Raw genomic sequence first — 57,671 nt, forward strand, 5'->3', positions numbered from 1 at the left:
TGAAATTTTGCTACCCAACAAATACATTCCTGAAAACACCGAGATAGATGACCGAATAAATGTATTTATTTACAAAGACAGCGAAGACAGACCCATTGCAACCACACTTATTCCTAAAGCCGTTTCGGGCGAATTTGCTTTTTTAACCGTAAACGATGTTTCTCCGATTGGTTCATTTTTGGATATTGGCCTGGAAAAGGATATTTTGGTGCCGTATAGAGAACAGAACCGCCGATTGGAAAGGGGGCAACAGGTTTTGGTCTATGTTTATACCGACAATGCAAGTAACCGGATGGTGGCATCGTGCAAAACCAATAAATTTACCACGAAAGAAATTACAGAATTATCAGAAAATCAAGAAGTTGACATTCTGATTTCCGAAAAAACTGATTTGGGTTTTAAAGCAATAGTAAATCAAAAATATTCCGGATTGCTTTATCACAATGAGATATTTTCTGCTCTGAAACTTGGCGAAAAACTCAAAGGCTTTGTAAAAAAAATAAGGGAAGATGGCAAACTGGATATAAGTCTTCAGAAACAAGGCTATGACGGTATTGAACCAATGAGCGAAACGATTTTGAAAGCCCTAAACATGAATAACGGAGTATTGCCCATTGGCGATAAATCGTCGCCCGAAGAAATATACGGCCTACTCAAAATGAGTAAAAAGAACTTTAAAAAAGCGGTGGGACTGTTATATAAGAATAAATTGATAACCATAGAAGAGCAAAAAATAAAAAGTGTTTAATCTATAGAATAATCACTTAACTTGCAGAAAATATCAATTTTATGAAAATAGTACACGTCAAATTTTTGGTTGCCTTTTTGGTAGTGACTTTTGTAAAAACAACCGCTTTTTCGCAAAGTCATAAAGATCAAACGACCTTTACACTAAACTCTGGAACCAGTATTATTAGTGGCCTTTTAAAATCGTTAAGTGCTGCTGATTCCAGTTTTCTTGACACAGATACGTTACTTGGTCGCACATCGATAAGTAACTTTTCATCCAGTTCGAGGCCTCAGATAATTTTGGGAATTGACCATGGATTGAGCGACAGATGGAGCCTTGGTGCAATTTTTTACACAGGTTCGTGGAAAGGAAATATGAACTATTCCTATACGGATAATAATAATGTAACCAAAACCGGAAGTATTGATTATCACTTTAATAGGTATGCTTTTGCCTTGACTCCAAAAATTCATTATGGAAAAAACGACAAGGTAGATTTATACTCTGGCCTTCGTGTGGGGTATGTTCTATGGACAACTAACATAAACACCGACCACCCCAATTTAAAAGGTTTTAATGGCATTGGTCTTAATAGGCCGCTATTAGGATTGACCGCCTTCGGTGCACGATTTTATCCAATCGAAAACCTCGGAGTAAACTTTGAATTTAATACTGGGGCTCCGAATATTATTGGATATGGAATAAACTATCGCATCAATTGATTTTGTTTTTAGAAAAGATTCCGAATAAAGAGGTCGCTCTGTGAGCGGCCTTTTTATTTGATGTCAAAACAAAGACAATTATCTGACATGAAACTTACAACCAAAAGCACTATTTGATCGTTCTATTAAGCGAACACTGTATTGCACATGTTCATAGCAAGTTTAATAGTGGTAAATTAAATTTCAGTTTTAGTTTTTGGTTACAAAGAGGGGGTTTTCGAACCTCCTTTTTGTTTAGCCATATTTTAAGCTAACGATTTTCGTCGATTTAATTCTTTCATAATTAGCGACATTTCTCTGCCAACCTGCTTTCCCATACTGCTGTTTTCTTCTGCCCGTCTTCCCAAATAAGGCATCACAGCACTAACGGGACCGTAGGGCAGATATTTGCAGGCATTAAAGCCATTATCTGCCAAATTGAAAGTAATGTGATCACTCATGCCATAAAGCTGGCCAAACCAAAAGCGATTATCATCCATACTTATATTGTTCTTCAACATCAATTCGGCCAATAGCTTGCTGCTGTCCTCATTATGTGTTCCAAGAATTATCGAAATAGTTTCACGGTTTTCAAAACAAAATTTTACTGCTGCATTAAAATCGGCATCACAGGTGGCTTTGTCTGGTTGTATAGGGCTTGGATAATTCAATTTCGATGCCCGCTCCCGTTCTTTTTCCATGTAAGCACCCCTTACCAGTTTATAGCCCAATTTATACCCATCACTCTTTGCAACCTCAGCTGTTTTTTTTAAATAACTTAGCCTATCTACCCGATACATCTGAAGTGTGTTGTATATAAAAACCTCGTTTTTGTTGTAGAGTTTCATCAACTCCATAGCCGATGCATCAATCACATCCTGAATCCAGGTTTCTTCGGCATCTATAAGCAATTTTACACCGTTTTCGGCTGCGGTTTTGCCCAGCAAACGAACTCTGTTTTTAAATCTTTCAAATTCTGCTTCTTCGTCGGAATTTAATTTTTTCTCGTAGGCCTTATGTAAAATTTCAAACCTGCCTATGCCCGTGCACTTAAATACCGCAAAAGGATATTTGTCTTCATTTTTGGCGGCCAAAATGGTTTTTATTATTTCCTCCACGTTGGCATCAAAATTGGCTTCATCTTCAATACCTTCCACCGAATAATCCAAAATACTACGCACACCAAAACTACTCAAAACATCGGCAGTTTTGCCCGATTCTTCAATGGTTTCGCCACCACAAAACTGCTTGAAAATGGTGTTTTTAACCATAGCTTTCACTGGCAATTTTGCTCTCAAAGCCCATCCCGCCAAGGCCGGGCCGTATTTTACAAGAGTGGGATAATTAAACAATCCAAACAACCATTTTGACCATTTTAGGTCTTTTAGCGATTTGTATTTGAAAGCAACTTCGGTATTGTCAAAGGATAAATTTGCCATAAATATTCTCTTGGCAAAAATAGATTAATTTGCATGTCTAAGATTTGATTTTTGACGGAAATAAACACCTATAATAAGTTGGCTTTTTGTTATGATTTTTTACAAAAAATCGTTTTCGGGAAGTCTTTGATTACAGCATCAACCCATCATTTTGATTGGATTAAACCCACCGACAACGTATTAATTGTAGGCGGCGGAACCGGAAAAATCCTTCCCTACTTATCATCCAAAAACATCATTGACTATGTCGAAAAAAGCCCAAAAATGATTTCGATAGCCAAGAAAAAATCAATCGGAAAAAATGTGGCATTTCATACCATGGATTTTCGCAATTTCACTTCACAAAAACAGTACGAAGTGGTTGTTTCAAATTTCTTTTTGGATTTATTTACTCCTCAAGAAATTGCTCAATTTGCAAAACAAATCCACTCGATATTGGCTCCGAAAGGCATTTGGCTTGTGGCCGATTTCTCTGCTACCAACCAACTTAAAACAATCAAGCAAAAATGCCTACTAAAAGCAACAATTATCTTTTTCAACATTTTTGCCAGACACAAACTAAACCAAGTTTTCGACATACAAAAAATAGTCCAACACTCTGATTTTAAGGTAATTAAAACTACAAAATTGAATAACGGAATGGTATTTGCCTCCGTGTTTAAAAAAGGGTAGTACTAAAAATTTCTTTTTTTAGTTGATACATAAAATGGTTGCTTATGAAACGGGTTCTTTTGATTTTGATGATGCTTCCAAACGCCTTCTTCGCATTTTCTGCCACAGTTGACTTCTATGGTCATTCTATTAATTTCACAACAACTTATTTGGATCAAACCGCATTGCCCACCACATTCAACGAAGTAAGCCTTAAAACAGCCTCCATAGCATTGGATAAAAAAATAAGTGCAAACCTTTATTCGCAAATCGAAAACGCCGTTGTAGCATACAATTTAGACGATGTTGGCACCGTGCTTTTGGTGCAAAAAATGAGTGAGGCGGCTGTTAAGAATAAAAACTTGAAACAGCTTTTGCAATTTAAGGTTCTTAGTCATCTGAATTATGATGTGCGACTAACCTATACTGCCAACAAACTTTCGTGTTTTGGCGTTTTGCAACATTCTGCCGCCACAGCTGTCTATCTTTTTTTTGATGAAAAAAAATATACAAAGCTTGATTTCAATGATTTATCAACCGAAGGAACTAGGTATATTTACAAATCGGAGATTAATGAAGAGGCAAAAGTTATTGAAACGTCCAACAAATTGCCCAAGATAAACGCACACAAAAGCGAACGTAAATTGGCCTGGGTTTTTCAAGGAAAAGTGTATCAACTCAATGCCACAAGCAACAATTCTATCACCGAATATTTGTCGGACAGGCCGCTTCTTGAACTTGGAAAAAGCTATATACTCATGCCACATTCAAACGAGTTTGAAACCACTGTTTTAAACCCATTGAGAGATTATATGAAAACCATGAGCACAAACGACCAAAAAGCCGATTTTCTGCTTCACTTTGTGCAGTCGGCATTTGCCTATAAAACCGATGGCGACCAATATGGTCACGAAAAATATAACTTTCCGGAAGAAACCATTGCATCTAACTTTAGCGATTGCGAAGACCGAGTGTTGTTGTTGGCTTATCTATACAAAAAACTACTCGGTTTTAACAGTGTAATGCTTGATTTTGGCTCGGCCAAGCATGTGGCGTTGGGCGTAGAAATTCCGGGACACAGCAACTCATGGTCGTTTAAATACAATAAAAAACCTTATATTTTTTGCGAACCCACAGGTCTGGGTTACGATTTGGGCGAAAGCTACTTTCAACTTAGTGCCATTGCAGAGGTGATTGAGTTGTATTGAGGTGGGAATAAGGAGCCTACTCTACTCCTTGTTCCTAAAGTTTTATATTATTCTTTCAAAATATTCATTATCTATGCATTATATAATCTGTAATGAAAAAAATGAATATCTATTCTGAACCACTTTCAAAAATTTTAAAACCACTTAAAATCCTTTTATTTTTACCCATCCTGCTATTCTCTTGGCATGGATCTATGGCCGAAAAACCTCGGCCAAAATCTCCTTCTAAATCATTTAAAGAAAGGGTCAGTTTGGGGTTGGCGGTGCATCCATACACCAACAAATTTCTCAACCTTCATTCTCAAATTCCTTCACACCTTCAATTCTTAAAATCGACATCAGACCTAAAATCATCGTTGGGTTCTGGAATTGAAACTTCCTTTGCCGCGAAAATAGAACTGAACAATTCATTTGATTGCATTGCAGAGCTCCAGCACAATTTCCAATTTCATAAGACCGGCTACCAAGCATTTTATAACGATGGAAAGACGTATTATGCGGAAAGCAACGGACAAATATCCTTTTTTTCGGCTATGGTAGGAGCTGAGTATAAGTTTAGGCTAAAAAACGTACCCGTGGGTGTCTCGTTCCTGGCAGGCAGAACGACATTTTTAGTTCCGCTAAATGAATATGTGGTGGGCGACTTTACATGGAAGACTGCACCAATTTCTCCTCCAAGCATAGGCTCTTCCTTTCAGGCATCGTTTGGCATTAGAAAAAACATCCAAAGGTTTGTTTGGAACGCAGATGTCTTTGGCCGATTAACCTCGGTAGAGAAAGGTAGTTATTGGCTTGAAACCCTATATTACTTACCACTCGAAACACCTAATATTTCAGGATTATCTGCCGTCGTTGGGTTAAAATTTGGTTGTTTTTATCGGTTAGGCCAGTAAGCCTAATTTTGTTTTTTCGTCAGGTGGTTCTCTTCCCCTTTGGCTGTAGCGGCCTTACTTCCAAATTTACCTGATGAAAGTTGAATGGCATTTTCAGGGCTTGCACCATCAGCAGGGCAACATCATCGGGCATAAGCATATTATCGTGTGGCTCGATGGCTGAGTTTCTGAAAAAGTCGGTTTTTACAGAACCCGGATAAACGCAGGTTACTTTTATTCCATCCTCACGCATTTCTTTATACATGGATTGCGAAATGCCTTTTACTGCATATTTTGTCCCGCAATATCCACTGGCCAGCGGGTAGCCCTCTAATCCGGCCGTGGAGGCGATGTTAAAAATATGCCCTTCCTGCTGTTTTTTCATTATCGGAACAATTAAACGAGAGGTATAGAAAATACCGTTTACATTGGTCTCAAACATTTCGTGCCATTGCTGCAATGTGTGGTCTTCAATTTTTCCAAAATAGCCCAAACCTGCATTGTTTACCAAAACATGTATATTGGCGTATTGAGCTACAACCTTGTTTATGGCCGACTCCACAGAAGCAGCATTTCTTACATCGGTTTCAATAAAATTAAAGTTATTATTTTCAACATTGGGCTTGGTTCTTCCCAACCCAACCACGATTGCATTTTCGTTGAGCAATTGTCGGGTAAGAGCCAGGCCAATGCCCTTGCTAACTCCGGTAATAATACAAACCTTATTTTCTAAATTCATTAATATTTAAACTGTGCAATGCCAAATTTAATACCCATTTCGGTTCTAACACCTGAGGCTTCGTTTGGACGGGGATAAATGGTGTATGCCGATTTTGATAAAGTCAATATACCCGACACATACAAATCTATAAGATATACATCATTCAAAATGGTTGTAAAACCGATACTGGTAGAAAACTGATGTGGAAAATATTGACCTACAATGGTGTCCTTATTATTTACCATCGTGGCCTTGCTTTTTTCAAAATCATAGCCAATGCCATAATAAAGACCATTTCTGTACAAATTGGCCGCAGGGTACAGTCTGTATTGCAGGCCTCCTCCATACGATTCAAACTCTTCGGCCCAACTAAGATTTACAATAGTATTGGCGTTTGAACGATACAACGCATGAAAATTCCATAAGGATTTATTTTTATTTTTTGTATAAAAATCCAGTTGAAATCCACTTTGTAGAATTTGGTTGAGCGATAGGGTTAAACCATAGTTAAAAATCAAAGAATCTTCGGAACGTGGTTTTCTTATCATTTCCACTGTGCCTTTGGGTATGCCCAGCCCCAAACCCAGAGATGCTATGAGATACGTATTATTTTTTTGGCCTTCCAATTTATTATAAAGCAATCTTGAAGAACTATTTCTAAACTTATTGAAACCTATTCCAACATTCAAATCAACCACCCCTTTGTTGAATACGGTAGCTTGCTTTCCAAAACATAAACCAAACCTTCTATAAGAAAAAACATTTGTTGTTAAATTGCTGCCAAACCCTTTGCCTAAAGTAGTTCGGATTATTTCTGCTCCCGAACCCATTTCAACAAAAGGAGACATATACACCCCGTGAAATGAGGTGCTATATTTTCCTATGAAATTTTTATAATTAATCTTTAATCTGCGTTCAACCACCAAGTCGGGTGTGGCCTCAATGCCAATAGAAGTGCCAGATTTTTCTGTAATTAACTTGTAGAAAACCGGATTGTGGGTATTGATATTGGTTATTTCAAAACCAAACATGTATTTATCTCTAACATTAAAATCGATTCCCGTTTTGCCACCATTGGCAAAAAACATAATTGGATACTTATAAATGGCAGTCGAAAAATTTTGGGTTCCCTTAAACGTTCGTTTTTCTTTAAAAATTCGTTTGTCCTGAGCCTGAGAAACAGAGAAAAACAAAAAGCACAGAATAAATGGAAATATTTTTTTTCCAAAACGGGCAGGTTGAAATAAAGTTGGCCATTGCATCGGTTCAAATATCAGAAATTCATTGCATTAATGATATACTTGTTTTTATCATAAATATCATTTCTGTAATGTACCTTCCAATCTTGGTCAAAATAGATGGTTCGATAGGTAAAATAAATAGGCATTGTTTTATTTAACCGAATAATTCTGGTGGTAATAATGGGTTGGATTCTGGCTGTTGTATCATTTGGGTCATACTTTTTTAAACGCTCCTCCTCTCTTGGCACCAGTCCCATGTGAATTCTAAAATCGTCCGGTTCAAGCGTATCAATGTTTTGAGCTAAAAATTCACCCAACAAAACAGGATCTTCCACCCTCACACAACCGTGACTAACTGCTCTTTCCGACCATTTAAACTTTGATTTTTGCGGAGTATCGTGCAAATAAATGCTGTATTTGTTGGGAAAAATGAATTTTATTCTACCCAATGAGTTGTCATCGCCCGATTTTTGAATAATGTCGAAAGGAATTGACGTTGGAGTAAATTTGCTCCAATCAATGGTATCCGACCTAATTTCTCGTTTTTTGTAAAACACACCGTATCCATTTTTTTGAAGATAAAATTTGTCGTTTTTAATCTTCCACCACATTTCACGGGTAATGATGCTTCTGGGCACTGTCCAAGTGGGGTTTAAAACCATATACCCAATGCGGCTTGCAATTTGCGGAGTTTCATGGTCGGCGGGTTTCAACGAATTATTTTTTATGGCCTTTTTCACCAAATCAAAATAGTTGTATGGACGGGCTTTGCCAATGCACACACGCATGCTTTTCATACTGTCCACGTAATACATATACAATTCGCACGCAGCCAAATTTACGTCGATGTACGGCTTTTGTTCGGGCAGCTCAAACCAACGGATTCGCTCCATGTTGGCAGCTATGTCATCAATTCTATCCTGAATACTTTTATTGAGCAATCCAAAGGTTTTTCGGCCATAAATGGCATCGTCAAAAAGGCCGTATCGTTGTTGAAACCTTCGGGTTAAGGCAGCAAATTCTTTGTTATAAAATTCTGGGTTGGCCGTTTTTGTTTCCTCTTCCGAAATAATACCAATTTCAAACAACTTTTGGGCTATGGCCGGCATTACGTCTGTGGTATCTCCGGGTTCTAATTTCTTGATTCCAACGGTGTCTATCACGCTCCATTTTTCGCCCGATTTTTGTCTATCTACATACCCTTTTATCAAATCTTGCAAATAAATATAGGCAGTATCTTTAATAGCATTTCTGGCTATAACTTGCTCAAAATCATCGTAATTCAAAATTTCAAATAGTTCAAAATCCGGAAATTTTCGTCTTGGTAAATGATAGGTTCCTTTATAAACACTATCCGGATTGGTGCGGCCAAAAACTCTATCCCGATGAAAAGAGAGCATATTGTCGGAAACCAAGATCTCCAATTCAGCCAGATTTTCATAAACATTTTCGCTTTCCGAAATCGATTTTTGCAGTTTCGATTTCAGCATTTCCAGTTTATAATATTCCGGTTTAAAACCCTCCAGTTTACAATTTTCTATTTGATTAAATACCTTATTGGCCATTTTGTTGTCGGCCAAATATCTCGCCCAAACAGGTTTAAATTCGTTCTCTTTATAGAAATCAGAAAGTGTGTCAGAAAATCGAAGGTTTTTTAATAAATCGGGGGTTGAGATTTTTTTTTCAATGGCCTCGATGAGCAATGATTCGTCAAAAGAACCTGTTTTTACCAGTTCATCTAATTTTTCTTGATTTGGTTTTTTGCACCCCACCAAAAAAACTGTTGCAATGACTACGAAAATACTCTTTACCATATTTCAAAGGTAATCCGACCAAAATCAATCAATCAGGTTGTTCAATAATTCGATGGGAATGTACAAACTATTGTTTAAAATTTTTGATTTTTCGTTGTAATCGGCATCGGGGTGATAAATAAAAAAACAGCTCCCTCCCGAAATAATGTCAACGATAGGTCGTATAACTTCTTGCGAAACGGCCGGGCAACCAAAACTTCGGCCAACACTTTGCTGAGCCTCGGCTATTTCTTGGCTCACATAGTCTGCCCCATGCATTACAATGCCCCTTGAAAAGGCATTGCTATTAAATCCACTTTCGAGTCCGTTTAATTTTAAAGAATATCGATGTTTCCCATTATAGGTTTCCCCTGTCGTGTAAAAGCCTAACGATGATTTTTGCGATTCGCTGTTGTTGGAAAATGAGGTGGCAAACTTATCACCCGAGTTTTTTCCGTGAGCTACCAATTCATTAAAAATCAATTGTTTTGATTTTAAGTCAATAATCCACAATCGGCGTTGATTGGATTGTTTTGAAAAATCCAAAACAGTCAAAAACTGCTCTTTTTTGAGTTCGTTGGTTTGTTTTAAAAAAAGATACCCGTTCAATGCCTTTTTAAAAACAGTCATATCCATGGGGGCACACGACCAATCAATGGTTTGATATAATTTTTGAACAGCCGTGTCGAAATCTGTACCCGTGGTAGAAACCGACAATTGATAGTTTATCGTATTTTTCGCAGGATTTGAAACTGTGGTGTAGGACGACAACATGACCATTAGCAACATGGCTGTGCAAAATGCTTTTAATTGTCGTACCCTCATAAAACGAGCCGCAAAAATAGACTTTAGTATGACTTTTTTGCTATCTTGCCACGCAAAAGAGTAAAAAACATTTTATGAGAAATTATACCGTTTTGGGTGTCCTGTTTATGCTTCTTTTCTCTTCGTGCGAAAAGCCAACCCGCGAATTGATTATCGGTACTTGGAAAATTGAGGACATTACTGGAGAAAATATTTTAGACGGGCAACTTGCTTATCAGAAAAAACAGTTTGTAAATGCCAAATTTAAGTTTGAAAAAAACCATCAATATAGCCTTACTCAAGTAGATACAAGGCCATTGACAGGAAAATGGACCTACGACGATATTGACAATGTTTTAGAGATTCGATACTATGGTCAGTATTTTGAGCAATACATTGTGGCACATATTTCTGAAGACAAACTACTATTAAAAATAAACCCAAAAAACACCTACACATTTACCTACAGTTTGTCCCGAATTCGTTAAAAATTGGGTGATTTTATCCATGAAAATTTTACTTGTTACCCCACCGTTTGTTCAGATAAACACCCCCTACCCTGCCACTTGTTTCATTAAAGGTTTTTTAAATACGCTTGGCATAGAGAGTAAACAAATTGATTTAAGTTTAGAAGTCAATCTTCGGATTTTTTCAAAAAAAGGTTTAACCGAAGTTTTTGAAACCATTAACACCCAAAATTTGAGCGAAACCGCCAGCCGAATGTATGCTCTAAAGTATAGGTATATTACCCTAATTGATGATGTAATTTTGTTTTTGCAAAACCAAAAACCTAGCTTGGCACAGCAAATTCTTCAACCCGATTATTTGCCTGTTGGTTCGAAAATTGAACAAGCTCAAGACTTGGAGTGGGCGTTTGGCAAAATGGGAAACTCGGACAAAGCAAAACATCTTGCTACGCTGTTTTTAGAAGATTTGATAGACTTTATTCAAGAAAATCTTGACAAAAACTACGGCATGAGCAAATATGCCGAAAAATTGGCGGCCTCTACCCCATATTTTGATGATTTATACAATGAACTCTGTTCGCCGAACCATCTTATCTCCACATATATTCAGGAAAATATTACTGCTCATTGCCAAGAATATATGCCAGATGTTGTGGCCTTTACGTTGCCCTTTCCGGGCAATGTGTTTGGAGCTTTAAAAGCGGCACAGGCCGTAAAAAATGATTTTCCAAACATAAAAATTATTGCCGGAGGAGGATATGCCAACACCGAGCTTAGGAGTATAAATGACCCAAGATTTTTTGAATTTATCGACTTTTTGACATTGGATAGTGGCGAACTTCCGATGAAATGTTTGATTGAATTTTTTGAAAATAAAAGAACCAAAACCGACCTAAAAAGAACATTTTATCTGCATGAAAACAAAGTTGCTTATTTCAACAACGCTGAATTAGACATTCCACAACGGGAAACCGGAACACCCTCCTATCTTGATTTGCCACTCAACAACTATGTTTCGCTGATAGAAATGGCCAATCCCATGAATAGAATGTGGAACGAAATGCGATGGAACAAACTGATGCTTGCACATGGCTGTTATTGGGGCAAATGCACATTTTGCGATGTTTCGCTTGACTATATAAAACGCTATGAACCGCTGACAGCCGCCAATATTTGCAACCGCATTGAAAAGATTATTTCAGAGACAAACTCCACCGCATTTCATTTTGTGGACGAGGCCGCCCCGCCTGCATTGATGCGTGATTTGGCTATCGAATTATTAAACAGAAACCTCCAAATTCAATGGTGGGCCAACATTCGATTTGAAAAAAAATTTACCCCCGATTTGTGCAAACTCTTGGCAAAATCGGGCTGCATTGCTGTTTCCGGTGGTTTGGAAGTGGCCAACGACCGCATTTTGAACCTCATTAAAAAAGGTGTTTCGATAGAGCAAACCGCCCAAGTATGCCATTCGTTTAGCGAAAATGGCATTATGGTTCATGCCTATTTAATGTATGGTTTTCCGACACAAACCGAATTAGAAACCATCAACTCGTTGGAAATTGTCCGACAATTATTCGAACACAATTTGATAAAATCTGCCTTTTGGCACCAGTTTTCGATGACCATGCACAGCCCTGTTGGATTGAATCCCACGCATTTTGGGGCGGAGAATTTAACAAAACAAAAGGGCAGCTTTGCAAACAATGATTTAGAACATACAGATGGACTAAACCATGAAAAATATGCCCGTGGCCTACAAAAAGCCACCTATAACTTTATGTATGAAGTGGGGTTTGAACAACCCGTTCACCAATGGTTTTCCTTTAAAATTGTGCGGTCGAATGTTTTGCCAAACACCATCGAATCATACATTGAAGGCAAACAGTTTGCTCAAGCCATTACCTCCAGCCGCATCATTTATTTGGGCGAAATACCCAGTATCACACCATTTGGTTTAAGATTTGAAACCACCTCCGAAAGCATTGAAATTGAGCTGCCCAATGAAGATGCAAAAATTGTTAGAGCACTTTTGAGTAAAACGCATTACAAACAAAGTCCTAAAACGGTTAATGATCTGGATAAAATAATTCCTCACCTCGATTTTTGGTTGCACAACACGGACGGTGCCTGGCTCAGAGATTTAGGAATAGTGGTGGTATAAGTCCGCCTAAAAACTGTAAATTATCAGAAAAAAAACTGATAAAATTATTATACGAAGCATACCTTTGTTGCGTGCATTATGGTTGCACACTAATTAAAGGATATGAAGATGAAAACAAACTTAAAAACACTTTTTGCCGCCGTACTAATTACTGGTTTCGGCATTAATTTTACCTCATGCGGTTCGAAAGAAAATACCGCCGATGAGCAAAAAACTTCTAAAACGGAAACAGAAACAGAACAACCTGCTGACACAAAGGGTGGCAACGCTTATGCAGGGGAAGGTTTAGTGACCAATGCTGCAAAATGCGGTCAGTGTCATAAAACCACCGATGAAAAATTAATTGGTCCAGGATTGAAAGGAGTAACCACCCGTCGGTCGGACGACTGGATTCGAAGCATGATTAAAGATCCGGCAGGATGGGTACAAACCGACCCTGATGCAAAAAAATTGTTTGAAGAGTACAACAATGTGCCAATGACCCCCATCGAAGTTACCGATGCAGAAATTGAGGACATTTTGGCCTATTTGCACAAAAACGATAAGTAACGTAATATTTCACAAAATACTGAATCTAAGAGCCGTAGCTAATGTTGCGGCTCTTTTTTTATCCCAAATAAGAGGTTCCGTAAAGAAATAGAACGTGTTTGCAAACAGCAAAAATTGAAAGAATAAAAACAGAGTTTATCGGCTGCAATCATGATTTATTGGGCTTCTTCTGCCAAAAACTACTCAGCTCAAGAAAAATACCCACAAATCGCTGCTGCGAATTACGGTTGAATAATTCCAATTCGATTAAAGAGGAAAAAACAATTGGCTGCGACAAATCCTGGTTAAAAAAAGTTCAAAAAAAATCCCCCGAAGGTTCTTCGAGGGACTTTTAATCTATCAAAGTGATTTGTTAATTGGCATTATGTGCCTTGTCCGCCGAGGTGGATGTGCTGTCGGTTGCATTGGCCTTCTCATCAGCCATTTTTTGTTTGCAGCACTCAAGGTCTTGGTGGCTTTTGCAATCGCCGTGGCATTTGCCTTGGCAGGCTACTTTTGACTCCCCGCTGCACTCGGCTTTGTTGCCTTTGCAGTGTTTTTTATCTCCTTTGCAATGGTCGCCATAGTTGGCACACTCCCCATGATTTTTGCCATGACATTTCTGATAATCCGCATGGTGTCCTTTTCCGTGATGACCATATTGTTCGTTTCCATGACCTGTTCCGGCCAATTGAGCAATAATTGGAGCGATTACCAAACCTACCAAACAAGTAAGTTTAATCAAAATATTCATGGATGGTCCAGAGGTATCTTTAAACGGGTCGCCCACGGTATCGCCAGTAACAGCAGCTTTGTGAGCATCCGAACCTTTGTAGGTCATTTGTCCATCAATCATTACACCAGCTTCAAACGATTTTTTAGCATTGTCCCAAGCACCTCCGGCGTTGTTTTGGAATATAGCCCAAAGCACACCACTTACACAAACTCCAGCCATATAACCGCCCAAAACTTCGGCAGCCAATGTCCAGTCGCCACTAAAAGCACCCGTTAGGAAACCTACCAAAATTGGAGTTAAAATGGTGATGGCACCTGGCAACATCATTTCGCGAAGTGCTGCTTTGGTAGAAATATCAACGCATTTGCCGTATTCTGGTTTTCCGGTACCTTCCATAATGCCCGGAATTTCTTTAAACTGACGACGAACTTCTTTTACCATATCCATGGCAGCTTTACCCACCGAACGCATAGCCAAGGCAGAGAAAACTACGGGAACCATACCTCCCACAAAAAGAGCGGCCAACACCGGGGCTTTGTAAATATTGATTCCGTCGATTCCTGTAAAAGTTACATAAGCCGCAAACAAAGCAAGAGCTGTCAACGCCGCAGATGCGATAGCAAAACCCTTTCCGATGGCCGCTGTGGTGTTACCTACCGAGTCCAAAATATCTGTTTTTTCCCGAACTTCTTCCGGCAATTCGCTCATTTCTGCAATACCTCCAGCGTTGTCCGCAATGGGGCCAAAAGCATCAATAGCCAATTGCATAGCCGTTGTAGCCATCATGGCCGATGCAGCAATGGCCACACCATAAAAACCTGCAAATGCGTAAGCCGACCAAATAGCCGCTGCAAACAATAAGATAGGCCCAAAAGTTGAGATCATACCTGTAGAAAGTCCGGCAATGATGTTGGTGGCGGCACCGGTTGATGAATTTTGAACAATATCCAACACCGGTTTTTTACCCAAACCTGTATAATATTCTGTGAAGTATGAAATTAAACCTCCCACGGCCAATCCTACCAAAACAGCATAAAATACCCGCATGGAAGAAAGCTCCACCATTCCTTCTTGGAAAAATTTCATGGTCAACGTATCTGGCAACATCCATTTAATAACAAAGAATGAGGCAATGGCAGTCAAAATGATGGAAGACCAGTTTCCTTTATTTAATGCCGATTGAACTTGTGCTTCTTTGGCATCGTTTCCGCTGATGCGGATAAAAAATGTGCCTATAATAGAAAATATGATACCTAAACCAGCAATAAGCATAGGAAGCAATATAGGACCCATGTTGCCAAAATTATCAGAAAAATCAGCCCCCATGTCTTTTATCAAATAATTACCCAACACCATAGAGGCAAGTACGGTAGCCACATACGAACCGAATAAATCGGCACCCATACCGGCCACATCGCCCACATTGTCGCCCACGTTGTCGGCAATGGTTGCAGGGTTTCTTGGGTCGTCTTCCGGAATTCCGGCCTCTACTTTACCAACCAAGTCGGCACCTACGTCGGCAGCTTTTGTATAAATACCGCCACCCACACGGGCAAACAAGGCAATAGACTCGGCACCCAACGAGAAACCTGCAAGGGTTTCAAGTACCATGGTCATTTCGTCATAAAAATTGCCACCATCGGTCATAAGCCATTTTACCAACAACACAAACAATACGCTCAAACCCAACACAGCCAAACCTGCAACGCCAAGCCCCATAACCGTTCCGCCGTTAAACGAAACTTTAAGAGCTTGAGCCAAGCTGGTACGAGCCGCTTGAGTGGTACGTACGTTGGCCGCGGTGGCTATTCGCATACCGATGTTTCCGGCCACGGCCGAAAAAACGGCACCAATAACAAAGGCAATAACAATAAACCAGTGAGTTGACTCAACTCTCCAAGCTAAAATGCCCAATAAAATAGCAGCAAGCACCACAAAAATGGTAAGAATTCGGTACTCAGCCTTTAAGAAAGCCAAAGCCCCTTCACGAACGTGATTTGCAATCTCTTGCATTTTCTCGTTTCCACCTTCTTGTTTGTTCACCCATGCCGATTTGGCAATCATCACAACCAAGCCTACAAGGCCAAAAAGTGGTAGTAAATAAATCAAATTTTCACTCATTATATCTTCTTGATTTTAATAAAGTCGGCAAAAATAAGGGATTTGGGTTTATGGAGAAAATTTGTTTTAAGAGATGTGTCCCGATAGCTATCAGAAGAAGATGTGACATATTAGATATGAGATGCAAGCATGCAAATAGGTTTTGAAAAATTAGCGGATTGGTAATGATTTTTATGATTGGGTGTCAGGAAATTGTATTTTTGAGAGGTGGGTATGTTTGAACGAATAGCTGAATTTGGATTGCAAGTTATAAGGGATATATACGCCACTGAGTTAGAAAAAGTGCGTATATACTAATGTTAAAATAAACGACAGTGCATCTATCAAACGAAATACAAAGACGACTTGACAAGTTGAAATCTAATATCAAATTAGCTTCAACAATTGACGGGACTTTCCCCGACAGGTATTCTTTTTTCAATAAGGCAGGTAGAAGTTTCAGGACTGAGTTTGCATCAACCGACAAGGACTTTTCAATTGTGCTTTATGAGCAGACAGACAAACAAAACTATGAGAAGTGTTTTGCAAGAGGACTGTTTACCGACCTCGACAGACTTGCAACTGTTATCGACCTTTGGGTGGACAAACAAAAAGGCATTTTAGAAATCAAAAGCAAATTTGACGAACTTGAGTTGTATTCGGACTTTGGAATAAAAAACCCAAATCACGACATTGATACGGCTTGGACAAAAGTGAAAAATATGTTCTTTAACGACACAGCATTTTGGAAGCAGACCGAATGGAATGAAAGATATTTAGAAATGCTAAACGAGGCAAAGCGACATAAAGGTTTAAAAAATTATTTTCCGTTCACAAGCCATTATTGGTTACGGTTCAGCGTGGACAAAGACATTAAAGAAACATGGACACTTAACACTTATATTATACCGACAATATTTAGTGAAGAAGTTCCAAACACACTTGGCAAGTTTTACGTTTCATTCAACGACAAACCAATGGGCGGACAGTTTTTTGAAACAGCAAAAGAAGGACTTGACTTTTACGCAGACAAATTGAAAGAAAAGAAACCAATACAATGGGACAAAAACTAACGATGGAAAGAAAGCCACCCCATATCAGCAGCTGCCCAAAAGGCGGGGTTTCGTGTTCCAAAGCAAGTTTTGTAGTTAATCAAACATTAGTTTTTCAAATCAATTTTTGTTGTAAAAGTCCCGCCCTTCGCCAAGCCGAAAACCGTTGTGCGTCAGCTATTGAGACACCCTATAAAAAATGAAAGTAGAAAATACAAAACCATTTAACGGACAACATTGTGAGACGACAGCAACTGGGACTTTGTTGCAACAACTTGGCATTGAACTTTCTGAACCAATGCTATTTGGACTTGGACAAGGGCTTGGTTTCATTTTTTGGAGTATGAAAACAATGGACTTTCCATTTATAGGTGGACGTATTAAAACTGACTTGCTAACACAGAATATTGCAACAAACCTAAACCTTGAACTGACAATTAAAGAAACTTCATCAACTCAAAAGGCTTGGGACAATGTAAAACAACTGCTTGACAATGGAAAAGTTGTAGGACTGAAATTAGACTGTTATCATTTAGAGTATTTCTCAAATCCTTTTCATTTTGCAGGACATTATGTTGCCATTTACGGCTACAACAACGAAGCTGCATTTTTGGTGGACACTAAACAACAAGGTGGACAAGTAAAAACAAGTTTGAAAAGTTTAGAATTAGCACGAAATGAAAAAGGACCAATGTCCTCAAAAAACTTGTATTACATTCTAAATAAGACAGACAAAAAATATGATTTGAAAAGTGCTGTTGTTACTGCAATTCGTCACAATGCGACTGATTATTTAAATCCACCAATCAACAATATTGGCTATAAAGGAATTTTAAAAACAAGTAAGGAAATTCAAAAGTGGTTTGACACAAGCAAAGACATTGAAACCGAATTTAAGGCAAGTGCCATGATAATGGAAAAAGCAGGAACAGGTGGTGCTTTATTCAGAAATTTATACAGAGATTTTTTACAAGAGAGTTACGAACTTTTGAAACTTGACAAACTTAAAGAAGCAAACAAACAATTTATTGACATTGCAAACTTGTGGACAGACATTTCAAATTTGTTTTTACAAGTTAGCAAAACAAAAGACAGAAAATATATTGAACAAGCAACGGACATTTTAAAACAACTATCAACAAAAGAAAAAAATGCAATGCAGAAATTGGCAGAAATTTAGCCGAACGCACAATCGAGCAGCCAGCTCTCCCCATAAATGAGGAGACTACACCTCATCAGCTAATCCAATAATTTTTTACCTATTGGTTATTACCCTCCGTTCAGGTAAATTTGAAGAGTGTTTGCCATTTGCGGCACACACGGCAGTTTGGCAAAATGGCGGGGCGAAGTGGTTAAATTCAAGTTTAGTTTTTCAAATCAACTTTAGTGCTGGGTTGATGGTTTTGTGCCCCACTCCCGATAGCTATCGGGATCGCCCGAACGCCAAGCCCGAAAACGCCATGTAAATTAACCACCAAAAAAATATAGCTTAAAATACGGATAAATTTCACATATTTGTACGTACTTAATGGTATAAAATTATGGATGCAAAGTTGACACTAAAACTAGACAAGTATGTGATAGACAAAGCCAAAGAATATGCTTCATCTCATAGAAGAAGTCTATCACGTATAATTGAGTCTTATCTTAAATCATTGATTGAAAAAGAAAATAAACCATCTGATAATGATATTGAGATATCGCCATTTGTCAGGAGTATGAAAACCGGAGTAAAACTGCCAGCGGATTTTGATTATAAAAAAGAATATGGTGATTACTTAGCCGAGAAATATAAATGAAAGATAGAATATTCCTTGACACAAACGTTGTGCTTGATTTGTTAGGAGAAAGAGAACCTTTTTATGATTCTGCGGCTAAAATTACAACTCTTGCTGATAAAGCAGAGATTGAATTGATTGTTTCAGCTTTAACATACTCCACCGTTTATAATTTACTATCAAGATTCGAGGGTAAAGAGCTGGTTAAAGAGAAGATTCGGAAGTTTAAGGTCGTTGCAACCACATCAGATTTGACAGATAAAATTGTCGATAAAGGATTATCGTCAAAATTCTCGGATTTTGAGGACTCCTTACAATACTATTGTGCAATAAAAATGGATTGCAAAATATTGATTACAAGAAATGGTAAAGATTTCAAAGAATCAGAAATTCCCGTTTTAACACCGGACGAATATTTGAAAAGTTTGAAAACAAAATAATCTAGGATTAAAGGCCAATAAAAGTAAGCTTGGCGAAAGAGCAAATTTGGTGATAATTACGAGTAACAAAAGTATCAGCGGCTTGATAGATTGGTGGCCAGCCCACTCCTATTGGCAAACTGTAGAGCATTATGAAAAAATGAGAAGAATAGAAGTTGACATATTACTTGAAGCATTAGATAAATCGGCTAATTCAAATTCTTATTGGATAACTTTACCAATAAGTGAAGATAAAAATCTGCTTTCTCATGATATTGTTCAACATCTAAGAACAGGCAGTTTTCACTTTCAATTAGTAAAAGAGGATATTCAAAGAGGGTTCAATGATTATAGCGAAATATTGTTTGCAAAAGGCTTCGATACACCAATATTTCTCCCAAAACCCGGCAATGTTTGGAATGGAAATGAACAATTGACAATTAATCCTATTTCTAAGCAAGAAACGAATTGTATTCTTCATGATTTATTGACAGGGGAACAGAAATTGTTTTCCAAAAACCCCCATGGAACTCAATTTAATAATGCAGATGCACAAATTTTAATTCAAGAATTCTTCAAATCGCTTGACCAAAAAGGAAACTGGAAAGCATATAATCTAAAAACTAACTTCTTGAATAAAATAGATGATTATTACAACTCGAACTATATTCAACTTGGATACTTTGAAAACTGTAAAAGAGATTTAGCATTAGGCATTAAATACGATGATGAGATAAATATTCTATTAACAAATGGATACGGTTGAAAAAAATAAAAATGCTGTACAACAAAGTGTCTGCGGCCATACTCCTAATTTCGCATCACACAAACCATTACACAAAATTGAAATAATATGAAATGTCCAAACTGTAATACAGAAGTTCTGAACGAAAATATCAACATCCATACGGATGTGGGTCAATGCCAGAATTGTTATAATATCTTCAAAATATCGGAAGCGATAGATGATTTGAACGCGGACGGTTTTGACTTGAATACCCCTCCGAGAGGTACATGGATAAGACATGAAATGCATCAAATTGTTATTGGTGCCACCACTAGATCTCCCTTAGCTATTTTTTTAGTACCGTTTGCGGTGATTTGGTCAGGAATGGCCATTGGCGGAATTTATGTTTCACAGATTTTGGAAGGTAAATTTGACCCATTAATGTCGCTGTTTGGAATTCCCTTTTTAATTGGGTCAATCATTTTATGGGGTGTGACTTTAATGGCTATTGGGGGCAAAGTAGAGCTAACGCTGAATAGACAAGGAGGCAAAATATTTACAGGGGTAGGAAGTATTGGCCAGACAAAGAAATTTGATTGGGCTGAAATTTCGACTGTCAAAGAAGATCAACGCAATATCAAATATTCTCGTGTTCAAGGTGGTTCCATCCTCTTAGAAGGCAAAAGAAGAATATCTTTTGCCACGGGCATCAACGAAAGCAGACGCTATTATTTATTTAGAACTTTAAAAGAAATTATTACAAAAGTCAAAGCGGGAAAAAAATTTGTATAGCATGTTTATTTCTCCAAAAGCATCTAATTATACCAAATGATTTTACAATTAACTGGTAATAAATGCGTTAACAGTAGATTTTGGGTCAATTTGGTTTTTTATTGGGGTAGTAAAGCCTTGTAGTTCTTGTGGTTATCATGTGGGTTAATGGCATTGATAATTAAATGAATACAAACCTTTTTCATCAGTCCCCTATCAATTTATTCGGCTAAAAATCCTTCTTGCCTGCCTTTTTCAACAACAAGAAACATGGAAAAATAACCCAAGACAACAATGCAATTAATGCGACAATTTGCCCCTTGCCTGTTCCTAAAAATGTTTTAAACACTTCTCCCGTATAACCCATTATTGCCGATTTATCAAGGTTTAAAATAACTAAAATTCTCGACAAGTCGATGGGATTAAACAAAGTGGCTCCCAATGCAAATTTGGCCAATGGATAGTCGTTGTAAAGTTGTAACAAAATAAGCAAAACGCCGTCGTAAACCACAGCCATAAGCAACCACACAATGATTGCATAGCTAAATCCTTTTATTTTATTGTCAAATCGAAGTGCAATGTTGTATGCAATGGCAACAAAAATAAACGTAAGAAACACACCAACCATGAGCAACAATCCAAAGTTTACCATTTCGGAAGACGAAAAAAGCCCATAAGCCGCAAATGGAATCGACAAGCCAAGAACCAAACTCAAACTTAAAGAAACAGAAATTCCCAAATACTGTCCTAAAAAAATGGATGACCGCTTTAATGGCTGACCTATCAATAATTCTACAAATTCTTTGCTATTGTAGTAGTACATTACCCCAAAAATAGTTCCAATAAGCGGGGTTAAAACTACAATAACATTGTGAATTGTAATTACCGCATTGGGTACATCATTATTTAAAAACAGAAGTACAAAACACAAGATTAAATAAAACGAAAAATACACCAAACTCCACCTACTTCTCAGCAAATCGTAAATACTATATTTTAATATTTTATACATAGTTTAATCGTTTTGTTGAAGTATTTGAGCTATTGCATGTTCAAGATTATCGGTTTTGGTTTGGTCAATTAAATAAGAAATACTCCCTTTAAAGTAAATTTTACCCTCCAATAAAAACACAATTTGATCTGAGATTTCTTCAACGAAACTCATTATGTGCGAGCTTATTAACAGTGTTTTACCCATTGCTCGTTGGTTGTTAATGTGTTTTTTTAAAATAATTAAAGCCACAGGATCCAATCCTGATGTGGGTTCATCGAGTATAAACAACTCACTGTCAAACATAAAACACAATACCAAATTCACCTTTTGTCGAGTTCCTCCCGATAAGTTTCCGAGTTTTTGGTTCAAAAAAGGTTCAAGTTTAAAATCGGCAATTAATTCCTGTTCATTGGTTTGCGTTTTCCGCAGGTTTTTTATAAAATTAATCAACTCATTTACAGTTAAATTGCTCGGAAAATTGGCAATTTGTGGCAAATAATTCAAATTGTTTCGATAAGTCCATTCACCTAATATCGATTGACCATTGAGTACAATTTGTCCTTTGTTTGGCCGCACCATGCCAAGAATACTTTTTAGAAGTGTGGTTTTACCCGAACCATTTGGCCCCAAAATGGTAAACACCCCTCCTTTTGGAATTTCGAGATCAAGCTCTTGCAACACCTGCACTTTTCCATATTTTTTACTGAGCTTAACTATTTGAATCACAGTTCTTTATCATTTGAGGATGTTCATCAACAAGATTGTCTGGTGTAAAAATAGGAGTAATTTTTTCGCTAAAATTCAAAATCATCACAAAAAGGCTACGCAAAAGTATAATGGTTTCGGGTGTGTTGTTTACCACATACGAAAAAAGTTTTACTGGCCGATAAGCAACATCACCAAGTCCATCATTATTAAGGTCATACCCCGAATATTCACTCCAATAATTATGATTAAATCGGTTGTCATTTACCTGGCTATTGTACGATACGTCAAACGAATTATTAAGAAAATCGTTGTTTAAAAATGAGTTTGAATAACATGCCCCTGCCACCTTTATCGCCCATCCATTTTCGCTAAAAATATTTTTGCGGTACTCCACCCGGTTTGAACCTTCGATAAATATGCCAATGGTGTTTTTGTTAAATAAATTTGCTTCAATTTTAGAATCGTTAATTTCTTTGAGCAGCAATCCGTAGGATGCGGCACCCATGTTGTCCAAAAATTTATTATTCAACATCGTAATTTCTTTAGAAAACATAACGGCCACACCGGCTCCATTTTGTGTAAATACGTTTTCTTTATACAAATTTCCATGCGAAAACATAAAATGCAATCCATAGCGTAAATTGTTGTGACTATAGTTGTTTTCAATTGAACAATCAGTGGCAAATTCAAAATAGATGCCATCGCGTAAATGGTGCAGTTCATTATTGCGAATAGTTACATTGTTGCTGTGCCACAAATGCACGCCATTGCCCGAGCTCGCCTCTCTAACTGCATTGCTCGAAACCGTGTTTTTTTCGATAAGACCGTTGTTCGACTTTTCACACAATATTCCAAAAAACACGTTTTCTAGCACACAGTTACTAATGATAAAATTTTTGTTTTTGTGTAAATGAATTGCCGCATAATCTTTGGTGTAGGATTGACCTATATTTCTGATAGTCAAACCTATAACCGTAATACTGTCAGCACCAAAGATAAGACCATAGCCTTTGTTGTTTACGTCAATTACGGGATTGTTTTTTCCAATAATGGTCAGCGGTTTATCTAACTTAATATCCCATTCTTTGTATATTCCTTTTTCAATTTGTATAGTGTCTCCTGGAGCGGCAAGTTCAATAGCTTTTCCAATATTTTTCACATTGCATGTTGAACAAACTTTGGTTGTGGCCGCATAAATTTGAAACTGAAATATGCAGAGCAGCAAAGTAAAAAAAAAGAAACCTTTTCGCATTTTTACCATTATTTAGTCAATAAAACATCGTGTAATTCAGACCAAGAATACACATTTCCTGTACGTTTTCCGGCCATTTTTTTTGCCGTTTCAGCATTTGAAAATGCGGCCAAATGTGCTCCCATCGGGCTTGTTATTTTTTTAGAAATTAAAAAAGAAGCCTTTTGAGCATCCAAAAATTTATTTGGTTGCTCATAATTGGAAACGAAAAACTGAGCCTGCTCAATCTTTTCTTTTTGAACATACTTAACCAAACATTCAATCGAACAAAATACCGTTTCTTTTTGATTTAGGATAAATTTGGAATCAAATCGGTTGTCAAACAAATCCATATTGCAATTTTTACATGAAGCAATTTTTTGCAAATTTGCCTGAACATTTTGGATAAATAGTATTGACAGAATTAATAAAAAACCAATACTTCCAATTTTTTTCATCACCGCAAGTTATATTTTTTAATGGGAATTCTGGTTCAGTGCCCCCGCAAGTTCATTCCAACTATAAATTGTACCCGCAAATTCACTTTGAGCTTTTTGGGCAAGTTCTTGTGATGAAAATGCAGATAAATTGGCATTCATTGGACTGGGCAAGTTTTCACTTATTAAATAACTGGCTTCTAATGCATTTACAAAATGATTTGGATTGTTGTAATCCATTACAAGCGTATGAGCGTTATTGTCAGCAACATTATTGTCTTTGTCGTGTACCATGCACTCAATGGCATCATACATAAATACCTTACCCTTTTTTGTTACAATTTCAGCTGCATGTCGATTGTCAACAATATTCATTTTACAATACGAGCACGCTGCTTTTCCGTAGTCTATTTCTTTGGGATTGGTACTGCACGAACTCAACGATAATGTTAAAAAACCTAACATTAAAAGTGTTGTACCCAAATTTGAACTTTTTTGAACCTCCTTTTTACCCACCTTGTAGGCCACAAACGACAGGGCAATTCCAAGAATTAAAAAAAACGTACCCAACTGCGGGTATGAATGTGCTTTAAAATTAAGAATTGTTTTGGAGCCAAAAACGGGTGGTTGATAGGCCAGCATATTTCCATTTTCATCGGTAAATTTCATAATAGCTTTGGGATCCAAATTATGGCCATAATTGTATTCCCAAATATAAAAATCGGCAACACCGGCTGCACTCAATCCAATGACCAAAATAAACCAATAAAGATAAAATTTATGTTTTCCGATAAGTGCCAAAATCAGTCCTAAAACAGATGTAAACAAAACACCCCAAGGGAAAATTTTAAATTCGGGAATAGCATCTGGAATATACTGCATACCCACATAGTGATTGAGTATGTTAATGTTTTTCATATCATTTGGTGATACATCTTTAAAATCGTTAATATAAATTTTGAAACCAATTGGTTCAGGATATTGCGGTGCTTCGAGCATGATACGCCACATAGGCAACACGAACAATAGCAACGGCAACAGAGCCGCCAAAATCATTAATAATCTCGACTTTTTCATTTTTTTAATTTTCTCAAATGATATGCATAGACCTTTATTAATCATAAGATGGCCATCCAAATTGAATGACCATCTATGATAAAAGTACCTATTAAAGTGTTAAAATAATTTTTCTTTATTCGCCAAGGCTCCATTTGAGCGGAACATTTGACCCGGCAGCAGATACCCGAACGTAACCTTGCATCTCTTGATGCAAAGCACTACAAAAATCGGTACAGTAGAAAGGCCAAACACCTATTTGTTTTGGTTCCCAAATAAATGTTTCGGTTTGACCCGGCATAATGAGCAACTCAGAGGTATTAGCACCAATCATAGCCACACCATGCGGTACGTCGTAGTCTTGCTCAAGGTTGGTAATATGGAAATACACTTTGTCTCCCACTTTTATACCTTCAATGTTATCGGGCGAGAAGTGAGAACGTACGGTGGTCATATATACATGCACCTGATTTCCATTTCTAACCACCTTGGTATCCTGCTCTTTTTTGGTTGCATAAGGATTGTGGTTGTCTTCTAAATTGTAATATTTTTTAGAACGAGGTTTAATCAAGTCCGCGGGACAACCGGCTGCGTAATGCGGTTCACCCACAGTCGGGAAATCGAGGAGCAACTCCATTTTCTCACCAGAAATATCATACAATTGAGCCGATTGGGTAACCTCTGGACCTGTAGGAATATATCTGTCTTTGGTAATTTTGTTCATTGCCAACACGTATTTTCCAAATGGTTTACGTGAATTTCCGCCAGGAATCATCAAGTGACCAACAGAGTAGAATGTAGGTTGACGATCCACTACTTCCCATGTGCCAAGTTTCCATTTTACAACTTCCGAAGAAATGAAGAAAGTGGTATAAGCATATCCATTTCCATCAAATTCGGTATGAAGTGGGCCTAAGCCTGGTTGTTTTACTACACCACCAATAACATCTTCGTATTTCAAAATTGGAATACCATACGCATCTCCGTCAAATTTTTTGGCTTCAATAGCGGCAATCATTTTGGTAAATGAATGAGCCGTAATCTCGGCTGCCAATTTTCCACTTCCAATAATGTATTCACCACTTGGGTCAACATCGCAACCGTGAGGAGACTTAGGTGTTGGAAGCAAATAAACTGCACCTGGAATATCAATTGGATTCACGATCAAAACTTCTTTTTTCATGGTTGATGTAGCCATTTGGGTATGCTCATCGTACACATTGTGTGCATAATTGGCTGGCATTTTTGTTCCTCCTCCTTTTGCAACATACTCTTCTATTACTTTCCAGTTTACAGCTGCAATAAAGTCTTTATCATTTTGCGAAGCGTTTACTTCCAATAATGAATTAGCTTCTTCAGAATTGTAGGTTGAGAAAAAGAACCAACCATGTGATTTTCCTCTGCCAGGGTGAGCTAAGTCGTAGTTAAAACCAGGCATAATAACCTGAAACTTAAGATCCATGTGACCAGATGTATCAACACTAATAAAAGATAAAGCACCTTTAAAGTTACCTTTATATTCGCTTATTGGCAAATCTTTTTGTGGAACAGGAACCGAAAATCGGGTACCAGCCACAACATATTCGGTGTTTTCTGTTACAAACGACGAGCTATGGTTACCTGCACTATTAGGTATTTAGATAATTTCGGCGGTTTCAAATGTACTTAGGTCAACACGTGCAATACGAGGGGTATTGTTTCCATTGGCAAAAACCCATCTTCCATCCAATTCTCCGTTAGTTTGAGAAATATCAGGGTGATGCAAATCGTCCCATGGCACAAATCCATGAGAAGTGTTTAACATCGCTTTTGATTCTTCGTTAAATCCCCATGCTTTTTCAGCATCCATCGAAAACACTGGAATAACTTTAAACAATCTACCAGAGGGCAAACCATATACCGCAAGCTGACCGCTAAATCCTCCTGACACGAAAGCGTAAAACTCATCGTGGTCGCCAGGTTTTACATACACTTTTTCGGCGGCGTTGCCCGAAATTGCACCTTTATTTTTTCCTGAATTATTCCCACAAGATTGCAAAATTGTAGCACCAAATACTGCAACTATTGCTATTTTAATTATCGATTTCATTTTATATTACTTAAAATAATTTGCACTTAATTTATCACTTTTTTTCAGCTGGAACCAATACTTTGTCAACAACATGCACAATGCCATTTCCTGCTGGAACAGAGGCAATTATGTTTGCTCCGCCAATTACTGGTTTGCCGTCAACAACCTCAACCAATACATCTTGGTTATTAGCTTGTCCAAGTTTTTTAAGCTTGGTTAAAATCTCTACACTCAAATTACCCGGAGTAACGTGGTATTCCAAAATATCTTTAAGTTTATCAATGTTTTCCGGCTTTAATAAAGTTTCAACAGTTCCTTCTGGAAGAGCTTTAAAAGCGTCATTGGTTGGTGCAAAAACCGTTAGTGGTCCCACATTTACGAGGGCATTTTCAAGCTTGGCTGCTTGAACGGCAGCTACCAAAGTGGTATGATCTTTTGAACCAATAGCTATTTGCAATGCATTGGGTTTGGAGCCATCATCGGCAATAAACGCCTGACCTGTTCTCTCTGTTGACTCACTGGCTGCAGTTGATTCGGTGTTGGTTGATTCTTTTTGACAACTCATTATCGAAGATAAAAGAATCAACATTGTGAAAATACTAAATACTCGTTTCATAATGCTTACTTAATAATTGTATAATAAATAACAGGTTTTACAGGGTTCTAAAATATTCCAATACTTTTCGAGCCTCTTCTTCTGTTAAATTTTGGTTGGCCATTTGAGACCCATTAAACTCCATCATCAGCTTTTTTGCGATTGGGTCTTCCTGAACCATTTGCACTGGATTCAAAATCATGTTCATAACCCATTCAGGCGAACGACGATCCAAGATTCCTTTTGGAGCCGGACCTGTGAAATTGGCATCAGCTTTATGACAGGCTGTGCATTTGTCGGTAAAAATGGTTTCACCTTGAGCGGCCATTTCTTTATTAATTTCTCCCAATGTTACAGAACTTACCGGGCCGATGCCTTTATTGTCCATCGGATTTGCTGCAACTTCCTCAGACGGCTTTGAAGTTGTCTGTTCTTCTGTTGTCTTTTCATCGTTATCTTTACTTCCAGAACATCCTACAAATAATAAAGAACTGATAGAGAATGCAATTAATAATGTGGTGAATTTTCTCATAAAAATTTTTTAATTAGTGCCGCAAATGTAACAACATTTCCACAACAAAAGACATGAGTATCCTTTTTTTTGTATCGTTCTAAATAATTTTTACAACGCTCAAGTGCGTATTTTTGTCAAACATTATTTCAAAACAACTAAAGTGTTAACATTGTCATCAAAATACGCAATAAATGCGGTGGTATATTTGGCCATAAACAGTTCAGAATCTCAAAAAATTGATATTAGAGAAATATCAAAAGCCATTGATACGCCCACGCATTATCTTGCCAAAGTATTGCAAAAACTTGCTAAAGCAGAAATAATTAGTTCGACAAAAGGTCCGAACGGTGGTTTTTTTACAACCAAAGAAAACTTGGAAAGGAAGGTTATAGAAATATTCAAAGTTATAGACGGAGCCGATGTTTTTAGTGAATGTTTTTTGGGTTTGAAAAATTGCAACGACCTACGCCCCTGCCCTATTCATCATTTGGTTAAAGAGTACAAAGAACTTGTAACGGGAGATTTTTCTAAAAACTCGATTGGCCAATACGCCGAACGTATAAAGTCGGGAAAGATGTTTCATCGAATTTAGTGATTGGAATGCCCGAAATAAATTGAACACTTGGGGTTATAAAAATGGAGGGATTAAATGCCCTAACACCTACACCAATACCAAAAAAAACCTACCTTCGTTTCAAATAAAAATAAAAACATTATGAAAAAGTTGATGACCCTTACGCTGTTTTTAACCTCTTTAGTTGCATTCGCTCAAACAAAACATATCTATTGCATACCCGGCACCGGAACGGATTACCGCATTTTTACCAAAATGGTTTTTGATACGGGTTATGTAGTTCACTATGTTGACTACGTATTGCCCGACAGTGGCAGTAGCATGAACGATTACGCCCACAAACTGGCCGAACAGATTGACACCACCCAACCTTACATTATCATCGGGGCATCGCTGGGGGGTATGTTGGCTGTGGAAATGGCCGACTTTTTGCATCCGGAAAAAGTCATTTTGATTGCCTCAGCAAAAACGGTGGATGAGCTACCATATCGGTATAAATTTCAGAAAAAAGTGCCGATACAACGGTTGGTTTCGGGTGAGGTTATTAAAACCAGTACCCTCATTTTGCAACCGTTGGTGGAACCGGACAGAAATAAAGAAAAAGAAACCTTTATTGCCATGTTGCACGACAAAGACCCCATTTTTATGAAACGTGCGGTTGACATGATTCTTGATTGGGAACGCACCGAATACGACTCCACGCTGATTGTGCATATACACGGCAACCACGACAAAACCATTCCATACCGAAACGTTACCGCCGACTACACCATCGAAAAAGGTTCGCATGTGATGTGTTTTACCCGCTCAGAAGAGATTAGTGCCATTGTGCGGGAGGTATTGCCATAGGTTTTTAAACCATTTAGAAATTAAGTTCATCAAGATTGAAGAAAAAAAGCAGAACCTTAAAGAGAGAACATGAATGGCATCGGTATTTTAATTATATTCGCCTCACAATGAAACACATCTATACACTTTTCCTGCTTCTATCTGTTATTTCTCAAAAATCACTTTGTCAGGATAGCTCGGCCTCTTATTATAGTGGCTATGATGAATGGGATGATTATTTTATGCCCGGAATTGGTTATCGGTCATACTACCCTATAAATAAAAAAGATCTCGGGGTGTATAATGGCTTTGTAACCGAATTTGTTATTTATGCCCGAGCTAAGGGTAAAAATAAAAACCACATTTATACACCATCTCCATCAAGGGTTAAAACGTATGGAAATCTGTGTATCTTAAACAGCACAGAACCCACGGCCAAAAAGATTTTCTTTTCAAATATTGGCATCAATCTTTCTTTTGAGGGCAGGGCTCAAAGAAAATACTGTATTCCAATTTTTGGTCTTGAGGTAGGTGGCTTGTATCAACGAAATTTTTCAACCTTCCAGTTTTCACCCACGGTGGGCGTTCAGCTATTGTCTAACAAAAAAGCATTGCTGAGCATTCAGGGTTCAAAACTTTATACAAACAAGTTATTTGACGAATACAGCGGTTTTACTGTGTCTGCAACGTTTAACGTGCTACTTTGGAATTAATCGCGTTTTTATCCTTCCCAAAAAAGGTAGCAACCATCACTGAATACCCATGCCTCACGAAGTTCAGGTAAAATCCGTTTTAAATAAAAAGAAAAGCCGCGATTCGTGGTTTTTGGACGATTATACCCTCAATTTATACAGCAGCTGTTCGTTTAATTGTTTGTATTGCTACATACGGGGCAGCAAGTATGGCACCAACTTAGAATCAAGTCTTTCGGTAAAAATAAATGCCATTGAATTGTTGGATAAGCAATTGGCCAATCGGGCAAAAAAAGGACAGTTTGGATACATTGTGATGTCATCGGCCACCGACCCTTATTTGCAAATTGAAAAGAAATATGAACTAACCCGAAAAGCTCTGGAAGTGATTGCCAAACACCGTTTTCCGTTGCATGTTTTAACCAAATCGAGCCTGATAGAACGCGATATTGATTTACTGCACCGCATCAACCAGATAGCCATTTTACCCCCCGAACTCAGCCACAAACCCGGTGTGGTTGCCTCCTTTTCGTTTAGCACGTTGCAAGATGAGGTTGGCCGCATATTTGAGCCAGGAGCTACCAAACCGAGCGAACGTCTAATAACCATGCAAAAAATGATAGACGAAGGCTTCCATTGTGGGGTAAGTTTTATGCCGCTTCTGCCGTTTATTTCTGACACCACAGAGCAACTGCATTTTGCTTTTAGTACATTCAAAAAAATGGGTGTAAAATATGTAATGCCCAGCACCATCACCCTGTTTGGCAACCAAAAAGCCGATAGCAAAACCCTCATGTTAAATGCCATTGCCAAGCACTACCCACACCTGTTGGAGCGATACCACCGCTATTTTTACCATTCCGACTATATGCCGGCCTATTATCAAAAAGCGTTCACGGCCAAAATGAAAGAACTCCTGGCAGAATATGGATTGAGCGGGAGGATTTAGGTTGGGTTTTGTGGTGGGAATCATCAGTTTACGTTGAGAATCTGACATTACAATTATTCCTTTATTTTTGCCTAAAGAACCCTAAAATAAATTTTATGGAAAAATTCAAAAAAGCATTTAAGTTCCAGCTAAAATGGCTTACAATTCTCGGTTTACTCGCAATAATCGTTGGGATACTTATTGACGAACTTGATAGACGTAGCTACAAAAAAATTACCGTTGAGGAATTTACTAAAATCGCTATTCAGGAGGGTGTCACAGATTTTCGGCATTATAATGATGAATTAATTGGCAGTAGATTTGAAATGAGAACCCCATCAGGTAAAAAATATTACCATGATAGCTATTTATTTAGCGACGAAAGGTTTGATTTTCAAAATATGATAATTGAAAAATTTGGAAGTTGTGGTCAAGGATCTAAATTGTCGTTTTATTCATCTGGAATGCCAATAATTATTGGTTTGGTTGTTGGGATACTCCTATTTAATGCTATAATTTTACTGTGGTTTGTGGCATTTTTCAATCTACTAAACAGCGAGTTTAAAGAAAACCATAATAAATGGATTTGGTTTATTAGTTTCATTTTTTTGCCTTTAATAACTCCACTGTATTATATGTTAATCTCTGACAAGCAGAAAAGGGATTGGACACCAAAATGAAAGTTTACTCGGAACAATAAGAAAGATTGAAGGAGTTTTGTTTTCCCTTTGAAATTTTATAGAATACATTTTGATTTCTTCGAGATGCTTCACATCCGCTCTGCATGGCGGATTTTCTTTGTCGTCATGCAGAGGCTTGCCGCTAAATCTCGATTTTGGGCAGAAAAATGATATATTCGCAAGAAAAAGAACTACAAACAGCACCTAAAATAAGAGTAGAAATGAAACAAATCAGAAAAATCTTAGCTCTTTTTGCATTAACAATATTGGCTCAACACCAAATTGTTGCCAAAACAATTCCCATTTCGGTTGATTCAACATTTGCCCATATTGAAACCATTACGGAAATAAAAGTCATCGGCTATACAGGTGATTCCATAATGCAATACGTTGACATAAAAAACCATGACACGCTAGCATTGGAGTGCAAATGGAAACAATATGGAGAATCATTTAGTAAGTTGATGAAAGAGCGAGATTCAAGCTATAACTCTTTAGAAGGCACTTTCCCTGAAATTGGTGAAACAGTTTTTATGATTTCATATAACACCTATGGCCGAAACAGGCTGCTTTTTGCCAAAAAAGAAAATGGCTTTTATAGATTTTGGGATCCAGAGTCTATACCACTTGCCAACTCTGTGTTTTTCATTTCAAAAGATACTAAGTTTAAGCCAACCGCCTATTGCCAAAACTACTACCAAACAGAAACCGAATTTCATTGCTCTGACGGTTTTTTGATGGAGCAATCTGCATTCGAAGAGTTAAGAAAATAAAAACATGTCAATAAAAATAAAATTTACCACCCTCCTACTTTTTATTTCTTCAGTGGGTTTTGGCCAAGACTTGGCCAACCAAAAAACCGAAAATCATTTGCAGATACCAGGAACAAACGTGTTTATGATTCCTCCCGACTCCTTTGAGGTTTCCGGTAATTTTAAAGGGTTTCAAAATCCTTCCGACAAAAATTCTATTATTATGCTGACGGAATTTCCCGGCCCATTTTCTAAAGTTACAAAAGGGCTTAACGTCAAAAAGCTAAAAGCAATAGGTATGGAATTAAAAACAAGTACTGAAATTAAAATTGGGGAATATAATGGATTTCTCTTTGAATTGGAACAGCCAGTTGCCAACGCCATGGTGTTTTAGATTCAACAATTAAGTCAAGCACAATTTTGTAAATTTGTTCTTGTATATGGTAAAAAACAAGAAAATAGAAGTTGAAGGGAAAGAAATCACGGTAATCCTTGAGAAAGAACAAGAATACATTTCGTTAACGGATATGCTGAAAGCAAAAGACGGAGATTTCTTCATTTCCGACTGGCTTCGCAATAGAAACACAGTGGAGTACCTTGGGATTTGGGAATCCGTTTACAATCCGGATTTTAATTATGGCGAATTTGCCACAATTAAAAGTCAAGCAGGTTTGAATAGCTACAAACTAAGTGTAAAAGATTGGACAGAAAAAACCAATGCAATCGGACTAAAGGCAAAAGCTGGAAGATATGGGGGAACTTATGCACATCCGGATATCGCATTTGAGTTTGGAATGTGGATTAGCCCACAGTTCAAAATATATTTAGTAAAAGAGTTTCAACGCTTAAAAACCGATGAAAATAATCGACTAAAACTGGAATGGAACTTACAGCGAACCTTAGCCAAAGTAAATTATCAAATTCATACAGATGCCATAAAAGAAAAGCTAATTCCAAAAGAAATCACGAAACAACAGACAAGTTATGTTTACGCGAATGAAGCCGATATATTGAATGTTGCTCTCTTCGGAATAACTGCAAAAGAGTGGAGAGAATATAGTCCTGATAAGAAAGGAAATATCAGAGATTATGCGACTTTGGAACAATTAGTAGTATTGAGCAATATGGAAAGCATAAATGCCCTACTTATTGGACAGGGTTTGGAACAGGGAAAAAGGTTAATTCAACTCAATAAAGTAGCAATTAGCCAAATGAAATCTTTGCTTGAAAGTAAGTCTATCAACAAATTAAAATAAAACCTAAAATAAACAACGAACCGCCAATCGAGTAGGCCGCTCTTCCCATAAATGGGTAGAGTACACCTCTCGCACCACTCCCGATAGCTATCGGGATACCCAGAACGCAAAGCTGCAAACCGTTTGCTGCAAGCAATCCAAAGCAGTCAATTTGAAAAAAGTAAGATATGTATAAAGACATTTTATTTGGAGTAGCAATAGGAGATGCATTAGGAGTTCCGGTTGAATTTAAAAGCAGAGAAACAATTGCACAAAATCCGGTTATTGATATGATTGGTTTTGGAACTTATAACCTACCAGCAGGAACCTTTTCAGACGACAGCTCTCTTACATTTTGTCTTGCCGAAAGCTTGACAGAAGATTTTTCATTAGAAAATATTTCGGAAAAATTTATACTTTGGTTTCGTTCAAATTATTGGACTCCTCACGGAAATGTATTCGACATTGGTATAGCCACCAGGAATGCAATTTTGAGACTTGAAAAAGGCTGTAAGCCAGAATTAGCCGGTGGTATTGATGTTTCAGAAAATGGCAATGGCTCTTTGATGAGAATACTTCCTTTGTTGGACATAATCAAAGATTTACCGATTGAAGAACGTTATCTTTTAACGAAGCGGGTTTCATCAATTACTCATGGACATATTCGTTCTATAATTGCTTGTTTTTACTACTTAGAATTTGCACGACAAATCATTTTGGGAAAAGAGAAATCTACCATTTACAACATTGTTAAGACTGACGTTTTAAACTTCATTAATACCATCGGAATTGTTGAAAGAGAGGTTTTAGTCTTTGAGCGACTGTTGTTTGCCGACATTAGTAAATTAAACGAAAGTGAAATTAGAAGTAGCGGTTATGTTTTACATACACTTGAAGCAAGCATTTGGTGTATAATGACCACTAAAGATTATCAAAGTGCCGTTTTGAAAGCGGTTAATTTGGGTGAAGACTCAGATACTACAGGTGCTGTTACCGGCGGGCTTGCGGGACTGCTGTATGGTTTTGAAACAATTCCTAAAAGTTGGTTGAACAAACTTGCAAGAAAAGATGACATAGATAATTTGGCGGAACGTTGGAAAAAATTTGCCAACAGCAAACGGCCGTAGCTGTTGCACAACCACTCACAAGAGCTATTTTGGATTTTACCTCCAAAACAAATCCAATTAACTCGCTGATAATAAAAACTCTAAAATCAAGAGTATTTTGAAATATTAAAAAAATGGGGTTAATTTTGAGTTGTGCAATAAACACGGGGTTTGCGGGAGGCAGACTGAGGAAAACCTTAAAAAATGGGCATTACAAAAATTATCGAAAACCAATTGTTTTGTATTTCGATAACCCGACCGTTGACATAAAACTATTAAAAATGAGAACCGGCATATTACTATTTATATCTTGCTTCATCTGCGATAATGCGTTTGGACAATCATCTTCAGATAATTATGATTTGGATACGTCAAATTATGCCTTTATAAGAAAAATGATTGAGTTGGATACAAAGACCATAGAACTGATGCCTGATAATCCGAATAATTATTTCACACGAGCCAAAGATTATTCAAAATTACATAACTTTAAAAAGGCCCTGGAAGATTTGAATATCGCCGACAGTTTACAACCAAATGAGCCAGCCATATTGTATAGAAGAGGTGCAATTAAACATCGTTTGGAAGATTTGAACGGAGCCTTGGCAGATTTTCAGAGAACTATTGAATTAAAACCTGACTTTGAATGGGCTTATTCTGACAAAGGAACAATTCTGAAAGAGCTGGGGAAATTTGAATTAGCCATCGAATCTTTTAACAAAGCAATTTCTTTAAAACCAAATTGGGAAATTCCCTATTTTCAACTTGGCGATACCTATAAAGAAATGAAGAAGTACGAAAAAGCGTTAGAAAATTACGACTTGGCAATAACATTTTATTCAGGCAATCCCATGGCTTTCAATAATAGGGGTAATCTTAAAAAAATAATGGGTCGATATGACGAAGCAATATTGGATTTTATTAAAGCAATTGAATTACAACCTGATTATAAATTGGCGTATTTAAATTTATCTGAATGTTATTTTCAAACCAGTCAATTAGAAAAATCGCTTATGTCGATAAACAAAGCCATTGAGCTATCAAGTAACTATTATGATGCATTGAAATTTAGGAAGGAACTCTATAAGGGCATGAAACAATTTGACAAGGCTTGTTTAGATTACGTCAAGTGCAAAGAGCTAAATCCAGAAGAAATTGATACTGATTTAAATTGCGAATAAATAGCACCCGTCCACCAAGAATGTATCTCAACCACGAATAAGGCAGGCACACGCCCACTCCTACCTGAGGCTATCGGGCTGTCTTACTTTGCATGTGCAAACATTTGTAACAACATCCTTATACCAATATCCCTTACCTTAGCTTTGTGCAAAACTTGCTGTTGCAAAGAGTTAAAGTCTATTCTTGTTTGCCTGCTCCATGCCACAGCCGGTTACACCTAAAATGTTGTTTGAAATTATGATACAATATTTTAGATTTGGAGGGATATGCGACATAAATGTTCGCATATATTTATGTTGGCAGCAATTTAGTAAGACCCTACTCAAACGGACAATTACAGATTTAAACAATGGGACTTTATCATAAAACAGAATGGAAAAAATTTAGAGATGAAGTAATCGAATTAGACGGTTATAAGTGTAAGGACTGTGGACGGACTTCAAAAGAAGTTGTTTTACAAGTTCACCACAAAAAATATGTGAAAGGAAAATTACCTTGGGAATATCCATTGCATGACTGTGAAACTTTATGTAAAGGTTGCCACTCTTCAAGACACGGAATTACAAAACCTCAAATTGGTTGGGACTATATTGGACAAGAAGATTTAGGCGACCTAAATGGAACTTGCGAAAATTGTGGTGCGACAATCAGGCATAGCTTTTTAGTTCAACACGAAAATTGGGGGACAATGGAAGTTGGTACATTTTGTTGCGACAAACTAACTGACTCAAATTTAGCTTCTAATCTTTTAGAATCGCAAACAAGTTATAAGTCACGAAAAGTTAGATTTGGAAAATCAAAAAGATGGAAATTTGACGAAAATGGAAATCATAAAATAAAGCAAAGTAACTTTGAAATAGAGCTAATAAACAGAGGCAATTTTTTCAATATAAAAATACATAACCAAGTAAGTAACAAAAAGTATGACAGTTTAGAAATAGCAAAAGCCAAAGTTTTTGACGTTATAGAATCAGGAGAATTTATTGCATATTTGGACAGACATAAAATCACTTACAGAGAATCCAAAAAGAAAAAATCAAAGAAGAAAAATGACGAAAAATAAAATAAACTGCTGCCAACAAGGGTAGCTGTTGCACAACTCTTGAAAAAAGAAAAAATGCTTAAAAATCAAGAAAAAAACAAAAGGAAATAGTGCCATTTAAGGCACTCTAATTTAAACGGCAGGGTTTCGTTATACAAAAAAATGAACCGCCCAAAATGCATGAAAATGCTTCTAATAACTTGATTTTAAGAAGATTTGACGTTTGCTCCATTGCTTGCACATTGCCTTGTACTTTTTTACGGCTAAAGTTGAGGTATTTTTTGAGGTTGTAGGTTAGGGCAGCCATCAGCACATGCTTGTTGGCTTGTTTCATCCCTCGGCTGTTTATTTTTTTCATGTTCAAGAAGTTGATAAGCGTGCCCAACACTGGCTCTACCGTGCTGCTGCGTATTTTGCTTATCTTCTTTGCATACTCTGGATTTTGGGCTAATTTTTGGTGCATACGGTCGTAGTAGGGTTTGTCTATGCTTTCTTCTATCTTTTTAAACTTGGTGCTTTTGCCACAACATTGTTCTCGCAAGGGGCAGTTCTTGCAACTTGATTCTGAACTGCGGTATTGCTTTTTTTGGTAGCCTTTACTGTCGGTTTTTATACCCTTAAAGGTTAGTATTGCTTGGTTTCCTCCCTGCTTTTGACACTCGTATTGATTTTGGTCTTTATTAAATTTAAAACCTTCTCTATTGGGTTTATACAACCCAAAGTTGGGTATATAAGCATCTATATTTTGTTCTTCGCAATACCGTAATGCTGTGCCGCTGCTGTAGCCCGCATCGGCCGTTAATTGATCTATGGTAAGGTCGTTTTCTTTCAGATTTTTGATGGTTTGGCTTACTATTTCGGGTAGGTTTTCGCTGTCTTTGCTGCCTGCTGTGCTGGCACATGCTCCGGTTATTACGTGGTGGGCATCATCAACTGCCAATTGGCCACTGTAATTCAATTGGCGGGCTTTGCCCGGTTTTACCGATATTTTGGCTTCGGGGTCGGTGGGACTGTAGTGTGTGTGATTGCTCAAATATTTAGGCCGAATGTCGTTGCCGTTTTCGTCTGTTTTTACAGTTTTATTGTTGCCTGGCATTCCTTTGTAGGCTTCTTTTTTCCAGTTGTGATGTCGCTCTACCAACTTTTTTCGGCTGCTCGTTACCTGATAGTCCGAGTTTTTGTTCAACTCATCTAAGTATGCTGGTGCATCTGCCACTACCTGTTTTTCTATCAAACTATCCATGCTGGCATTGGCTTTTATAAAGGCACTATCCACCGCTTGGCGTTTGCCTTTTACCATTCCTTTTTGTATGCAAAGCCTCAATACCTCTTGAAACAAACTCAAAAATACTTCTTCGCCATACAACTGTCGGGTGCGGCTTATGGTGCTGTGCCAAGGCAATGATTGGTCTATATCATACTTTAAAAACAACCGAACATCCAAACAATTTGAACAATATTCAATCAGTTTTCTGTCGGAGTTGATGTTGTTTAAATAGCCCACCAACAGTAGTTTAAAGAACACCACGGGGTCTATCGACTCCTGACCTTCTGTGCCATAGTATCCTGCCGTGGCTTTATACAAAAAGTGAAGATTTAACGCCTCCCCAAGTTTTCGATAGAAATTATCTTTGGGAACCAAGTCTTCTAAACTTACTTGATAGAACATTTTTGGCTCTATCTCTTGTCGTCCTTGCATGGTGTAAAGATAGTCAATATTTGTTTATCTTATTGATTAACAGTGTGTTGTGAACATTTTTCCGCGATTTTGTCTATAACTATTTTTTTTACCTTTGAATGGTTTGGTTGTGCAACAGGCACACGGGTTTGGCAAAAGTGGCGGTTCAGTACTCCGCAGACACATTTGTGGTTAATCAAAGTTTGGTTCTCCGCATTAACATTTGTGGTGAAAATCGCCACCATCGCCAAGCCCGAAACCGTTGGTGGCAAGTATAACAGACACCCTAAACAAATGAACGACACAGAGACAAAATACTGTTTAGGTGGTTACTACTTGACAAAGCTCAGACCGAAAAACTATGGACAAGGGACAGGCAGTTTAATTTTTACTTGTAGTGAGTGCATTAATGACCATATACTTGACACTTGGTCATACAGTTGGACAACTGACAATAACAAACAATTGGAAGATATAAAAAGTAGTTACCAACTTTCTGATACTCAAATAGCCGAAATCAGGAATTGGGTGGACAAAAAATTCAATGATAACCAAATCGGATTTCTAAACGTATTCTTTGATCTTGAAACAGCACTTGACTACAAAAACAGTTTTTTTGCACATTTAAATGACATAAGAATATTTGCGTTATACTTTGACCCAAAAGAAAGAGAAGAAATTCTTCAAGAGTTTAAACCGCAATCGGAAAAACTAGGAGAAATTGGACTTCGTTTGGCACTTTTAAGAGAAACAGAAGAGCAAAAAAACGAACAGCTTTTGGGCTATGATTATATAGGAATTGAAAATGGCGGGAGTTTTCATACTTTTCATTGCCACGACATAGGAAAGGAGCTGTCTGACAAATTCGGCTTGACTTTAAACGAATATGGTTTGTTTGACAGTAACAAAAACTCAAAACAAGTTCTTGACTATTTAAATGATGAAGAAAACGGCTGCGAACCAGTTCCGTGGTTTATTGTTAAGACAAAACTTGTGACGAATGAATAGAACACCAGCCACCAATCGAGTAGGCGGATCTCCCCATAAATGAGGAGAGTGCACCTTTCACACCACTCCCGATAGCTATCGAGATTCGGGTCTCGAATACTGAGGTTTCCACCATAAGCGGACACCTGCTAACTTGAGCTTTGTTTGTGAAAATAGTCGGTTATTGATAGATACCCCCTTTGCTTTAACCTTGATACAGTGATGGTTGTACCCAATATCGGGCTTTGGGCTTACCAATACTTCCAGATACCAATCTATGTGTTTAGAGGACTTTCACCTCATCAGCTAATCCATTATCATTTAACTATTGGTTATCACTTTCCGTTCAGCTACATTTGAAGTGTGTTTGCCACAAATGGCAAACATGCTGTATAAGTAATGGCAGGCGATGTGGTAAATTTCAACGTTTGTAGCTCACTTTAAAATTGTAGCAGTTTGACAGGAAATTACAACGCAATCTGTCACAAGTCATACAGTTTACTTTTGGCCAATATTGTAAAAAACAGCGTTAAACAAAATGAAAGGGTATAAAGAAATTTATAAAAATCATGTTTGAACGACTCACTTTGGTATCCGCTTTATTAGGCGGATTTGCATTCACATTCCTTGGTGCCATATTATCCAAAAATGACAACAAGAATTTAACCTCTGTAATGGTCGCCATTTCAGCACTAACAGCCACCATGTTTTTTTTGTGTACATTAGGTTGGGCAGTTTTTGGCAGCTCATCTATCGAAGCAATTAATCCCTTTGCATTACGCAAGCATAAGTATTTATTTATGATTTTCATTATTGGTCTTATCCTTTTCAATATTTTATTGGCAATGTCGGGTTGGGTACGCTCTAAAAAAGTGGGTATCGTTACAACGATAATTGGAGTATTTGCGTTTTTGTCGTTGCTGTTTTTATTTATGGGCAGTATCAGTTAAACTCATTTTTTTAAAAAATTATAAAACTAAACCCTTTATCAATGAACAACATAAAAGAGCATATAAATATTCTAATAGCAATGACGCTTATTAATCTATTTGTGCTTTGGAATTTTATATCAGAAGGCAAAACAATTCACGGAATTGGGTATTTTATATTTTTCTATGTTGCACTTTTTATTATTCATTTTTTCACCGATAAATACCCCCCCAAAATTGATATTGAAATAAAACAGCCTAAAAGAGAATTTTTAATGATTATCCTTTTTTCATTTTTAGGTGCGATTTTCATAACAATAAATTTTTATCTGAAAACCAACACAGAACAAATTGGATTTTTAGTCCAATTGCCTCTTTTAATAGGGATTTTGCTTTTTACCTTTCCACTCGGAATTGTTGTTTACTTGATGCTCAAGAAATACAAACTTTTGCAATTAGGATTGAATATTAAACCTTTATCTTATTTAATACTCGGACTTATTATTTGGGGAATAACTGGGCTGTTTGCTTTTATATTTAATAAAAGTGGAATTATTTGGGTAGAAGGCTATAAAGAACTTGGTGGTGTGCCAGGAATTATTCTAAAAGGAATTATTGGGGCGGGGTTGGTTGAAGAATTTAATCGTTTCGCTATACAGTCTCGGTTTGAAAAAGTGTTTAAACAATTTGGATTTAATATATTGTTTGCCACAACAATATGGGCATTTATGCATTTCCCTGTCAATTATTTTAAAGAAAGTATGTCCATATCCGAAATATTCATCTATTGCATTCAAATAATACCAATTGGCTTTATTTGGGGCTATTTGACACAGAGAACAAAGTCTATTGTTCCAGCCACATTGGCTCACGGTATAAATTTATGGGGCTTTCAAAATGGTTAGCAAAAGTCAAAATAAGCAACTCACAATCCAGTAGGCGGCTCTCCCCGCGAATACATGGCACAAAGCCCATTGGCTACCAACTTTGTACATACTTACATCAACCACCACCATTTAAAACCCAAAATCCCCTGTCTTCGTTTTATGCAAAAATTGCCGTTGTTTGGAGAGAGAAGGCCGCAATTGAGGCTTCTGGTTTATTCAAAGTATTAACCGTTCGCCTCTCCCATAAAATGTTGTTTGAAATTTTGATACAATACTTTAGATTTGGAGGTATATGCGACATAAATGTTCACATATGCTTATGTTGTATGCCATTAGGAAAGACAGATAACCATTTTGTTTTTAGCATCGTTAAACCAATTGTTTTCAAATAAACACTTTTAAATAGTGCCAAACTTATGCATTTTAGGAGGTTCGATTTTGTAACTTTGCAATTGGTTTAAATCGATAATGGATAAAATTAAAGAGAAATCAGAATCTTTCAAATCAGGCTTAGAGAAGCTTGGATTTCAGGGAGATAATGCTCTTTATTTTACAGATAATACAAAAAATCTACCCGAACTTGAAATTGCTTTTCACATTGAAACAGCCAAGTTCATTCATAAAGAAATTACCGCAATTTTTGTAAGAAAACAGTTGAATGGAAGTTACAAGCCTCAGGTTTACCTGTTTGACTTTACTAACAGAACTTTTTCTGAACAAATTGAAGATGAAATTGCTGACATCCAAAGGAAAATTTGGAGTGGTGGTGAAGTACCCATGGCTTGTTTCTTTTTCAATACAGAAATAAAAATAATTGATTGTACAAAGCATCTCACTAAAGACTTAAAACCAGAATATTTAGCAGACAAATTAAAGTTAGTTGATGAAGCTCATAGGCTATATAACGAGCAATTTGCTGTAAAAATAAAAACCGGAATTTTTTGGGAGCAAGAAGAAATAAAAGGAAAATTTGATTTTAAAAATTCTGCCTACGATACTCTTATTCAGAATATCCGAAAAGTTACTGAGAAAGTTACTGAGAAACTTTCTAAGGAGCTAAAAAAAGCCCCGAGAGAACTTATTAATAAAATTATTATTCAGTCAATTCTCATCAAATATTTAGAGGAGACATCTGATGATGAAGGCAAAAAACTACTTACTGAGAAGTATTTTAATAAATATAACAATTCAATTTCCTTTAGCGATGTATTAAAAAAAGGTAAGTTTAGTAATTTGCTTAATGACCTTAATAAAAACTTCAATGGAAATGTTTTTAAATGGGAAACAAGAGAACTAGAACAATTAGAATCATTAGACCTTAGTATTGTTGCCAAATTACTTGCAACAGACAAAATCAGTATTGAAGCATTACAACTTGAAATAGGCTTTCCCGATTGGAGGTATTTTGAATTTAAGTATATACCTGTTGAATTAATTAGCCGACTTTATGAAGAGTTTTTAGGTGAGAATAAAAAAGACAAAGGATTATTTTATACGCCTTCTCATTTGGCAAAACTCTTGGTGGATGAATGCTTGCCTGTAAAAAAATACAAGGGAATTGACTTAGCTAATTTTAGAATACTTGACCCTGCTTGTGGTTCGGGTATTTTTTTAGTAACTGCATTTAAGCGTTTGGTTCAAATTTGGAGATTGCAACATAAATTAGATAAACCAAATATTGATGACCTCAAAAAAATATTGCGGAATATTTACGGAGTAGATAAGGAAGAACAAGCCGTAATGTTATCCTCGTTTAGTTTGAGTTTAGCATTATGCAACGAGTTAAAGCCAATTGAAGTAATAAATAAATTAAGATTTGATGACTTAACAAAAGAGAATATAGTTTCATCTGATTTCTTTTCTTTAAATGTAATGGGGAATCTCAAATTTGACTTAGTTATTGGAAATCCCCCATTTAAAGTTGGTGGAATAAATGACTATTCAAAATATTGGGAAATCGAATCAAAAAAAGTCAAAATACCACAAGGACAAATTGCATTAAAATTTCTTTCTGAATCATTTCCTTTTTTAAAAGAAAATGGTTTGGTCTGTTTAATAATTAAATCGTCAGGACTACTTTACAATACAACTTCGACTGGTTATAAAAACGCATTATTCTCAAACTATAATGTCGTTCAGCTACTTGATTTCACGGCTTTAGCAAGAAATAAATCATTGTGGGATAATGGGGCAGACGTGGCAACGGCAGCAATTTTTGTGAGAAACAATAAACCTGATGTATCTAAGAATATACTTCACCTTACATTTAGAAGAACTAAAGCTACTAAAGACCGTATCGTATTTGAAATAGACGAGTATGATTTGCACTTTGTTAATCGACAAACTGCTATCAAAAATGAATTTATATGGAAAAATAATCTTCTAGGTGGTGGCAGAATCAGAAATCTCATTGATAAAACATCAAATAGCATTTCGTTTAATCAATATTTGATAGATAATGAATGTATTGTTGGTGAAGGATTTAAGGTTGGGTCTAAAGGTATTTTGAAACCACCATTCATTTATACATTAAAAACACTTTCTACAGAAGCGGTAAACGAAAATCGAATTGCTATTGAAAGTCTGAAAGAAATTCCAAAAAATCAAAAATTTGAGAAAATTCCAAACGAATTAATTTTTAGGTCGCCAAATATTATTATTAAAGAAAACATTGGTAATAGTAAGATTCCATTACATCTAAATAATATTGACTTTTCTTATCAGCACAAAATTATTGGAATATCTAGTAACATAGATACCCTCAAAAAGATTAAGAAGCATTTTGAAAAGTATAATGATTTGTTCAGGTTTTTCATCTTCTCTTGTAGCGGGCAAGTATTGGTTAATCTCAATACAGCAATTTTAAAAAAGGACTTAATGAATTTACCTTTTGATGAAATTTCCCTATCAGTTTATGATTTAAAAATCATTGATGACGTGAATTCCTTTATGCAAGATTCTCTAAGACACGGGGAAAAATCGAAAGCATTACAACAGATAAGACCCAACAAACTTGAACCTGTCTTATTAAATTATGGAACCGAATTTTCAAGAGCATTAAATTCTGTTTTTGAAAACAAAGGGAAAAGATTCAGATTATCAGATGTTGTTCAACTTGATGGAACATCATTAATTGCTACGGTTTTCAGATATGACAATAAAGATAAAGAACCTTTGTTTCATAAAGACTTTACAAAACTAAATATTGACGGACTAACCAATAATGAAATTTCAGCCCACCTTTCGGTTAAGCGAATAATCAAATTGTATCCTCAAAAAGACACTATTGTCTTTATCAAACCAAATCAATATAGATATTGGCTTTCTTTAATAGCCTATCGTGATGCCGATAAATGTTTCTCTGACCTTTCTAATCAAATTGAAGGATGATAGCAGAAGAAAGTTTTTCAAATATAGAACAACCAGAAATTAGTGTTCCGAAAACTAATGTAATTTCTTTGATTATTAAATCAATGAAAGAGAATGTTCCTCATTTAAAAGCCTACATTGCATCAGGTCATCACAAAAAGAAAAACCTAAATGAAGACGAATTGACTCAAATTTATATTGAGCAAGCACAAATTTTAATTAGTAATCAAAACTATCCTTTTAACATTAACAGCCAATATCGAGATATATACAACCTTAGTAAAGGTTTTTCTGATTTTTATTTCTATCCAAATGAACAAGGTGTTTCTACTCAATCTATTTTTTCTGTAGAAAGCAAAAGGCTCCCAGCTCCTGAAACAGCAAGAGAAAAAGAATATGTTTATGGAACATCTAACAATGGAGGCATTGAAAGGTATAAAACAGAGAAACACGGCAAGGGATTAAATGATTGTGGTTTACTTGGCTTTATCGAAAAAGACGACCCAAACTATTGGCTATCTAAAATCAACAAATGGATTACAGATATAGCTTCAGTTAGCAAGACTTGGACAACAGATGAAACTTTATCTGAATTAGAGTCACAGACTGATTTTTGTTTATTGGAATCTATTGCACATAGAAGGAAAAGTAATTTGAAGTTGATTCATTTATGGATAAATTTAAACTAAACAAGTACAGACTCTATACACGGAAGCTGTTTGCTACGAAAACAAAGGTATTGCATACAATCCAGTAGGCGGCTCTCCCATAAATAAAGCGAGCTCTTGGCACAATGGCGTTTGTTTATCCAACTTTGCATATGCTTACACCACCAAACCCAAAAATCCCCTATCTTCGTTTTATGCAAAAATTGCCGTTGTTTGGTGAGGGAAGGCCACAATACGAAAGTATGTGGGATGGCTATTGGATTCGGGAATTTGTGGGCGGTAAGCTGGTTATCAGTTGCTCGTTCGACCGAATTTATTACCGTAACTACGACCTGATTTTTGAGGGTGTAACCTTTTTTAATGTGCCCGACGAATGGCGAGACACCAATGTATTTGCCGAAAGTCCGATTGCTATGGCCTCCGAAGCCGAATTTAGTTTTGAGTTTGAAGACATTGACACCACCGGAAAAAAGATTTTTTTGGTGGAATTGTATTTTAGCGATTACCCTGCACCAACGCACACACAGCACAGTTTTTATATTGTGGCTACCGATGGGTATGCCCTAAAATGTGATGGCGACGCAGATTGTTTTTACACCGACCCCATCGAAAAATACTTGAGCAAAGAAAACAGAGTGCCACTTTTAAAATAAACCACCAACAGCAAATCAATATATTTGTATCAAATGATTATCTATAAACAACTGAATAAGAAGGGCATTTCAGCATTTTTACTTTTGTTCCTCATTTTTGGCAAAATTTATGCCCAAGAAGGAAAGGAACTTGTACGTGTTTGCAGCGGCCTTAACTATCAAAAATTGGTTGACAAACTGATTGATTTCAAAGCAAAATCAACCGATAAAATTGAATATGAATGGTATACCGTTTTAGAAAGAGAAATAATACCAAGATATTCTGAACAACTTATTGAGTTCAAAAAATATGTTAAAGATGCTAAAGAACCGCATATCGAATCCGTATATGAGTTTAGCGTAAAATTAATTAAAACCTCAGAAGGAAATATTATTTTTTACAACGTGCTTAAAGGTGAAAGGTCTTTAAAAAAAGAATCAACCGAGATGTTGGCCGTTTTTAAAACCAAGTTCGACAGCATTTATCATTCGCCATTAAATTTTGATGAGTTATTTGTTACCAACATCCGATTCGGAAAAAAATGTGGTATTAATGGAATTGACCCCGACCACAGGCTAAAAATGGAAAAATTGGTAACATCTAAAGATACCGCCACATTGATAAAATGGCTTAAATCTGCCACCGCAGAAATTCAACTTTATGCACTTGAAGGAATACTTACCTTAGAATCGCAAGGAATGATTTTTGACCAAAAAGTTCAAAATATTGTTGAACTTATAAAAAATAAGCAAGGAACAGCATTTACTTGTGGAGGATGCATACACTACAATGATTCAATAAGCCACTTGGTTGAGGATATTAATATTAAAACAGAGATTGATAAAAATAATATTTCCTCCAAACCAAAAAAAAATGGTTTGAATGATTTATTTGAAAATGGTTGGTTTCTTCTGCTGATTTTAATTTCAATATTTGCAATAGGTGTTCGACATAAAAAAAACAGTTTACGGATTAATAAAATTACTGACTCTAACCCCTAACGTTTCATCGGCACCAGTTCAAACGGAATCTCTACTTTTTTTCCATTTTTATACGCTCTAATCATATCGTCCGGCGACCGATTGCCACGTTCAATGTCGTCATACTCGCAGGGCAAAATGGTTTTTCCGCCCACTTGAACCAAGCCGTATTTACCGTTTAAAGTAACTACGGCTATTCCGTATTCCAAATATCTAAAATCAGAATAATAATGCCATGTCACCACCCTGCTGTACTTGCACGGAATAAGAACCTTGCCCGAAAAAACATCCATCAACCCTTGCTTTCCATCAACGTTATATAGCACAATGCCATTGTCGGGGTCAAACATTCCCACCTCCAAATGGCTTAAATCAACCGTCTGTTTTGTCAGGATGTTTACCTCCAACGTATATCGCCCTCCATCAATAAAATAAATCAAATTATCTTTTCGTCCCGATTGCTGATATCGCTCATGTTCTATAGACACAAACGTGTCGTTGGTATTCGAAATAATTCCAAGTTTATTGTGGTTGTAAGCCAAATATAAACCGTTATCTAAGTGTATCAATTGATTGTAAATAATGGGAACAGTAAGTTGCCCAAAAGTATCAATTAACCCAAACCGAATGGTTGAATCATCAGAATAGAAGTTTGAAGGAAGTGCACTAAAACTATCCGTTACCAATCCAAAGTTATAGTTTTGAGCAATGGATTCGCGATAGGATTCAAATGCAATTCCAGTATCAGTATAGGAGACCTCTCTTAAAAGAAGTGTGGCTTCGTTGGGTTTTACATTTGAGTTATAGGTTTTGATGATTTGCCCTGAGCTATCTCTTACACAATATTCGTTCATGCTTTTTCCTCTAAAGGAGGGTATTTGTCCCATGTGCGAGTGACCCATCATCCACATTTCGTATCGGCTGGCATGGTCTATAACAATAAGCTGGAGGCCATTGTAAAACGGAAAATAAAACGTGTCGGGAGCCAAAGCAGGTTGGTCAAAGTCAAAGGAATAATGTTGGGCATTTGTTAAAAATCCATTTGCACCCAACACAATGAATAATACAAATCGTCGTGCTTTCATTTGCAACCGAAAGTACGCTTTCAAATCTTCAAAAAAGAAAAAGTTGAGGCAACGCAACCGCCAAATGAGTTTTCGTTTTTACTTCATTGTTGATTCAAACAAGGCTTTGGCCTCTGGTGTCATGTATTCTTTTAGGTCGTCATAAGTTAATCTTAAGCCACCCAAATGCTTATAATCATCGGGGTGTTGAATTTCGAATTTGTCGTTTATTTCAAATTTTTTAGCAAAATATTCCAAGTTGTATTTCTCCAAATCTTGCGAGCAGGTAACACCCCAAAACGACGGGTTAAGCGAAACTTGATGCTGCAAATACTCTGTAAGTTGCGTTAATTTTGTGGTGTCAAAAATGTTTTCGAAAGTCCACAGTTTGTAGCCGCTGTCCCGCAATTCGATGTACAAACCACAATTGGTATGAGGATAGCCACCACTGTAGTTTGAACTAAACGAAACCTTTACCAACCCATTTGGCAGAAAATAAAAATTCTCATAATCAAAATCCAAACTGGTTAGGTATTTCTCAAATTCTAAATTTTGCTCTTCAAAGTTTGCTTTATACCCTTTAAACGGGTGAGAAAAATAAGAATCACCTGAATACACCTCAAACTCAATCATTCCTTCTTCAAACATTTCATAGCGTTCACCGAATCCAAATTCTTCTTCCACAACAAACCTGTCCGTTTCAACTTCCTCGTTTTTTGACAAGTATTTTTCTTTCTCCTCATGATACGTTTTATCAGGAAAATCGACCAACCTTAATTGCCCTCCGCCACGGTAATCGTTTCCAATATTCCAAGTCATTAAGTGAAATACTTTTAGAAAAGATGATTGTAAAGGTGTGATATGAGATATGTTGCTGTAAACATACCTTTTCAATCCTGAAAAAGTATCCGAAATATTTAGACTTTCCAATTGAGTCAAATCATCCAAAAAATAACGGTCTGACGTTGCTAAAAGCTCGTTTTTGTAGTTGTAAACTCTTATCTCATGGTCGGTAGTGCAAGCGTATTTTTCTCGGTCGAAATATTTAAGTTCAAAGTTTAACGTGTCTGTTTTTTTTGTGCTTAAATTGTAGCGATACCACTGTTTACCAGTTCTGATAAACGCATAGTCGGACATAAAAGTCACTTTTTGAATTGCCGAAAAAGGCAAAATTTCGTTCAGGTTTTCATCAATTAAATGGTATCTACTGCTTGCATCTCTAACCAATAAATAATTATCTTGTGGAAATATGCTTCCACTAATTTGGTAGGTGCTGGTTTTTCCGGTTATCAGGTTTGTGAGATAATAATTCGAGTTATAATATCCATCATTTTTTGGTTGGGTTGATGCCAACACCAAATCGGAATTGTAAAGTTCAAACAGTTGATACGACTGAAAACTATCGGGCAGATAACGGATTTTGTCGCATGCGTTGTAATACAGTTTAAACTGATTGTCGTAGCCAAAAATATGGCCGTTTATTTCTTGCTCCCTGCCAATGGCCGAATTGGTTTGTTTGATGGTTTTGTCAGACAAATCAATAGAGTAAGTAACATTTCCTATCACAGCATTTAGCTGATTTGCCGATTTTAAAAGTGGATTCAAAAACTTTATTTCACCCACTTTATACACACGGTCATATTCTTGACCTACCTGCTCTCCATTTAAATAAATTGTTTTTTTATCGGTTGAAGCATGGGTAAAAATACCTGTGGCAGGTGTTTCCAATTTTCGGAGTGAATGCCAATTTAGCTCATAAATTGCCCCATCTTCGGTTATGACCGAAATAAAAACATCGCCATACCTATCTTCACTATACGATGTTGTAAACCAACCAGCATGTTTGATGGGAGATACCAGGTGATAAAGCATTCCTTGGTAATCCAATGTCTTGCGATCATCGCTGACAAACATTGCTATTTTTGATTCTTTATATTCAATTTCTACCCTGCTAAAAGGAAGCAAGATTCGATCCCCAGAAGTATTAAATCGGTAAGATTTTCCCTCTTTGGTGGCCACGTAATTTCCCACATCTATATCATCCCATTCGGGCAATAAAACCGGAAACAGTTTCCCGTTGATGCAGCCCTTCTTACCTTTGTTGTAATACACCGCTATATTGTCTGAATAAGAAAGGTTATTACTGCTCCCCCATTTTTGGCGTCTGTAATTTATCTCGTCGAATAAATTTTGTTGGCTGTCGGTTTCAATAGAATAGCTTATCAAATAGGGGTTTTCGAAATGGATGAAACGCCAATTTGTTTTGTTTATGGCAATCATAAAACTGAGGTCGTCTTTATCAACCGTATAAATGGTATCGTCTGTGGTATATATGGGCTGAATACCATTATTCCTAAACGTATATATAGTAAAGTGGTCGTGAAGTAGATACAAATTTTGTGACCCTTCCTTTAAACGGGCATCAAACAAATAATTGCTAAATACTTCTTTTATTACTGAATCTTTGGTTACCGAAAAAACGAGGGTTTGATTTTCCGTTTCATCCCTTATTATCACATGATTTTGGTAAGTACCAAAATCGTATAATGTTTCATTGACATGCATCTCTTTAAATTCGGGTGTAAAAACGTGGGTGCCATCCGACATCTGGACATAATAGAATTCTCCAACTTTTCCCGATCTAAAATTTTCGTTACTCCGAAACAGTACCTCATTTTGGCCATTTATTACCAAAAACTCCTTGTAATCTTTGGTTGCTTTAAAAAAAATTGGGTATTCGGGATTGAGCCCAACTATTTCTATATACTCTGGTGGTGCGGTATATTTACCTTGTGTTCGCGACCAAATTCCGTAAAGACAAAGTTCAAAATCCTTTTTTATCGAGGCATGCAAGTCGTGTAAGTTTGCATTGAACACATTTTGATCCCACGATTCAATTGGATTAACAGAACAGAGCGTTTCTGGCGTTAGTTTATTGCGAATTATAATGGAAGAATCAAGCCAAATATCCTCTCCATGAATGTAATCTCCCGATTTCAATTCGTCATGTTCTTCCATAAACGTCATGGTGTAGTGGGCCTCATTTTCTAAAAAATAGAAATAATTAACCATTTTATAGTTTTCGTTAAAATCCAATACTGTTTGGTACGATTTCAACAAATTTCCGTTGTAAAAAATTTCGGTTTTATATTCATTTTTTACCTTTTTAGGCGAAGCCTTGTACTGATACACACGAGGCAATAAATACCCAATGCGGTCGTGCCATTGTTTGGGCGAAATTTCTTTTCTTATTTCAATGAGGCTGTCTCTAACCTCTTCACTCCAAGTAATAATTGTTTTATTTTCATTATGCTCCACTTGATAAAGAAAAAGTACTTTTCCTGTCGAGTCAACATAATTATTATACAAAGGAACATCCACCCAAGTTGTATCACCTTTTGAAGCTGAATAATTATCAGGGTTTGGCACTATTGCATAAACTGAACTATCAATAATATGACCATGTTCATCAAAGTGAAGTCGTGTTTCAAAATGTCCGTTAATCGAAATTTTTCTTTTCATGGTGTAATCATTATAAAACTCGATGTGCGGATTAGAAAATGCATAATCAAAAGCCTTTACCGCATTTAAGTCATAAATGAAGTTCTTCAAATCCAAGTCATCTCTTTCACCTCTAAAGGAAATATAATAACTTTTAAAAACGTTTTTTTGAATTACCGCATCATCTTTATAAATAGTTTGTAGATAGAAGTTCTTGTTTTCCTGCTTTTCATACACTTCGAATCGTTTTCCGTTGATGTATTTGGTTATTTTTTGCGGATTTTTAGCCAACATTACATAAAAAAACCGCTCCTCTTTTATTCTTCGTACAAATATTTCATCCAACGACCATATTTTGGTTTTAAAGAATTCATATTCCGACCAATTTCTCCCATTTTCATACATTCTAACTAAAAAGCTATCTATGGAAAAAACCTCCAAAATCAGTTGTAGTTTACCATCAATGGTATAGTATTTCTCTATAAATTTTTGACTCCCAAAATGACTATAAAAATTCCCTGCCGACAAAGCTTCTTTCGTGAAATTTGATAGTTGATACTCCCCTTCAAAAAGTAAAATACTCCCTTTTTTCTCAATTACCTTCCAGCGGGTTTCGCCCAGTTTTACGGCCATTCGAACATAGTCGGAGCAAGGTTTTTGGTAGATAATCGTGTCACTAGTTGCAGCCCAAGATTTTTGCATAGAGCCAAACAAGCAAGCCAAAAAGAGAAGGATTATTTTGTGTTTCATGCGGTTCAAAACTTGTTTTTCGTTGGCAAGTTAACGAAAGTGGTTTGATTTTTTGTATTGAGGTTTTTCGTACCGAACAAAATTAGTTCGCCAACTTTCACATTTTGCTAAAAAACTGACATCAACCACCCCGTTAGATTTAATTTTACTTCATAATGTTTTCAAACAAGGCTTTGGCCTCGGGTGTCATGTATTCTTTTAGGTCGTCATAAGTTAATCTTAAGCCACTTGACTGTTGATTATTATCGGGTTGCTGAAAGAAAAAAACCTTGTTTTCTATCCCAAATTTTGCTGCAAAATATTCCAAGTTGTATTTCTCTAAATCTTGCGAGCAGGTAACACCCCAAAACGACGGGTTGAGCGAAACTTGATGCTGCAAATACTCGGTAAGTGAAGTTAATTTGGTGGTATCAAAAATGTTTTCGAAAGTCCAACACCTATACCCGCTGTCCAAAAGTTCAATATACAATCCATGGTAATATAGCAAGCCATTAGAGTAACAATAAAAATCGTCGTATCGTAAGTTTAAATGAGCCAGTCGATGTTCCAAAATAGATTTAACATACGCAACCCAATCCCGCTGATTGAGATTAGCACCTTTTAAAAAGGTAGAATCACGATAAACGTATCTATCAAACTCTTCGGCATACATATCGCTCTCATCATTTCTATCTACGGGTTTGAGGTTACACCCCCTTGATTTTATTTTCCTTTGTTTCTCTGTGATATTCATATACTCCGGAAAATCTATGGTAGGTAAAGTAGAATTTACTGAATTATATCCTTCAGTAAGCATAAATGCTTTAAATAACATTTTTTGGCGGCTGCTATAATAGGGCATTTGGCCATCATAAAAGTAGTACCAGTAATTATAACTTATCACGGAATCCTGAATATCTAACTCCGTTATGGTCGTCAAGTTGTCGATAAAATAACTACCGGAAGCCGCGAGTAGTATATGTTCATAGGTGTAAACCCGAATTTCACCTTGTTCAATGCACGAGTATTTCTTTTCGTCGAAATATCTTAATTCGGTTGATAAAGTGTCAACCTTTTTGTTCTCCAAACTATAGCGATACCATCGATTTTGGCAGTAAACGTAATAATGATTGTATTTATATTGGACTTCCTTCATTTCCGAAAATGGTAACATCTCATTCAAATCGGCATCGACTACATGATAAAAATTACGGCTGTCTTGCACCATACAATATTTTCCGGCATCATACACGTATGGCCTTATCCAAAAATTCGTAGTTTGTTTAGTATCCGGATTCATCAATAGGTAAAACGGTAATCCATTACCTTTATCCTTTTCGTAATCGGTGGTTATCAGTAATAAATTAATGTTTTGATGATTAAGCACCTTCATGTGGACGTAACATTCCGGATAAAACACGTAATTGTCACAATTTCTATAGTATAACTGCCCCAAAGCGTTATAACCATACACTTGTCCCCATATCTCTTTTTCCTGGCCACCTCTATCGTCCGCAATTCTTTTTTCTTTATTGCTCAAATCCAACAAATAGGTATGCCTTCCATCAGTTACCTTTAACGTTTCGTTGGCTTTAATCATGGTGTTTAGCCATATTTCCCCGCCCATTTGATCCACTCTGTCAAACGGAAACTCCAAACGCTCTCCATAAACGTAAACATATTTATCAGTAGAATTTATCACCCTCAAAATACCAGTTGCATCCTGCATTAACCAGAGGCTATCCGACTGAATTTGATACATTCTGTTATCAGTGGTTATTAATACTGCTTGGTGAAACTCGTAGTTTTCATCAAAGCCATGTTTGAATATGCCAATGCATTCAATTAGCGATGCCAGATAATACATTCGATCTTTTACCACTACTATTCCTTTCTCTCGGTTTACATAAAAATTACATCTAACACCAAGGATGTTGGTTTCTACACATTCCTGAGGAAGTGTAAACACATCACCACCGTCGTTAAACTTATATTTTAAACCAAGTTTCGTGGCTATTTTGTTTTCTACATCTATATCATCCCACTCTGGAGCCAAAACTGGCAAAAGTGTACCGTTAAAACACCCCTTTTTGCCTTGAAACGTGTATATTAAAAAATCATCAGATTTAGTAAAGTAACCTTTATTTCTCCAGTAGTTACGGCGTTCCGTAAGTTCATTCAGCGTTTCCTGTGGATTGTCCATTTCAAGGGTATATGCCTTTAACCGTGTATTCGTAACATCATAAAAACTCAGTTTATTCCCCTTGAACGACGCTATAAAATCCATATAGTCAGATCTGGTTTTAACAGCCAAAATGGTATCACTCGTGGCCCACACCTCCGTTAAACCCTTAGTTTGTAATTGATAGATGTGGTGCATATCTGTAAAAACGTGGAACCTTCTGAAATGATATTTCAGCGTTGTTTCAGTAAGTTTATCGGCTATCGAATGGGTGATTATAGTATCTCTTTGCAACGTAAAAAAATGGGTACGGTTATTCTCTTCATCCAATACCCACAAATGCTGCCCATAGGCATTCATGGTTGCGGTTTGTTTAACTTTAAACACAAGATTAAACTCAGGTGAAAAAAAATACAGCGTGTCGTTTTGAAGAAGTTTGTAAAACGCACCAAAAGGTTCCACCTCAAAATCGGAATATGAACTAAACAACACCTTATTTTTTGCATCTATAATTAAATATGAATGATAATCATCGGTCACTTTAAAAAACGAGCCATCACTTCCCAATGCACTGATTTCCAAATACTGAGGTGATGTGGTATATTTATCCTGAGTAAGAGACCAAAGTCCAAAAAGACAAGTTTCAAAGTCTTTTTTTACAGTAACATTCAAATAGTCATAAACATTTGCTTTGCGTGATTTGACTTTATATTCTTCCTCTTTTTCCAGAATGGTTATTGAATCGGATGACCACAAGGACTTACTTAGATTGGGAGATGGAGTCCAAATATTTTGAGTAAAATAGGCCGAACTCGCTTGCAAAACCGGAGCATTTTCAGGCAAAAATTCGTTTGTCTGAAAAAAGTACGTTTGATTTCCATTTTTATCAAAAACTTCCTGATATAGCAATACTGTTTGCGGCTTCATGGTATCTCCAGATACTAACTTCGGAAGCCATTGAATTGCCCAAAAACTAGTATCCATTACCTTGCCATTTGTGAAAAAATATACCCTGCTCAAAAAAGTGCTGTCCAATGTGAATTCGGCTTTTACCGAGTAGTCCGAATAATATTCGATATGTTTATGAGGATACCGAGTTACATGTTTTAACCCAAAAACTAGTTGTATTTTTTGAGATTTCGCATACTTACTATTGGTTCTTTCAGGCTCTACATCCCAAGTATTTCTTTGAATTTCTTGATTGTTCCTATAATACGTTTGGTAATAAAACGGATTCTCTTCCACATTGTGCAATTGATAATTCTCAAAAATTTGTTCATCAACATAATGGTTCACTTGGTTAGGTTGAAATGCCATCAGTTTCGTAAACAGCACATCTTGGTCATCCTGTATATTAAGGATTCTAACAAAATCAATCTTCAAGTTGTGATTAAAAACATAGGAATAAACTAAGGTTTTATTTTCAAAAATTTGTACAACAAAGCTATCGGGATTGTGTTCATTAAATGTTAGTCTTAAAACACCCTCCATGCTATAGTATTTTTCCAAAAATTTGGTACAATCGAAATGATAGTTAAATTTGGTTAACAACATATCGTGCGTAAAATGCGATATTTCATACTCCCCTTCAAAAAGCAAAATGTTCCCTTTTTTCTCGGTTATTTTCCAGCGGTTTTCGCCCAGTTTTACGGCCATTCGCACGTAATCGAAACAAGGTTTTTGGTAAATTATCGTATCGCCCGATGAAGACCAAGATTTTTGCACCGAGCCAAACAAGCAAATAAATAGCAGAAGGATTATTTTGTGTTTCATGCGGTTCAAAACTTGTTTTTCGTTAGCAAGTTAACGAAAGTGAGTAAATTTCATTGCAAATCTCTATTGTAAACATTCCAAACTTTATACTTGGCTTTTTATACAAGCAACCTTCAAAGCCTTTTAATCATCCTACCCATTATGAAATCATTTTTAATAGTACTGCAGATTTGCGTGTTTAAACTCTTTGCTTTAGCCCAAGACATTCAATCATTTCATATTCAGTTGGCTCTATATTACCGATATTCGGGAATAGAAGAGGAGTTTATTTATATTAAGGATAGCATTGGAGCACATTATCTGCACAAAACTCCAAGTATTCAAAAAGATTCTGCAATCATTCTTTACTCAAAACCATTTTTCACCAACAGTTACAAAGCCCCATTGAACGCTTGGGTTTTTAATTTTGTAAAAGAAATGGACAGTCTTTCAAGATTGGATATTATATCGATTGATATTGATAGTAACCTCATTTCGAAAATTGACACGAACAATATACTTTTATCAGCTGACAAGAGCCAACTTTGCTTTCTATTCGACTCACTAAAATTTGAAAAAAATTTCGTTTTTATGTTTTACCATCCAAACCTTTGTATTTCGATAAACACCTTTAATGGTGCAGATTCTACTCAGTTTTACCGCTGTTTTCACGAACTTGTGTTCAATCAATATTCTTTAAAAGAGTGGGTAATTCTTTACAAAATGAACAAAAAGTACCCAATTTTCAGGTACATACCCGAATTTAAAGGTTTACTAACCAATGA

The 57,671-nt window shown here is 36.6% G+C and carries 50 protein-coding genes and 3 pseudogenes (2 of these 53 cut by a window edge); 34 read left to right on the forward strand and 19 right to left on the reverse strand.

All coding sequences use genetic code 11. The features are described from left to right. Positions 1 to 748: the 3' portion of a GntR family transcriptional regulator gene (locus H6607_13095; protein ID MCB9263304.1), read on the forward strand. It extends 83 nt beyond the left edge of the window; the window shows 748 of its 831 coding nt (coding positions 84-831); its start codon lies off the left edge, out of view; it ends in the stop codon at positions 746 to 748. A gap of 41 nt (positions 749 to 789) precedes the next feature. Continuing rightward, positions 790 to 1,452, forward strand: a complete 663-nt coding sequence (locus tag H6607_13100) for a hypothetical protein (protein MCB9263305.1) — start codon at positions 790 to 792, stop codon at positions 1,450 to 1,452. A 245-nt stretch (positions 1,453 to 1,697) separates the two neighbouring features. On the opposite strand, the gene H6607_13105 is transcribed toward H6607_13100, so the two are convergent. Further along, entirely contained in the window at positions 1,698 to 2,870 is a 1,173-nt protein-coding gene (locus H6607_13105) for a proline dehydrogenase family protein (protein ID MCB9263306.1), read from the reverse strand. A 126-nt stretch (positions 2,871 to 2,996) separates the two neighbouring features. Between H6607_13105 and H6607_13110 the strand changes: the two genes are divergently transcribed. The 3 genes from H6607_13110 (at position 2,997) to H6607_13120 (ending at position 5,622) form a co-directional block, all read left to right on the forward strand. Continuing rightward, positions 2,997 to 3,542 (forward strand): class I SAM-dependent methyltransferase, encoded by a 546-nt coding sequence (locus tag H6607_13110; GenBank protein ID MCB9263307.1) that lies wholly within the window; start codon positions 2,997 to 2,999, stop codon positions 3,540 to 3,542. A gap of 44 nt (positions 3,543 to 3,586) precedes the next feature. After that, the gene (locus tag H6607_13115; protein MCB9263308.1) at positions 3,587 to 4,729 is read left to right on the forward strand and encodes a hypothetical protein; all 1,143 of its coding nucleotides are present in this window, start codon (positions 3,587 to 3,589) and stop codon (positions 4,727 to 4,729) included. Positions 4,730 to 4,821: 92 nt separating this feature from the next. Further along, positions 4,822 to 5,622: a hypothetical protein gene (locus tag H6607_13120; protein MCB9263309.1), complete on the forward strand. Its 801-nt coding sequence runs from the start codon at positions 4,822 to 4,824 to the stop codon at positions 5,620 to 5,622. Between the two features lie 19 nt (positions 5,623 to 5,641). Here H6607_13120 and H6607_13125 read toward each other — a convergent pair whose 3' ends face one another. Genes H6607_13125 through H6607_13140 form a run of 4 tightly spaced genes read right to left on the reverse strand, consistent with a single transcriptional unit; the run spans position 5,642 to position 10,181 of the window. Further along, positions 5,642 to 6,340, reverse strand: a complete 699-nt coding sequence (locus H6607_13125) for an SDR family NAD(P)-dependent oxidoreductase (protein MCB9263310.1) — start codon at positions 6,338 to 6,340, stop codon at positions 5,642 to 5,644. Continuing rightward, positions 6,340 to 7,584 (reverse strand): hypothetical protein, encoded by a 1,245-nt coding sequence (locus H6607_13130; protein MCB9263311.1) that lies wholly within the window; start codon positions 7,582 to 7,584, stop codon positions 6,340 to 6,342. The genes H6607_13125 and H6607_13130 overlap by 1 nt, the downstream gene beginning before the upstream one ends. Before the next feature lie 11 nt (positions 7,585 to 7,595). Further along, complete coding sequence (locus H6607_13135) at positions 7,596 to 9,377, reverse strand: L,D-transpeptidase family protein (GenBank protein MCB9263312.1); 1,782 nt, start codon at positions 9,375 to 9,377, stop codon at positions 7,596 to 7,598. A gap of 24 nt (positions 9,378 to 9,401) precedes the next feature. Further along, positions 9,402 to 10,181, reverse strand: a complete 780-nt coding sequence (locus tag H6607_13140; GenBank protein ID MCB9263313.1) for a murein L,D-transpeptidase catalytic domain family protein — start codon at positions 10,179 to 10,181, stop codon at positions 9,402 to 9,404. 74 nt (positions 10,182 to 10,255) lie between these two features. Between H6607_13140 and H6607_13145 the strand changes: the two genes are divergently transcribed. The 3 genes from H6607_13145 to H6607_13155 all read left to right on the forward strand — a co-directional run bounded on the left by H6607_13145 (position 10,256) and on the right by H6607_13155 (position 13,340). Continuing rightward, a complete protein-coding gene (locus H6607_13145; protein ID MCB9263314.1) occupies positions 10,256 to 10,648 on the forward strand; it encodes a lipocalin family protein in 393 nt (130 codons plus the stop codon). A 19-nt stretch (positions 10,649 to 10,667) separates the two neighbouring features. Continuing rightward, positions 10,668 to 12,791 carry a radical SAM protein gene (locus tag H6607_13150; GenBank protein MCB9263315.1) on the forward strand — a complete coding sequence of 708 codons (2,124 nt, stop codon included), beginning with the start codon at positions 10,668 to 10,670 and terminating at the stop codon, positions 12,789 to 12,791. 108 nt (positions 12,792 to 12,899) lie between these two features. Continuing rightward, positions 12,900 to 13,340 carry a cytochrome c gene (locus H6607_13155; protein ID MCB9263316.1) on the forward strand — a complete coding sequence of 147 codons (441 nt, stop codon included), beginning with the start codon at positions 12,900 to 12,902 and terminating at the stop codon, positions 13,338 to 13,340. Positions 13,341 to 14,016: 676 nt separating this feature from the next. On the opposite strand, the pseudogene H6607_13160 reads toward H6607_13155, so the two are convergent. Further along, positions 14,017 to 16,176: pseudogene (locus tag H6607_13160) on the reverse strand (sodium-translocating pyrophosphatase). A gap of 353 nt (positions 16,177 to 16,529) precedes the next feature. Here H6607_13160 and H6607_13165 point away from each other — a divergent pair. The 7 genes from H6607_13165 to H6607_13195 all read left to right on the forward strand — a co-directional run bounded on the left by H6607_13165 (position 16,530) and on the right by H6607_13195 (position 20,923). After that, the gene (locus tag H6607_13165) at positions 16,530 to 17,228 is read left to right on the forward strand and encodes a hypothetical protein (GenBank protein ID MCB9263317.1); all 699 of its coding nucleotides are present in this window, start codon (positions 16,530 to 16,532) and stop codon (positions 17,226 to 17,228) included. 178 nt (positions 17,229 to 17,406) lie between these two features. After that, a complete protein-coding gene (locus tag H6607_13170) occupies positions 17,407 to 18,387 on the forward strand; it encodes a BtrH N-terminal domain-containing protein (GenBank protein MCB9263318.1) in 981 nt (326 codons plus the stop codon). An 82-nt stretch (positions 18,388 to 18,469) separates the two neighbouring features. Then, a complete protein-coding gene (locus H6607_13175; GenBank protein MCB9263319.1) occupies positions 18,470 to 18,673 on the forward strand; it encodes a hypothetical protein in 204 nt (67 codons plus the stop codon). 75 nt (positions 18,674 to 18,748) lie between these two features. Next, the gene (locus H6607_13180; protein MCB9263320.1) at positions 18,749 to 19,006 is read left to right on the forward strand and encodes a hypothetical protein; all 258 of its coding nucleotides are present in this window, start codon (positions 18,749 to 18,751) and stop codon (positions 19,004 to 19,006) included. Further along, positions 19,003 to 19,425: a PIN domain-containing protein gene (locus H6607_13185; protein ID MCB9263321.1), complete on the forward strand. Its 423-nt coding sequence runs from the start codon at positions 19,003 to 19,005 to the stop codon at positions 19,423 to 19,425. Before H6607_13180 ends, H6607_13185 begins: the two co-directional genes overlap by 4 nt. A gap of 82 nt (positions 19,426 to 19,507) precedes the next feature. Continuing rightward, entirely contained in the window at positions 19,508 to 20,170 is a 663-nt protein-coding gene (locus tag H6607_13190) for a hypothetical protein (protein MCB9263322.1), read from the forward strand. Between the two features lie 87 nt (positions 20,171 to 20,257). Then, positions 20,258 to 20,923: a hypothetical protein gene (locus H6607_13195; protein MCB9263323.1), complete on the forward strand. Its 666-nt coding sequence runs from the start codon at positions 20,258 to 20,260 to the stop codon at positions 20,921 to 20,923. 208 nt (positions 20,924 to 21,131) lie between these two features. Here the strand turns inward: H6607_13195 and H6607_13200 are convergent, their stop codons facing one another. The 8 genes and pseudogenes from H6607_13200 to H6607_13235 all read right to left on the reverse strand — a co-directional run bounded on the left by H6607_13200 (position 21,132) and on the right by H6607_13235 (position 28,526). Then, positions 21,132 to 21,914: an ABC transporter permease gene (locus H6607_13200; protein ID MCB9263324.1), complete on the reverse strand. Its 783-nt coding sequence runs from the start codon at positions 21,912 to 21,914 to the stop codon at positions 21,132 to 21,134. A 3-nt stretch (positions 21,915 to 21,917) separates the two neighbouring features. Continuing rightward, entirely contained in the window at positions 21,918 to 22,622 is a 705-nt protein-coding gene (locus H6607_13205; protein MCB9263325.1) for an ABC transporter ATP-binding protein, read from the reverse strand. Next, positions 22,606 to 23,856, reverse strand: a complete 1,251-nt coding sequence (locus H6607_13210) for a nitrous oxide reductase family maturation protein NosD (protein MCB9263326.1) — start codon at positions 23,854 to 23,856, stop codon at positions 22,606 to 22,608. The genes H6607_13205 and H6607_13210 overlap by 17 nt, the downstream gene beginning before the upstream one ends. A gap of 8 nt (positions 23,857 to 23,864) precedes the next feature. Next, positions 23,865 to 24,188, reverse strand: a complete 324-nt coding sequence (locus H6607_13215; GenBank protein ID MCB9263327.1) for a nitrous oxide reductase accessory protein NosL — start codon at positions 24,186 to 24,188, stop codon at positions 23,865 to 23,867. A 123-nt stretch (positions 24,189 to 24,311) separates the two neighbouring features. Next, positions 24,312 to 25,349, reverse strand: coding sequence for a nitrous oxide reductase accessory protein NosL (locus tag H6607_13220; GenBank protein ID MCB9263328.1), 1,038 nt, complete (start codon positions 25,347 to 25,349; stop codon positions 24,312 to 24,314). A 115-nt stretch (positions 25,350 to 25,464) separates the two neighbouring features. Then, positions 25,465 to 27,417, reverse strand: a pseudogene (gene nosZ, locus H6607_13225) (Sec-dependent nitrous-oxide reductase). Positions 27,418 to 27,451: 34 nt separating this feature from the next. Continuing rightward, positions 27,452 to 28,015, reverse strand: a complete 564-nt coding sequence (locus H6607_13230; GenBank protein ID MCB9263329.1) for a fasciclin domain-containing protein — start codon at positions 28,013 to 28,015, stop codon at positions 27,452 to 27,454. A gap of 37 nt (positions 28,016 to 28,052) precedes the next feature. Beyond that, positions 28,053 to 28,526 (reverse strand): cytochrome c, encoded by a 474-nt coding sequence (locus tag H6607_13235; GenBank protein MCB9263330.1) that lies wholly within the window; start codon positions 28,524 to 28,526, stop codon positions 28,053 to 28,055. 142 nt (positions 28,527 to 28,668) lie between these two features. Here H6607_13235 and H6607_13240 point away from each other — a divergent pair, with 142 nt between their 5' ends. From H6607_13240 to H6607_13275, 8 genes are all read left to right on the forward strand, one after another. Continuing rightward, a complete protein-coding gene (locus H6607_13240) occupies positions 28,669 to 29,100 on the forward strand; it encodes an Rrf2 family transcriptional regulator (protein MCB9263331.1) in 432 nt (143 codons plus the stop codon). Positions 29,101 to 29,223: 123 nt separating this feature from the next. After that, positions 29,224 to 29,931, forward strand: a complete 708-nt coding sequence (locus H6607_13245) for an alpha/beta hydrolase (GenBank protein ID MCB9263332.1) — start codon at positions 29,224 to 29,226, stop codon at positions 29,929 to 29,931. Positions 29,932 to 30,038: 107 nt separating this feature from the next. Continuing rightward, the gene (locus H6607_13250; protein ID MCB9263333.1) at positions 30,039 to 30,623 is read left to right on the forward strand and encodes a hypothetical protein; all 585 of its coding nucleotides are present in this window, start codon (positions 30,039 to 30,041) and stop codon (positions 30,621 to 30,623) included. A 49-nt stretch (positions 30,624 to 30,672) separates the two neighbouring features. After that, a complete protein-coding gene (locus H6607_13255) occupies positions 30,673 to 31,551 on the forward strand; it encodes a radical SAM protein (GenBank protein MCB9263334.1) in 879 nt (292 codons plus the stop codon). Between the two features lie 95 nt (positions 31,552 to 31,646). After that, positions 31,647 to 32,210: a PLDc N-terminal domain-containing protein gene (locus H6607_13260; GenBank protein ID MCB9263335.1), complete on the forward strand. Its 564-nt coding sequence runs from the start codon at positions 31,647 to 31,649 to the stop codon at positions 32,208 to 32,210. A 167-nt stretch (positions 32,211 to 32,377) separates the two neighbouring features. Continuing rightward, entirely contained in the window at positions 32,378 to 32,983 is a 606-nt protein-coding gene (locus H6607_13265; GenBank protein MCB9263336.1) for a hypothetical protein, read from the forward strand. A 4-nt stretch (positions 32,984 to 32,987) separates the two neighbouring features. Then, complete coding sequence (locus H6607_13270) at positions 32,988 to 33,356, forward strand: hypothetical protein (GenBank protein ID MCB9263337.1); 369 nt, start codon at positions 32,988 to 32,990, stop codon at positions 33,354 to 33,356. Positions 33,357 to 33,402: 46 nt separating this feature from the next. Then, entirely contained in the window at positions 33,403 to 34,218 is an 816-nt protein-coding gene (locus tag H6607_13275) for a KilA-N domain-containing protein (protein ID MCB9263338.1), read from the forward strand. Here the strand turns inward: H6607_13275 and H6607_13280 are convergent. Then, positions 34,202 to 34,399: a hypothetical protein gene (locus tag H6607_13280; protein MCB9263339.1), complete on the reverse strand. Its 198-nt coding sequence runs from the start codon at positions 34,397 to 34,399 to the stop codon at positions 34,202 to 34,204. The genes H6607_13275 and H6607_13280 overlap by 17 nt on opposite strands. Between H6607_13280 and H6607_13285 the strand changes: the two genes are divergently transcribed. The 3 genes from H6607_13285 to H6607_13295 all read left to right on the forward strand — a co-directional run bounded on the left by H6607_13285 (position 34,386) and on the right by H6607_13295 (position 37,548). Next, positions 34,386 to 35,324: an ADP-ribosylglycohydrolase family protein gene (locus H6607_13285; GenBank protein ID MCB9263340.1), complete on the forward strand. Its 939-nt coding sequence runs from the start codon at positions 34,386 to 34,388 to the stop codon at positions 35,322 to 35,324. The genes H6607_13280 and H6607_13285 overlap by 14 nt on opposite strands. 113 nt (positions 35,325 to 35,437) lie before the next feature. Continuing rightward, entirely contained in the window at positions 35,438 to 36,484 is a 1,047-nt protein-coding gene (locus tag H6607_13290) for a tetratricopeptide repeat protein (protein ID MCB9263341.1), read from the forward strand. A 350-nt stretch (positions 36,485 to 36,834) separates the two neighbouring features. Next, positions 36,835 to 37,548: an HNH endonuclease gene (locus H6607_13295; GenBank protein ID MCB9263342.1), complete on the forward strand. Its 714-nt coding sequence runs from the start codon at positions 36,835 to 36,837 to the stop codon at positions 37,546 to 37,548. A gap of 226 nt (positions 37,549 to 37,774) precedes the next feature. On the opposite strand, the pseudogene H6607_13300 reads toward H6607_13295, so the two are convergent. Then, positions 37,775 to 39,226 (reverse strand): annotated as a pseudogene (locus H6607_13300) (IS1182 family transposase). Positions 39,227 to 39,430: 204 nt separating this feature from the next. Between H6607_13300 and H6607_13305 the strand changes: the two are divergent. The 7 genes from H6607_13305 (at position 39,431) to H6607_13335 (ending at position 47,679) form a co-directional block, all read left to right on the forward strand. After that, positions 39,431 to 40,213 (forward strand): hypothetical protein, encoded by a 783-nt coding sequence (locus H6607_13305; protein MCB9263343.1) that lies wholly within the window; start codon positions 39,431 to 39,433, stop codon positions 40,211 to 40,213. 548 nt (positions 40,214 to 40,761) lie between these two features. Continuing rightward, positions 40,762 to 41,142 (forward strand): hypothetical protein, encoded by a 381-nt coding sequence (locus H6607_13310; GenBank protein ID MCB9263344.1) that lies wholly within the window; start codon positions 40,762 to 40,764, stop codon positions 41,140 to 41,142. Positions 41,143 to 41,183: 41 nt separating this feature from the next. Further along, positions 41,184 to 42,026, forward strand: coding sequence for a CPBP family intramembrane metalloprotease (locus tag H6607_13315; protein MCB9263345.1), 843 nt, complete (start codon positions 41,184 to 41,186; stop codon positions 42,024 to 42,026). Positions 42,027 to 42,476: 450 nt separating this feature from the next. After that, positions 42,477 to 45,398 carry an N-6 DNA methylase gene (locus tag H6607_13320; GenBank protein ID MCB9263346.1) on the forward strand — a complete coding sequence of 974 codons (2,922 nt, stop codon included), beginning with the start codon at positions 42,477 to 42,479 and terminating at the stop codon, positions 45,396 to 45,398. After that, positions 45,395 to 46,066 (forward strand): hypothetical protein, encoded by a 672-nt coding sequence (locus H6607_13325; GenBank protein ID MCB9263347.1) that lies wholly within the window; start codon positions 45,395 to 45,397, stop codon positions 46,064 to 46,066. Before H6607_13320 ends, H6607_13325 begins: the two co-directional genes overlap by 4 nt. Positions 46,067 to 46,170: 104 nt before the next feature. Beyond that, complete coding sequence (locus H6607_13330; protein MCB9263348.1) at positions 46,171 to 46,698, forward strand: hypothetical protein; 528 nt, start codon at positions 46,171 to 46,173, stop codon at positions 46,696 to 46,698. 33 nt (positions 46,699 to 46,731) lie between these two features. After that, a complete protein-coding gene (locus tag H6607_13335; GenBank protein MCB9263349.1) occupies positions 46,732 to 47,679 on the forward strand; it encodes a hypothetical protein in 948 nt (315 codons plus the stop codon). Here the strand turns inward: H6607_13335 and H6607_13340 are convergent. The 3 genes from H6607_13340 to H6607_13350 form a co-directional block, all read right to left on the reverse strand. Continuing rightward, positions 47,676 to 48,743, reverse strand: a complete 1,068-nt coding sequence (locus tag H6607_13340; GenBank protein MCB9263350.1) for a WG repeat-containing protein — start codon at positions 48,741 to 48,743, stop codon at positions 47,676 to 47,678. The genes H6607_13335 and H6607_13340 overlap by 4 nt on opposite strands. A 78-nt stretch (positions 48,744 to 48,821) precedes the next feature. Continuing rightward, positions 48,822 to 52,973 (reverse strand): hypothetical protein, encoded by a 4,152-nt coding sequence (locus H6607_13345; protein ID MCB9263351.1) that lies wholly within the window; start codon positions 52,971 to 52,973, stop codon positions 48,822 to 48,824. A gap of 145 nt (positions 52,974 to 53,118) precedes the next feature. After that, positions 53,119 to 56,907, reverse strand: a complete 3,789-nt coding sequence (locus H6607_13350; protein ID MCB9263352.1) for a hypothetical protein — start codon at positions 56,905 to 56,907, stop codon at positions 53,119 to 53,121. Positions 56,908 to 57,048: 141 nt separating this feature from the next. On the opposite strand from H6607_13350, the gene H6607_13355 reads away from it, so the two are divergent. Beyond that, positions 57,049 to 57,671: the 5' portion of a hypothetical protein gene (locus H6607_13355; protein ID MCB9263353.1), read on the forward strand. The gene runs 46 nt beyond the window's last position; only the first 623 of its 669 coding nucleotides appear in the window; its start codon is at positions 57,049 to 57,051; its stop codon lies beyond the right edge, outside the window.

Source organism: Flavobacteriales bacterium, assembly GCA_020635395.1.
Lineage (GTDB): Bacteria > Bacteroidota > Bacteroidia > NS11-12g > UBA9320 > UBA987.

Excerpts from the sequence above, each read along its gene's own strand:
- H6607_13100 (MCB9263305.1), top strand. The coding sequence starts at position 790 with ATGAAAATAGTACACGTCAAATTTTTGGTTGCCTTTTTGGTAGTGACT.
- H6607_13105 (MCB9263306.1), bottom strand. The coding sequence starts at position 2,870 with ATGGCAAATTTATCCTTTGACAATACCGAAGTTGCTTTCAAATACAAA.
- H6607_13115 (MCB9263308.1), top strand. The coding sequence starts at position 3,587 with ATGAAACGGGTTCTTTTGATTTTGATGATGCTTCCAAACGCCTTCTTC.
- H6607_13120 (MCB9263309.1), top strand. The coding sequence starts at position 4,822 with ATGAAAAAAATGAATATCTATTCTGAACCACTTTCAAAAATTTTAAAA.
- H6607_13125 (MCB9263310.1), bottom strand. The coding sequence starts at position 6,340 with ATGAATTTAGAAAATAAGGTTTGTATTATTACCGGAGTTAGCAAGGGC.
- H6607_13130 (MCB9263311.1), bottom strand. The coding sequence starts at position 7,584 with ATGCAATGGCCAACTTTATTTCAACCTGCCCGTTTTGGAAAAAAAATA.
- H6607_13135 (MCB9263312.1), bottom strand. The coding sequence starts at position 9,377 with ATGGTAAAGAGTATTTTCGTAGTCATTGCAACAGTTTTTTTGGTGGGG.
- H6607_13140 (MCB9263313.1), bottom strand. The coding sequence starts at position 10,181 with ATGAGGGTACGACAATTAAAAGCATTTTGCACAGCCATGTTGCTAATG.
- H6607_13145 (MCB9263314.1), top strand. The coding sequence starts at position 10,256 with ATGAGAAATTATACCGTTTTGGGTGTCCTGTTTATGCTTCTTTTCTCT.
- H6607_13150 (MCB9263315.1), top strand. The coding sequence starts at position 10,668 with ATGAAAATTTTACTTGTTACCCCACCGTTTGTTCAGATAAACACCCCC.
- H6607_13155 (MCB9263316.1), top strand. The coding sequence starts at position 12,900 with ATGAAAACAAACTTAAAAACACTTTTTGCCGCCGTACTAATTACTGGT.
- H6607_13170 (MCB9263318.1), top strand. The coding sequence starts at position 17,407 with ATGAAAGTAGAAAATACAAAACCATTTAACGGACAACATTGTGAGACG.
- H6607_13180 (MCB9263320.1), top strand. The coding sequence starts at position 18,749 with ATGGATGCAAAGTTGACACTAAAACTAGACAAGTATGTGATAGACAAA.
- H6607_13185 (MCB9263321.1), top strand. The coding sequence starts at position 19,003 with ATGAAAGATAGAATATTCCTTGACACAAACGTTGTGCTTGATTTGTTA.
- H6607_13195 (MCB9263323.1), top strand. The coding sequence starts at position 20,258 with ATGAAATGTCCAAACTGTAATACAGAAGTTCTGAACGAAAATATCAAC.
- H6607_13200 (MCB9263324.1), bottom strand. The coding sequence starts at position 21,914 with ATGTATAAAATATTAAAATATAGTATTTACGATTTGCTGAGAAGTAGG.
- H6607_13210 (MCB9263326.1), bottom strand. The coding sequence starts at position 23,856 with ATGCGAAAAGGTTTCTTTTTTTTTACTTTGCTGCTCTGCATATTTCAG.
- H6607_13215 (MCB9263327.1), bottom strand. The coding sequence starts at position 24,188 with ATGGATTTGTTTGACAACCGATTTGATTCCAAATTTATCCTAAATCAA.
- H6607_13220 (MCB9263328.1), bottom strand. The coding sequence starts at position 25,349 with ATGAAAAAGTCGAGATTATTAATGATTTTGGCGGCTCTGTTGCCGTTG.
- H6607_13230 (MCB9263329.1), bottom strand. The coding sequence starts at position 28,015 with ATGAAACGAGTATTTAGTATTTTCACAATGTTGATTCTTTTATCTTCG.
- H6607_13235 (MCB9263330.1), bottom strand. The coding sequence starts at position 28,526 with ATGAGAAAATTCACCACATTATTAATTGCATTCTCTATCAGTTCTTTA.
- H6607_13245 (MCB9263332.1), top strand. The coding sequence starts at position 29,224 with ATGAAAAAGTTGATGACCCTTACGCTGTTTTTAACCTCTTTAGTTGCA.
- H6607_13250 (MCB9263333.1), top strand. The coding sequence starts at position 30,039 with ATGAAACACATCTATACACTTTTCCTGCTTCTATCTGTTATTTCTCAA.
- H6607_13255 (MCB9263334.1), top strand. The coding sequence starts at position 30,673 with ATGCCTCACGAAGTTCAGGTAAAATCCGTTTTAAATAAAAAGAAAAGC.
- H6607_13260 (MCB9263335.1), top strand. The coding sequence starts at position 31,647 with ATGGAAAAATTCAAAAAAGCATTTAAGTTCCAGCTAAAATGGCTTACA.
- H6607_13265 (MCB9263336.1), top strand. The coding sequence starts at position 32,378 with ATGATATATTCGCAAGAAAAAGAACTACAAACAGCACCTAAAATAAGA.
- H6607_13270 (MCB9263337.1), top strand. The coding sequence starts at position 32,988 with ATGTCAATAAAAATAAAATTTACCACCCTCCTACTTTTTATTTCTTCA.
- H6607_13275 (MCB9263338.1), top strand. The coding sequence starts at position 33,403 with ATGGTAAAAAACAAGAAAATAGAAGTTGAAGGGAAAGAAATCACGGTA.
- H6607_13285 (MCB9263340.1), top strand. The coding sequence starts at position 34,386 with ATGTATAAAGACATTTTATTTGGAGTAGCAATAGGAGATGCATTAGGA.
- H6607_13280 (MCB9263339.1), bottom strand. The coding sequence starts at position 34,399 with ATGTCTTTATACATATCTTACTTTTTTCAAATTGACTGCTTTGGATTG.
- H6607_13290 (MCB9263341.1), top strand. The coding sequence starts at position 35,438 with ATGGGGTTAATTTTGAGTTGTGCAATAAACACGGGGTTTGCGGGAGGC.
- H6607_13295 (MCB9263342.1), top strand. The coding sequence starts at position 36,835 with ATGGGACTTTATCATAAAACAGAATGGAAAAAATTTAGAGATGAAGTA.
- H6607_13310 (MCB9263344.1), top strand. The coding sequence starts at position 40,762 with ATGTTTGAACGACTCACTTTGGTATCCGCTTTATTAGGCGGATTTGCA.
- H6607_13315 (MCB9263345.1), top strand. The coding sequence starts at position 41,184 with ATGAACAACATAAAAGAGCATATAAATATTCTAATAGCAATGACGCTT.
- H6607_13320 (MCB9263346.1), top strand. The coding sequence starts at position 42,477 with ATGGATAAAATTAAAGAGAAATCAGAATCTTTCAAATCAGGCTTAGAG.
- H6607_13325 (MCB9263347.1), top strand. The coding sequence starts at position 45,395 with ATGATAGCAGAAGAAAGTTTTTCAAATATAGAACAACCAGAAATTAGT.
- H6607_13330 (MCB9263348.1), top strand. The coding sequence starts at position 46,171 with ATGGCGTTTGTTTATCCAACTTTGCATATGCTTACACCACCAAACCCA.
- H6607_13335 (MCB9263349.1), top strand. The coding sequence starts at position 46,732 with ATGATTATCTATAAACAACTGAATAAGAAGGGCATTTCAGCATTTTTA.
- H6607_13340 (MCB9263350.1), bottom strand. The coding sequence starts at position 48,743 with ATGAAAGCACGACGATTTGTATTATTCATTGTGTTGGGTGCAAATGGA.
- H6607_13345 (MCB9263351.1), bottom strand. The coding sequence starts at position 52,973 with ATGAAACACAAAATAATCCTTCTCTTTTTGGCTTGCTTGTTTGGCTCT.
- H6607_13350 (MCB9263352.1), bottom strand. The coding sequence starts at position 56,907 with ATGAAACACAAAATAATCCTTCTGCTATTTATTTGCTTGTTTGGCTCG.